Source organism: Nocardioides luteus (genome assembly GCF_000960475.2).
Classification (GTDB): Bacteria; Actinomycetota; Actinomycetes; order Propionibacteriales; family Nocardioidaceae; genus Nocardioides; species Nocardioides luteus_A.
Map to the genome: position 1 here is coordinate 1 of NZ_JZDQ02000001.1, position 56,747 is coordinate 56,747.

A 56,747-nucleotide genomic window follows, 5' to 3' on the forward strand; every position below is an offset into this window, starting at 1 on the left:
GAGACGTCAGTTAGGTCGGGCGAGACGTCAGTTAGGTCGGCCGAGACGTCAGTTAGGTCGGCCGAGACGTCAGTTAGGTCGGCCGAGATGTCACCGCTGACGTCTCGCCCGACGGGGCTGACGTCTCGCCCGACGGGGCTGACGTCTCGCCCGACGGGCTGACGTCTCGCCTGACGGGGCTGACGTCTCGCCCGACGGGGCTGACGCCTCGCCCGACGGGGCTGACGCCTCGCCCGACGTGAGCGACGCCTCGGCAGAATGTGAGTGACGTTTCGGCGCGCAACGATGACGGCTCGGCAGTTTCCGATAGCGTGGCCGCGCCATGTTGGATCACATCAAAGGCTTCGTCCAGGGAGTCGTCCTTGCGCCCATCGTCCGGCTGTTCGTGGCGCTGAAGATCAGCCCCGATGTCGTGACGCTCGTCGGCACCGTCGGAGTAGCGGTCGGGGCGCTGGCGTTCTACCCGCGCGGCGAGCTGCTGGCCGGCACGATCTTCATCACCTGCTTCGTCTTCAGCGACCTGATCGACGGAGCGATGGCGCGTGCCGTCGGCCGTACGAGCAAGTTCGGTGCCTTCTGGGACTCCACCCTCGACCGGATCGGTGACGGCGCGGTCTTCGGTGGCCTGGCGCTCTACTTCGCCGGCCCCGGTGACTCCGACCTCTACCTCGCGCTGACCCTGTGGTGCGTGGTGATGGGCGCGGTCACCTCCTACGCCCGCGCCCGCGCGGAGTCGCTGGGCTTCACCGCCAATGTCGGCATCGCCGAGCGCGCCGACCGGCTCGTCCTCGTCCTGGTGCTGACCGGTTTCGCCGGCATCTTCGACCTCGACCTGCTCATCTACATCGCGCTCTGGATCCTCGCAGCGGCCTCGACCGTCACCGTCGGGCAGCGCGTCTGGACCGTCCGCCGCCAGGCCCTCGCCGAGGAGGCGGCGTCGTGACCAGGCCGACCGAGGCAGACGTACGTCTGGCCGCGGAGCTCGTCCGCGGCGCCGGCTCGCTCGCCGCGAAGATGCGCCACGCGGGCATCGGCGACTCGATCGAGACCAAGACCTCGGTCTCCGACCTCGTCACCGCCGCCGACAAGGCCGCCGAGAAGGCGATCGTCGACCGCCTCGCCACCGAGCACCCCGGCGACGGCATCCTCGGGGAGGAGGGCTCCACCCGCGAGTCGGCCACCGGACGCGTGTGGACCATCGACCCGGTCGACGGCACCTACAACTTCGTCCGCGGCCTCGACTGGTGGTGCTCGGCGCTGGCGCTGACCGACGGCGACGACCTGGTTCTGGGGGCGATCTACTCGCCGGCCGAGGACGCCGTCTACGTCGGTGGGCCCGAGCTGCCCACCACCCGCAACGGCGTCCGCCTCGACCAGGTGCTGGACACGCCGCTCGCGCTGGCCTGTCTGACGACCTACCTCCACCCGGCCAAGCTGAAGCATCCCGTGGGGGAGGCCTACGTCCGCGTGGCCAGCCAGGCCGCCTCCATCCGGATCCTCGGCTCCGGCTCGATGGACCTCACCGCGATCGCCCAGGGCAAGCTCCACCTCTTCTGCCAGCACTCCGTCCCCGACTGGGACCGCCTCCCCGGTGCCGCCCTCGTCCTCGGCGTCGGCGGCACGACCGCCCAGGTCGAGGCCGGCGGGGTCCTCTGGTCCCTGGCCGGCGCCCCGGCCGCGGTGGCCGAAGCGGTGGAAGCACTGGCCTCCTAGCAGTCCACTTTGGGAACAGTGGCCTGAGCAGGCCTTTCCGAGGGTGGCGTACGTCAGATCCCGACCTACGATCGCCTCATGGCAACAAGCACGAATGAGACGGGAACCTCGCGCGTCAAGCGCGGGATGGCGGAGATGCTCAAGGGCGGCGTGATCATGGACGTGGTCACCCCCGAGCAGGCGAAGATCGCCGAGGACGCCGGCGCAGTGGCGGTGATGGCGCTCGAGCGCGTCCCCGCCGACATCCGCGCCCAGGGCGGCGTGAGCCGCATGTCCGACCCCGACATGATCGACGGCATCATCGAGGCCGTCTCCATCCCGGTCATGGCCAAGGCCCGCATCGGCCACTTCGCCGAGGCGCAGGTGCTGCAGTCGCTCGGCGTCGACTACATCGACGAGTCCGAGGTGCTCACCCCGGCCGACTACGAGAACCACATCGACAAGTGGGCCTACACGGTGCCGTTCGTGTGCGGGGCGACCAACCTCGGCGAGGCCCTGCGCCGCATCACCGAGGGTGCGGCGATGATCCGCTCCAAGGGCGAGGCCGGCACTGGCGACGTCTCCAACGCGGTCACCCACATGCGTACGATCCGCCGCGAGATCCGCCGCCTCGGCGCGCTCGCCGACGACGAGCTCTACGTCGCGGCCAAGGAGCTCCAGGCCCCCTACGAGCTCGTCAAGGAGGTCGCCGCCAACGGCAAGCTCCCGGTCGTCCTCTTCACCGCGGGCGGCATCGCCACCCCGGCCGACGCCGCGATGATGATGCAGCTCGGCGCCGAGGGCGTCTTCGTCGGCTCCGGCATCTTCAAGTCCGGCAACCCGGCGCAGCGCGCCGAGGCGATCGTCAAGGCGACCACCTTCCACGACGACCCCGACGTCATCGCCAAGGTCTCCCGCGGTCTCGGCGAGGCGATGGTCGGCATCAACGTCGACGAGCCGGCCCGGTCGATCCAGTTCGCGGAGCGCGGCTGGTGACGACGGTCGGCGTACTCGCCCTCCAGGGCGACGTCCGTGAGCACCTCGCCGCGCTCGACCGTCTGGGGGTGAAGGGCACCTCCGTGCGGCGCAGGGAGGAGCTCGACGCGTGCGACGCCCTCGTCATCCCCGGAGGGGAGTCGACGGCGATGTGGCGCCTGGCCCGTACGTTCGAGCTGCTCGACCCGCTCCGTGACCGCGTCCGCACCGGGATGCCGGCGCTCGGCACGTGCGCCGGCATGGTCCTCCTGGCCGACCGCCTCCTCGACGGGGCGGAGGGCCAGAAGACCATCGGTGGGCTGGACATCACGGTCAGGCGCAACGCCTTCGGGCGGCAGACCGAGTCGTTCGAGACCGACCTGGAGGTCACCGGCCTCGAGGACACGGTCCATGGTGTCTTCATCCGGGCGCCCTGGGTCGAGGAGATCGGTGACGGCGTCGAGGTGCTGGCGAGCGTCGAGGGTCACCCCGTCGCCGTACGCCAGAACCAGCTGATGGCGACGAGCTTCCATCCCGAGGTCAACGCCGACGACCGGCTGCACCGGCTGTTCCTGGACACCTGCTGCTGACGGAGCGGCACACCGGGTAGTTACAATAGGCACCTGCTGCCCTGTGACGACTCCGGTGGCGGCTCGACAAGCACAGCGACGACGCGGGGCAAAGGACGGTTTTCAGATGAGCGGCCACTCCAAGTGGGCAACGACCAAGCACAAGAAGGCGGCGATCGACGCCAAGCGCGGCAAGCTCTTCGCCAAGCTCATCAAGACGATCGAGATCGCCGCCAAGACCGGCGGTCCTGATCCGGCCGGCAACCCGACCCTCTACGACGCGATCCAGAAGGCCAAGAAGCAGTCGGTCCCCAACGACAACATCGACCGCGCGGTCAAGCGCGGTGGTGGGCTCGACGGCGGCGGGGTCTCCTACGACACGATCATGTACGAGGTCTACGGCCCCCAGGGCGTCGCGCTCCTCATCGAGTGTCTGACCGACAACCGCAACCGGGCGGCCATGGAGGTCCGCACCGCGGTCACCCGCAACGGCGGCACCATGGCCGACCCCGGTTCGGTGAGCCGCCTCTTCGACCGCAAGGGCATCGTCGTGGTGGCGAAGTCCCAGGAGGGCAAGGAGGTCTCCGAGGACGACCTCCTCGAGGCCACCCTCGACGCCGGTGCCGAGGACGTCAACGACCTCGGTGAGTCCTTCGAGATCGTCTCCGACCCCTCCGACGTGGTCGCGGTCCGCACCGCGCTCCAGGACGCCGGCATCGACTACGACTCCGCCGAGGTCCAGTTCGTCGCGAGCATGGACATCCCGGTCGCCGACGCCTCGGCCGCCGAGAAGGTCTTCAAGCTCATCGACGCGGTCGACGACCTCGACGACGTCCAGAACGTCTTCTCCAACGCCGACGTCCCCGACGACGTCATGGAGACCGTCGACGCCTGACCCGCGTCGCCCTCCGCGCTGTCCACGTCCCCTTGCGAACCGGTTCATGCCCGGGGCGGATGGTGGGTACCCAGAAGGTCGCGCACCGCCAGCGGGGCGGGTTCGCGCTGGAAGGAGGACACGATGGGGTACGGCGTAGGAGCGACTCTGCTCGTGGTCGGGCTTATCCTGGCGCTGGCTGTGCACGTCTCGGTCAGTGGAGTCGATCTGACTCTGATCGGCTGGATCCTGACCGCTGTCGGAGCCGTGGTGCTGATCCTGACCGCTGTGACGCTGAACGCCGGCCGTCGCTCGCGCACCGTCGCGAGGCGGAGGCACGCGGACGGCACGGAGACCGTCGAGGAGCGGCGAACCGACTCCCTGTGAGCGCGGAGGACCTCACCAGCGACTCGGACGTCCCAAGCACGTTGCATCCTTCTGAATGAGGGTGTCGCGGCGCCGGAGGCAGCACCGGACAGGTAGTCTACGAACAGACGTTCGACACCCGGCCGGCTCGGTCGTTGTGGAAGAGGTGCTCCAGTGCGCGTGCTTGGGATCGACCCCGGCCTGACCCGGTGCGGGATGGGCGTGGTCGACGGCTCGCTGGGCAGGCCGCTGTCGATGGTGGATGTCGGCGTGATCCGCACCTCCGCCGATCTTCCCGTCTGGGAGCGGCTGGTGAGCATCGAGAAGGGCATCGACGCCTGGATCGAGGAGCACCGGCCCGACGCGGTCGCGATCGAGCGGATCTTCGCGCGCTCGAACGTCTCCACGATCATGGGTACGGCCCAGGCCAGCGGCCTCGCCATGGTCTGCGCGGCACGCCGCGGCCTCCCGGTCGCCCTGCACACGCCGTCCGAGGTCAAGGCCGCCGTCTCCGGCAGCGGCCGGGCCGACAAGGCCCAGGTCACCGCGATGGTGACCCGGATCCTGCGGCTCCCGACCCCGCCGAAGCCCGCCGACGCCGCCGACGCGCTGGCGCTGGCCATCACCCACCAGTGGCGCGGAGGCGCCCAGAACCGCATCGAAGCCGCGGTGGCCGCGGCCGGGAAGGCACGTAGATAGATGATCGCGTCCGTACGCGGCAAGGTCGCCGCCGTCAGTCTCTCCACCGCCGTCGTCGAGGTCGGCGGCATCGGCATCGAGCTGCTCTGCACGCCCAACACCCTGGCCACGCTCCGCACCGGCGAGGAGGCCCACCTGCCGACCAGCCTGGTCGTCCGTGAGGACTCGCTGACCCTCTTCGGCTTCACCGACACCGACGAGCGCACCCTCTTCGAGCTGCTCCAGACCGCCTCCGGCGTCGGCCCGAAGCTCGCCCAGGCGATGCTCGCGGTCCTCTCGCCCGACGGCATCCGGCTGGCCATCTCCACCGAGGACGCCAAGACCCTCACCAAGGTCCCCGGCATCGGCCAGAAGGGCGCCCAGCGCGTGATCCTGGAGCTCAAGGACAGGATCGGCGCGCCGACCGGCACCGCCTCCGCGCCCGCGGCCGCCCAGCCGGGCGCCGCCCCGTGGCGCGACCAGGTCACCGAGGCCCTCATCGGCCTGGGCTACAACGCCCGCGACGCCGACAAGGCCGTCACCGCCATCGAGCCGGAGGCCGGCGACCAGGCCAACATCTCGCTGCTCCTCCGGGCCGCCCTGCGCACGCTTTCCAAGGCATAGGAACCATGCACGAGGATGACCTGACCGCTGCCGAGGACGCCTACTTCTCCTCGCTGACGATCGCCGAGGCCGACGGGGACGACCGGGCCGTCGAGGCGGCGCTGCGCCCCAAGAGCCTCGACGAGCTGATCGGCCAGCAACGCGTCCGCGAACAGCTCAGCCTGGTCCTGGAGGCGGCGCGGCAACGCGAGCGAGCCCCCGACCACGTACTCCTGTCCGGGCCGCCGGGACTCGGCAAGACCACGCTCGCGATGATCATCGCCGCCGAGATGTCGGCGCCGCTGAGGATCACCTCCGGCCCCGCGATCACCCACGCCGGTGACCTGGCCGCGATCCTGAGCGGCCTCAACGAGGGCGAGGTGCTCTTCGTCGACGAGATCCACCGGATGAGCCGCCCGGCCGAGGAGATGCTCTACCTCGCGATGGAGGACTTCCGCGTCGACGTCGTCATCGGCAAGGGCCCCGGCGCGACCGCGATCCCGATCGACCTGCCGCCGTTCACGCTGGTCGGCGCGACCACCCGGGCCGGCCTCCTCCCGGGACCGCTCAGGGACAGGTTCGGCTTCACCGGCCACCTCGAGCTCTACGACCCGGCAGACCTCGAGCTGATCGTGCGCCGCTCCGCGGGCCTGCTCGAGGTCACCCTCCGCGACGACGGCGCACAGGAGATCGCCGGGCGCTCCCGCGGCACCCCGCGCATCGCCAACAGGCTGCTGCGCCGCGTACGCGACTATGCCCAGGTCAAGGCCGACGGCACGGTCACCCAGGAGGTCGCCCAGAAGGCGCTGGACCTCTACGAGGTCGACCCGCTCGGCCTGGACCGCCTCGACCTGGCTGTCCTCGACGCCCTGTGCCGGCGCTTCGGCGGCGGTCCCGTGGGCATCTCCACCCTCGCCGTCGCGGTGGGGGAGGAGCGTGAGACCGTCGAGGAGGTGGCCGAGCCGTTCCTGGTGCGCACCGGCTTCCTGGCCCGTACGCCGCGGGGCCGTGTCGCCACCCCGGCAGCATGGGAACATCTGGGGCTGCCGGTGCCGGCCAGCGCGGAGGCCGCGGCCTGGTCCAAGGACACGCTCTGGGATGAGGCCTGATTCACAGTCCCAACCAGGTGCCTGGTTAGACTTGCACGTCGCCGTGCGCCTGCCGGCGACCACTCAGACTGTCGGAGCCGAACCCCCGTGGAATTCCTTCCTTTTATCGTCATCATCGTCCTGTTCTACTTCTTGTTGATCAGGCCGCAGCAGAAGCGTGCGAAGCAGGCTCGTGAGCTCCAGCTCAACCTCCAGCCGGGTGACCGGGTGATGCTGACCGCCGGGGTCTTCGGCACCGTGACCGAGGTCGAAGAGACCACGACGAACATCAAGGTCGAGATCGCCGACGGCGTCGTCGTCCAAGTCGTGCGCCAGGCGGTGGCCCAGAAGGTCACCGAGGCGCCCGCGGACGAGGACGACGAGGCCGGCGACGACACCGAGCTCGAGGCCGCGGCCGACGAGACCTCTGCCGATGCCGAGAACGTCATCGTGGACCTCGACAAGAAGGACTGACCAACACATGGCACGCAAGACCGCGCGCCCCGGGCGGACGCTCGCACTGCTCTTCCTGGCGATCGCGATCATGTTCGGCGGCATTGCCTTCGCCGGCACCTGGAAGCCCGAGCTGGGCCTCGACCTCCGTGGCGGCACCGAGATCTCGATGACCGCCGAGAACTCCGAGGGTGGTTCGGTCCCGAAGGAGAGCCTCGACGAGGCCAAGGCGATCATCGACCAGCGCGTCAACGGCTCCGGCATCACCGGCGGCCGGGTGACCACCGAGGGCAACGACGTCATCAAGGTCTCCATCCCCGGCACCGGCAAGGTGCAGCAGAAGACCGCCGAGCGCGTCCGCCAGACCGCGAAGCTCCGCTTCCGCCTGGTCGCCTGCAGCCCGCAGAAGCAGTGCGGCTCGGCCGACGCCTCCGGCTCGATGGTGCAGGACCCCTCGACCGGCACCGTCCCCGGCACCTCGCCTCGCGCGCCGTTCGCCGGCGAGACCGCGAGCTCCTCGGAGACCGCGAGCGCTTCAGACAAGGCCTCCGACAAGGCCTCCGAGAGCGCCGACCCGAGCGCGAGCCCCTCGGCGAGCGCCAAGCCCGAGAAGCAGAACGACAACGCGGTCGTCAAGGTCGACGACGCGATCAAGTTCATGCGCAACGTGCCGCAGGAGTGGGCAACCGCCTACAGCTCCTTCACCTGTCCCGCCCCGGGCGCCGAGCCGGCCGAGGACATCCCCGGCAAGCCGCTGCTGACCTGTGACGAGGACGGCGTCCCCTACCTGCTGACCCCGGCGGTCATCGAGGGCACCGAGGTCGACGAGGCCTCCTACGGCATCCCGCAGCAGCAGGCCAACTACGTGGTGACCCTGGACTTCAAGTCCAAGGGCAACAAGGCCTTCGCCGACACCACCGGCGCGATCGCCGGCAGCGGCGAGCAGTTCGCGATCGTCCTGGACGGCAAGGTCATCTCCGCCCCGACGGCCGAGTCGCGGATCAGCGGCGGCGCCCAGATCAGCGGCGACTTCACCCAGGCGACCGCCGCGGCGCTGGCCAACAACCTGAAGTACGGCTCGCTGCCGCTCGACTTCCCCGAGGACGGCATCCAGACCCGGGTCATCGGCCCGAGCCTCGCCGGCAACCAGCTCTCCGCCGGACTCTGGGCCGGCCTGATCGGTCTGATCCTCGTGGTGATCTTCTCGGTGCTCTACTACCGGGCGATGAGCATCGTGGTGGTCGGCTCGCTGATCGTGGCGGGTGCCGGGACGTACGGGATGATCCTGCTGCTCAGCGAGACCGCCGGCGTCACCCTGGACCTTCCGGGCGTGGCCGGTCTGATCGTCGGTATCGGCATCACCGCCGACTCCTTCATCATCCTCTACGAGAGGATGCGTGACGACATGCGTGAGGGCCGCTCTATGCGGGTGGCCGTCGACACCGCCTGGGTCCGGGCCCGCAACACGTGCCTGGCCTCCGACGGCGTCTCCTTCCTGGCCGCGTTCGTGCTCTACGTCTTCGCGACCAACGAGGTCAAGGGCTTCGCGTTCATGCTCGGCCTGACCACGCTCATCGACGTGCTGGTGTTCTTCTGGTTCACCCACCCGATGACCAAGCTGATGGCCGGCTGGGGCTTCTTCAACAAGGGCCACGTGCTCTCCGGCATGGACAAGCGCGCAATCGGCACCGTCGACGCCCCCAAGGGCACCACTCTGGTCGGAGGCAAGGCCTGATGAGCAAGTTCTCCTTCTCCCGCCTCGGCAAGGAGCTCTACACCGGCGAGAAGTCCTTCGACTTCGTCGGACGCCGGATGGTCTGGTACGCCGCGTCCGCGGTCGTGCTCGTCGCCGTCGTCCTAGGTGTCTGGCTCCAGGGCATCAACCTCGGCATCGACTTCACCGGCGGCACGCGTTACACCGTCACCGTCGCGCACGCCGACCAGAAGCTCGCCGACGATCTACGTGCGGCTGTCGGTGACACCGCGGTCGAGGCCGCCGACGGCGCCACCGTGCGCACCTCCGGCAGCAAGTCGATCGTCATCGAGACCAAGGCGATCGCCGACAACTCCAAGGCCGACGACTCGATCATGGAGGCCATCACCAAGACCGCCGACGTGGCCGACGACGACGTCAGCCGCACCGGTATCGGCCCGAGCTGGGGTCAGCGGGTCGCCTCCAAGGCGGGTCTCGCGCTGGGCATCTTCCTGGTCGGCGTGGTCCTGTTCATCTGGATCTACTTCCGGGAATGGAAGATGTCGGTCGCGGCCGTCGTCGCCCTGGCCCACGACGTGGTGATCACGGTCGGCGTCTACGCGATCGTCGGCTTCGAGGTGACCCCGGCGACCGTCACCGGCTTCCTGACGATCCTCGGCTACTCGCTCTACGACACCGTGGTGGTCTTCGACAAGGTCAAGGAGAACACCCGCAACCTGTCGCAGAAGAGGCAGACCTACGCCGCCGCGGCCAACCTGGCGATCAACCAGACCCTGGTCCGCTCGATCAACACCTCGATCATCGGCCTGCTGCCCGTCGTCGCGATCCTCTACGTCAGCACCGTCCAGCTCGGCACCTCCTCGCTGAAGGACATCTCGCTGGTCCTCTTCATCGGTATGGCCGTCGGCACCTACTCCTCGATCTTCATCGCCACCCCGCTGCTGGTGCACCTGAAGTCGAAGGAGAAGGACGTCCTCGACGCCGAGAAGCGCGCCGCCGCGCGGATGAAGGAAGCCGACAAGTACGCCGCGGTGCCGGTCTTCGACGAGGGCATGGCCGTCGCCGACGGTGAACCGGACGAGCTGCGCGAGTCGCCTGCGGACCTCCACGAGGCCGGCGTGAGCCGGGGAACCAGCCCCAACACCTCCGCGACCGGCCGGGGCCGCAACGTACCCGACCAGCACCGCGCGGTCAGCGACAGCCGTGCCGCCGGGCGCCCGCAGCCCAAGCGCGAGTCGAGGTCGAAGCGCAAGTGACGGTCTCCGAGACGGCCGCAGGCGGCCGGTCGCTGGAGGAAACCCTCGAGCGGCTGGTCGCCGACGTGCCCGACTTCCCCGAGCCGGGCGTCGGGTTCAAGGACATCACCCCGTTGCTGGCCGACCACGCCGGGTTCGCCCAGGTGGTCGAGGCGCTCGCCGCTCCGGCGCGCGACGCCGACGGTGCCGTGACCGTCACCAAGGTGCTCGGCATGGAGTCGCGCGGGTTCATCCTCGGTGCCCCCGCCGCCCTGCACCTCGGCGTCGGCTTCGTGCCCGTGCGCAAGGCCGGCAAGCTGCCGCGCGAGACCCACGCGGTCTCCTACTCGCTGGAGTACGGCGAGGCCACCCTGGAGATCCACACCGACGCGGTCGCGCCGGGGGAGCGGGTGCTGGTCATCGACGACGTGCTCGCCACCGGCGGCACCGCGGCGGCCACGATCGAGCTCGTCGAGCGCTGCGGCGGCGTCGTCGCGGGCGTCTCGGTCCTGCTCGAGCTCGGCTTCCTCGACCCGCGCAGCAAGCTGCCGGACACTCCGGTGCACTCGCTGTTGGTCAGTTGACAGGTCCATCATGCAGGTGCCGTCCTAGCCAATGTTCCGGGTGCGGCCGGTAGACTCGGTACATGGCAGAGGATCGCATCGTCGCGCAGCCTCGTGCGCACAACATCGAGGCCCGGGAGAGCAGTGGCCCGGCCCCGTCGGGCCGTAGCGTACGTGCGCGTCTGGCCCGGATCGGCGGACGCGGCGCCCCGGGCAATCCTGTGCTGGAGCCGCTCTTCCGGGCGGTCCGCTCCAACCACCCGAAGGCCGACCTGGCGCTGCTCGAGCGGGCCTACGTCACCGCTGAGCGCCTCCACGGCACGCAGATGCGCAAGAGCGGCGACCCCTACATCACCCACCCGCTCGCGGTGACCACGATCCTCGCCGAGCTCGGCATGACCGAGCCGACCCTGGTGGCGGCTCTGCTGCACGACACCGTCGAGGACACGCCCTACACGCTCAAGGAGCTCACCCGCGACTTCGGCGAGGAGGTGGCCCACCTCGTCGACGGCGTCACCAAGCTCGACAAGGTCACCTACGGCGACTCCGCGCAGGCCGAGACGATCCGCAAGATGGTCGTGGCGATGTCGCGCGACATCCGGGTGCTGGTGATCAAGCTGGCCGACCGCCTGCACAACATGCGTACGCTGCGCTACGTCCCGCAGAAGAGCCAGGAGCGCAGTGCGCGCGAGACGCTCGACATCTATGCGCCGCTGGCCCACCGGCTCGGCATGAACACGATCAAGTTCGAGCTCGAGGACCTCGCCTTCGCGACCCTCTACCCGAAGATGTACGACGAGCTCGTCCGCCTCGTCGCCGACCGCAATCCCTCGCGGGAGAAGTTCCTGGCCCAGGTCATCGACCAGGTCGAGCGAGACCTGCACGAGGCCCGGATCAAGGCGACCGTCACCGGCCGGCCGAAGCACTACTACTCGATCTACCAGAAGATGATCGTCGGCGGTAAGGACTTCTCCGACATCAACGACCTGGTCGGCATCCGGATCCTGGTCGAGGACGAGCGCGACTGCTACTCCGTCCTCGGCATCCTGCACTCGCGATGGAACCCCGTCCTGGGGCGGTTCAAGGACTACATCGCGATGCCGAAGTTCAACATGTACCAGTCGCTGCACACCACCGTCATCGGGCCGCAGGGCAAGCCGGTCGAGCTGCAGATCCGCACCTTCGCGATGCACCGCCGCGCCGAGTTCGGTGTGGCCGCGCACTGGAAATACAAGGAGGACGGCCGCAACGGTGTCGACACCGACCGGCCGATGGACAACGACATGAGCTGGGTCAAACAGCTCATGGACTGGCAGTCGGAGGTCAACGACCCCGGCGAGTTCCTGGAGTCGCTGCGCTTCGAGATGAAGCGCACCGAGGTCTACGTCTTCACGCCCAAGGGCGACGTGATCGCGCTGCCCGCGGACTCGACCCCGGTCGACTTCGCCTACGCCGTCCACACCGAGGTCGGCAACAAGACCATCGGCGCCCGGGTCAACGGACGTCTGGTGCCGCTGGAGTCGACGCTGGAGAGCGGCGACGTCGTCGAGGTCTTCACCTCCAAGTCGCCCAACGCCGGCCCGTCGAAGGACTGGGCCTCCTTCGTCAAGTCCAACCGGGCCAAGGCGAAGATCCGGCAGTGGCACACCCGGGAGCGCCGCGACGAGGCCATCGAGAAGGGCCAGGACGCGATCGCGCGGCTCATGCGCAAGGAGGGCCTGCCCCTCAAGCGGCTGATGTCGCGCGAGTCGCTCATGCTCGCCGCCGACCACTTCGACCTCGCCGACGTCGACGCGCTCTACGCCGCGGTCGGCGAGAGCCACCTCTCCGCCCAGGCAGTCGTACGCCGCGTCATCGAGGACCACGGTGGCGACGACGGTGCCGCCGAGGATCTCGCCGAGGCCATCAACGTCGGCCGCAGGCGCCACGGCAAGGTCTCCGCCACCAACTCCGACGCCGGGGTGATCGTCAAGGGGTCACCGGACGTCTGGGTCAAGCTCGCCAAGTGCTGCACCCCGGTGCCCGGCGACGACATCCTCGGCTTCGTGACCAAGGGCGGGGGCGTCTCCGTCCACCGCACCGACTGCACCAACGCCGCCGAGCTCCGCTCCCACCCCGAGCGGCTGCTCGAGGTCGAGTGGGGCTCCACCTCCAACTCGGTCTTCCTGGTCAACATCCAGGTCGAGGCCCTCGACCGGGCCCGGCTGCTGTCCGACATCACGATGGCGCTCTCCGACGCCCACGTGAACATCCTCAGCGCCCAGCTCACCACCACCCGCGACCGCGTCGCGAAGTCCCGGTTCTCCTTCGAGATGGCCGACTCCAAGCACCTCGACACCGTCTTGAAGCAGGTACGCACCGTTCCCGGCGTCTTCGACGCCTACCGCGTCACCCAATAGGAAAGTGAGCATCTCGTGGACCCGTTCACCTGGTTTCTGATCGCCCTGGGAGTCGTGATCGTCGGCGTCGTCGTGTGGAGGGCGGTGAGAAAGCCGTCGCGAGGCGTCGACGAAGCGATCGCGAACCGGAACAGGGCCCAGGCCCTGGGGAACGCGGAATACTACGGCGGCGGTGGCCACGGCGCCCCGCACCAACCCGGTCAGAACATCCAGCCGCCTTCTGGCGGATTCTGAACCCACGACACGTGGCCATCCACTGAAGGAGCCTGGGCCTCCTCGAGCATGGCGACTCGATCGTTGTCTCTGTAACAGATGCGCGCCTTCTCGGGCGCCTCGGAGAGGAAGCACGGCATGTTCACCTGGATCCTCATCATCGGCGGCGTACTCCTCCTGCTGGGGCTGGCCTGGGCCACGTTCGGCAAGGGTTCCCGGGGTATCGACGACGAGAACATACGCAACATCAAGCGCGACAACGTGGCCAGGGGCGACTACTTCGGCGGTGGAGGCGGATTCTGACCCGAAAACGAGAGGTGGGTTCCCGGTGATCCGGGAACCCACCTCTCGACAGATCAGCTGAAGTCGGCGCTGGCGCGCTTGGCCATCTCCAGGAACTGACGACGGGACTCGAGGTTCTCCTCGAGGGACTTGACCTTGCGGTCGTCGCCTGCGGAGCGAGCCTTGTCGAGGTCCTTCTCGACCTGGGCGATGGCCTCCTCGAGCTTGGCGATCATGTCGTCGGCCCGGGCGGACTTCTCCGGGTCGGACTTGCGCCACTGGTCGTCCTCGGCGGACTTGATGGCCTGCTCGACCTTGCGCATCGCGCCCTCGAGCTCCTTGATCCGGTCGCGCGGGACCTTGCCGGCCTCGTCCCAGCGGTCGGCGATGTCGCGGAAGGAGCGCTTCACCGCGTCGAGGTCCTCGCCCTTCTCCAGCAGCGGGAGCAGCTCCTGCGCCTCGGCGAGGAGCCCCTCCTTCACCACGGCGTTCTGGGCGAACTCGGCGTCGAGGGCCGCGTTGGCGGCGTCACGGGCACCGAAGAAGACGTCCTGGGCGGCCCGGAACTGCTTCCAGAGCTTGTCGTCGACGTCCTTGGGAGCCGGGCCGGCGGCCTTCCAGTCGCGCATCAGGTCGCGGTAGCGCCCGGCGGTGGGGCCCCAGTCGGTCGAGGTGGAGAGCTGCTCGGCCTCGGCGATGATCCGCTCCTTGATCACCTTGGCGTCCTCGCGCCGGGCGTTGAGCTCGGCGAAGTGCGCCTTGCGCCGCCGGGTGTAAGCGGTGCGGGCCGTCGAGAAGCGCCGCCACAGCGCGTCGTCGGAGCCACGGTCGATGCGGGGGAGCGCCTTCCACTGGTCGAGGAGCTCGCGCAGCCGGTTGGCCCCGTTGCGCCAGTCGTTGCTCTGGGCCAGCTTCTCGGCCTCGGCGACGAGGGCCTCCTTGGCCACCTTCGCCTCGGCCGCCTTCGCGGCCCGCTCGGCCTTGCGGGCCTCGCGCTGGGTGGCGATGACCGGGCCCAGGGCCTCCAGCCGCGCCACCAGCGAGGCCAGGTCGCCGACCGCGTTGGCATCGGTCACCTTCTCGACGACGGTCTTCACCGCCGCCGTCGCCTCGTCGGGCGACGTCTTCCCCGCATGCACGCGCCGCTCGAGCTGCTCGACCTCGAAGGCGAGCTGGTCGAACCGGTTGGTGAAGAAGGCAAGCGCCTCCTCCGGCGTGCCTTCCGGGTATTGCCCCACGGAACGCTCGCCCTCTGCGGTCTTCACGTAGACCGTTCCGTCTTCCTCGACCCGACCCCACTGCTCGCTGGTCACAATGTCCCTACTCTTCGCATGAGGCGCTAACCTCTTATGAAATCTCCCCCGCCGGACACCGTGCTCGTCACAGTCCCGGTCGGCTCAACTTGCAGGTCCCCGTGGTGTCCCGACACACCTCGGGATGCCCATCGTAGTCAGACGCCACGATGCGGCGCTGCACTGTACCGCTGGATAGGGTGTTTCTCGTGTTGATCGCAGGCTTTCCCGCCGGTCCGTGGGGCACCAACTGCTACGTCGCCGCCACCGGTCCGGGCACCGAGTGTGTCGTGATCGACCCCGGGAAGGACGCCGCGAAGGGGATCGAGGAGATCGTCCGCGAGCAGCGCCTCAAGCCGGTCGCCGTGCTCCTCACCCACGGCCACGTCGACCACATGTGGTCCGTGACCCCCGTCAGCAGGACGTACGACTCCACGGCCTGGATCCACCCCAACGACCGTCACCTCCTGGCCGATCCGCTCCAGGGCATCTCGCCGGAGTCGGCGCAGATGCTGCTCGGCATGCCGGAGGGGACCTACGACTTCGTGGAGCCGGACGACGTCCGCGAGCTGAGCGACGGTCAGGCCATCGACCTGGCCGGGATGAGGTTCCTGATCGACCATACGCCCGGGCATACCGAGGGGTCGGTCACCTTCCGGACTCCCTACCCCGACCACGCCGAGGTCAGTGACGTGATGTTCTCCGGCGACCTGCTCTTCGCGGGCAGCATCGGGCGTACGGACCTCCCCGGCGGTGACCACGCCACGATGCTGCAGTCCCTGACCACCAAGGTGCTGCCCCTCGCCGACGACATCGTGGTGCTCCCCGGCCATGGCGAACAGACCTCCATCGGGCGCGAGCGCGCCACCAACCCGTTTCTTCAGGACCTGATCACCACATGAACAAGCCAACTCCTCTCTCCGGATTCCCGGAGTTCCTCCCGAGCCAGCGCGTCGTCGAGCGCGAGGTCATCGAGACTCTGAGCCGCACCTTCGAGCTGCACGGCTTCGGCAACATCGAGACGCGCGCCGTCGAGCCGATGGACCAGCTGCTGCGCAAGGGCGACACCAGCAAAGAGGTCTACGTCCTCAAGCGGCTCCAGGAGCAGGACGAGTCCCGAGACAAGGGGATGGGGCTCCACTTCGACCTCACCGTCCCCTTCGCCCGCTACGTGCTCGAGAACGCCGGCAAGCTGGAGTTCCCCTTCCGCCGCTACCAGATCCAGAAGGTCTGGCGCGGGGAGCGCCCGCAGGAGGGCCGGTTCCGGGAGTTCGCGCAGGCCGACATCGACATCGTCGGTCGCGACACGCTGCCGTTCCACCACGACGTCGAGGTCGCCCGGGTCATGCTCGAGGCCCTCGGCAAGCTGACCTTCCTGCCCGGTTTCACGCTCCAGGTCAACAATCGCAAGCTGATCCAGGGCTTCTACGCCGGCCTCGGCGCCCCCGACGTCGAGGAGACCATGCGGCTCATCGACAAGCTCGACAAGATGCCGGCCACCGACGTCGGCAAGCTGTTGGTCTCCGAGGCCGGGCTGAGCGACGAGCAGGCCGCCAAGTGCCTCGAGCTCGCCACGATCACCGCCACCGACGACTCCTTCGTGGAGAAGGTCCGCGGCCTCGGTGTCGAGAGCGAGCTGCTCGAGGAGGGCCTGTCCGAGCTGGCCACGCTGATCAACGCCACCGCGCCGCTCAACACCGGGTCCGTACGCGTCGTGGCCGACCTGAGCATCGCCCGCGGGCTGGACTACTACACCGGCACCGTCTTCGAGACCCGCCTGGACGGCTACGAGTCCCTGGGGAGCATCTGCTCCGGTGGCCGCTACGACGCGCTCGCCAGCGACGGGAAGACCACCTACCCGGGCGTCGGGATCTCGCTCGGCGTCAGCCGCGTCCTGGTGCCTCTCGTACAGAAGGGCGTGCTCGACGGGGACCGCAAGGTCCCGAGCACCGTGCTGGTCGCGGTCGCCGACGAGGAGAGCCGCGCGAGCGCCGATGAGGCGGCCCAGGCGCTGCGCGGCCACAATGTTGCCTGCGAGGTCTCGCCCAACGCCGCCAAGTTCGGCAAGCAGATCCGCTTCGCGGAGCGCCGCGGCATCCCGTACGTCCTCTTCGCCACCGAAGGCGGCTACGAGATCAAGGACATCCGCACCGGCGACCAGGTCCCGGCCGACCCGGCCACCTGGACGCCCCAGAACGAGAGCGACCTGAAGCCCCAGGTCGTCGCGAACAACGAGGAGAAGAAGTGATCCGCACCCACGACGCCGGCACCCTGCGTGCCGAGCACGTCGGCCAGACCGTGACCCTCGCCGGCTGGGTAGGCCGCCGACGCGATCACGGCGGGGTCGCGTTCCTCGATCTGCGTGAGGCCAGCGGCGTGGTCCAGGTCGTCGTCCGTGACGAGGAGATCGCCCACGCGCTCCGCAACGAATACTGCATCAAGGTCACCGGCGAGGTCGTCGCGCGCACCAGCGAGAACGTCAACGACAAGCTCCCGACCGGCGAGATCGAGGTCGTCGCCAAGGACCTCGAGGTCCTCAGCGCCGCCGCACCTCTCCCGTTCCCGATCGACGATCACGTCGAGGTCGGCGAGGACGTACGCTTCAAGCACCGCTACCTCGACCTGCGCCGCACCGCTCCCGGCAACGCCATCCGTCTGCGGTCGAAGGCCAACCAGGCCGCCCGCGAGGTGCTCGCCGGCCACGACTTCGTCGAGATCGAGACCCCGACGCTGACCCGCTCGACCCCCGAGGGTGCCCGTGACTTCCTGGTCCCGGCCCGTCTGCAGCCGGGCTCGTGGTACGCGCTGCCGCAGTCGCCGCAGCTGTTCAAGCAGCTGCTCATGGTCGGCGGCATGGAGCGCTACTACCAGCTCGCCCGCGCCTACCGCGACGAGGACTTCCGCGCCGACCGGCAGCCGGAGTTCACCCAGCTCGACATCGAGATGAGCTTCGTCGAGCAGGACGACGTGATCGCGCTCGGCGAGGAGATCGTCGCGGCGCTGTGGAAGCTGATCGGCTACGACGTGCCGCTCCCGCTGCCGCGGATGACCTACGCCGACGCGATGGCCAAGTACGGCTCGGACAAGCCCGACCTGCGCTTCGGCATCGAGATCACCGAGTGCACCGACTACTTCTCCGAGACGACCTTCCGCGTCTTCCAGGCGCCCTACGTCGGCGCCGTGGTGATGCCGGGTGGCGCGAGCCAGCCGCGCCGTCAGCTCGACGGCTGGCAGGAGTGGGCCAAGCAGCGTGGCGCCAAGGGCCTGGCGTACGTCCTGGTCCAGGAGGACGGCTCGCTGACCGGTCCGGTCGCCAAGAACCTCTCCGAGACCGAGGCCGCCGGCCTGGCCGCGCACGTCGGTGCCAACCCCGGCGACTGCATCTTCTTCGCCGCCGGCGCGCCCAAGTCGAGCCGATCGCTGCTCGGCGCCGCCCGCCTGGAGATCGGCAACCGCCTCGACCTGCGCAAGGACGGCGACTGGAGCTTCCTGTGGGTCGTCGACGCGCCGCTGCTCGAGCCGGCCTCCGAGGCGGTCGAGTCCGGTGACGTCGCGGTCGGCGCGGGGGAGTGGACCGCGGTCCACCACGCTTTCACCAGCCCGCAGGACGTCGAGGCCTTCGACAAGGACCCCGGCAACGCGCTCGCCTGGGCCTACGACATCGTCTGCAACGGCAACGAGATCGGCGGCGGCTCGATCCGTATCCACCGCGAGGACGTCCAGAAGCGGGTCTTCGACCTGATGGGCATCGGCGAGGAGGCGGCCGAGGAGAAGTTCGGCTTCCTGCTCGAGGCGTTCAAGTTCGGCGCCCCGCCCCACGGCGGCATCGCCTTCGGCTGGGACCGTGTCGTCGCCCTGCTCGCCGGCACCGACTCGATCCGCGACGTCATCGCGTTCCCGAAGACCGGCGCCGGCTACGACCCGCTCACCGCCGCCCCGGCACCGATCACCCCCGAGCAGCGCAAGGAGGCGGGAGTCGACGCGCCTCGCGCAACTCCTTCGACCGAGGCCAAGACCGAACCCACGGCCTGACCGACAGCGCAGAGAAACGAAGAGTCCCCGCGGCCGTTCTTCCGGCCCCGGGGACTCTTCGCGCTATCAATCACCTCACGGTGCTTGCTGACCTCGAAGCTCATCCGGTGCACGCTCAGGGCAGCTCTGACTGCGCTGGAAGCCGATCTCGGCCAGGGGAGCCTGCGCCGAAGACTCTTGCGCCGGGGGCTTCGATCACGGAAAGCCCTGCGGAGGAGTGTCGAGGCGCGGATGAAATCGGATCGTTACCCCACTAGGGCGCACGCTTCGGAAACCATCACATAGAGTTCGAGCGACGGAGTCGCCGCTCCGTTTCTAAGGTTGTCCTAGATTGAGGTGAGCATGACCACGCCCGGCACTCAGGTCGAGATCAGCGAGATTGCTGTCGAGACCGCGGCAACTGTGACTGGCCCGGTGGTCAGCAAGTCGCCGACCCAGTTGGCGATGGCACGGTTCCGTGCGGACAAGCTATCGATGTTTTCGTTCTACGTGGTCGTGTTCTACGTGATCGCCGCTATCGCTGCACCCATCCTGGTTGCTACTGGCGTGCTCGATCCCTTCACTCCGCACCAGGACCTCATCGACGAGCAGAGCCTCCCGTTGCATCCCTTCGGTGGCATCTCGCTGGAGCACCCGTTCGGGGTCGAGCCGCGCATCGGCCGCGACTCGCTGAGCCGGATCTGGTACGGGATCAGCTTCTCGCTGAGCATCTCCGTGCTGGCCACGCTGATCGCCGTCGTCATCGGGGTGGTCCTGGGCATCGTCGCCGGCACTTCCGGCGGCTGGATCGACGCGATCATCGGTCGCTTCATCGACCTGACCCTGGCCTTCCCCCAGACGCTCATGCTGCTGGCGCTGTCGAGTGTGGCGGTGGCCTTCATCACCACCGTGCTGAACGTGCCCGAGGGTCCGTCGGCCCAGTTCGTCTACGTGGTCTCGATCCTGGGCCTCTTCGGGTGGACGAGCACGGCGCGCATTGTGCGTGGTCAGGTGCTGTCGATCCGCGAGCGGGAGTTCGTCTATGCCGCCCGGCTGCTCGGCGCTCGGCCCGGGCGGATCTACTTCAAGGAGATCCTGCCGAACCTGTGGGCGCCGATCCTGGTGCAGTTCACGCTGATCATGCCCGCGTTCATCTCGGCCGAGGCGGCGCTCTCCTACCTGGGCGTCAGCGTGCGGCCGCCGACGCCGACGCTGGGCAACGTGCTGACCGACTCGCTCAGCTTCATGTCGGACAACTTCACCTACTTCATCATCCCGGCGGTCCTGATCGCGCTGATCGTCGTCTGCTTCAACCTTCTCGGAGATGGCCTGAGGGACGCATTGGACCCGAAGTCAGGTCGATGAGCGCAGCGGTCCGCTCACACAATCCTGCCGACGTCGTCGGCGCAGAACGTGCGGCAGTGTGTCGCGCATCCCAAGGAGGACACGATAATGGGAAGTAAGTTGAGGAGTGTTGTCGCCGTCGCGGCGTCCGCAGCACTCGGACTCAGCCTCGCGGCTTGTGGGTCGGGGTCCGATTCGGACTCCGGCACCAGCGCCGAGGGCACCAAGGGTGGCACGCTGAACTATCTGCTCGGCTCGCCGTGGGAGAGCATGGACCCGCAGCGGATCTACCTGGGTGTTCAGCTGTCGAGCTTCCGCCGCACGGTCTACCGCGGCCTGGTGGCGTTCCCGATGGCAGAGGACGAGAAGGAAGGCAACACCCCCGTTGCTGACCTTGCCACGGACACCGGCACCCCGAACGAGGACTCCACCGAGTGGAAGTTCACGCTCAAGGACGGCATCAAGTGGGAGGACGGCTCCGACATCACGTGTGAGGACTTCCGCTACGGCGCCTCCCGTGTGTTCGCGAACGACGTCATCACCGGTGGCCCGAACTACATCCTGAGCTACCTCGACGTTCCGCAGAAGGACGGCGTGCCGACCTACCCCGGTCCGTACAAGGCGACCGACGCTCAGCAGGCCGAGTTCGACAAGGCCATCGAGTGCGACGGCAAGAACATCACCTACCACTTCAACAAGCCTTGGGCGGACTTCCCGCTCGCCGCGGCCAGCCTGATGTCGACGGACCCCTACAAGGAGTCCGAGGACGAGGGCGCCAAGAGCCTGTGGAAGGTGTTCGCCAACGGCCCCTACAAGGTCGAGGGTGGCGTCTGGGACAAGAACAAGGGCGCGAAGCTCGTTCGTAACGAGAACTACGACGAGAAGACCGACGACCCGGACAACCTGCGCAAGGCGCTGCCGGACGAGATCGCCTTCTCGATCGACGGCTCCGACGAGGCTGCCGAGACGATCAACCGTCGTCTTGTCGCCGACGCCGGCGACGACCAGACCGCGATCACCGCGTCGCGTCTGCCGTCCTCGATGATCTCGCAGGTCTCCGGCCCGGTCGAGGAGCGTTACAAGAACGTCGAGTCGCCGTACGTCAACTACCTGGTGCCCAACGCCAAGACGGTCACCAACGTCAAGGTCCGTCAGGCGATCGCCGCCGCGGTCGACAAGACCGGCTACATCAAGGCCCTCGGTGGCGAGAAGTACTCCGCTCCCGCGACGACCCTGATCAACCCGTCGGTCACCGGCTCCACGCCGAACCCCGCCTTCGCGGACATCGACGAGGCCGGCGACGTCGAGGCGGCCAAGGCTCTCCTCGCCGAGTCCGGTGAGAAGACGCCTTACCCGCTGAAGGTCACCTACCAGCAGAGCCCGACCAGCGACGCTGCGTTCGCGGTGCTGAAGGCCAAGTGGGACCAGGCTGGCTTCAAGGTCACGCTCGACCCGCTGACCGACACCTACTACGACGTCATCGGCAAGCCCGACAAGGACTCCGACGTCATGTGGGGTGGCTGGGGTGCTGACTGGCCGTCGGCCAACACGGTGCTGCCGCCGCTGTTCGACGGTCGTCCGAACATCTCGGCGACCAACTGCAACAACGACTACGGCTGCTACAACAGCAAGGCGTTCAACGCCAAGGTCGACGAGGCCGCCAACGCGACCGACCTCGACGCGCAGACCAAGGCGCTCCAGGAGGCCGACGCGGTCCTGGGCGAGGAGGTCGCGTACATCCCGCTGGACATCTCCAAGTTCAACTGGCTCCACGGGTCCAAGGTGACCGGGTTCACCACCACGCCGGCATCGAGCTCGTACCCCGAGCTGGGGCTCATCGGCGTCAAGCAGTGATCCTCGACTGAGGTTCACAGAGCAACACCATTGCTAGTAGCGGGTGGCCGCGAGAGTGGCCACCCGCTACCAGTAGACACGTCAAACGACGTGCATCGCCCAGGCCGACTCAGGCCGAGGCGTTCTGAATCAGACTTGTGAATGGGAGTTCGTCCGATGTGGGCATACGTCGTGCGCCGGTGTCTGATAGGGGTCATCCTTATTCTGGCGATGACGCTGGTCACCTTCGCACTGTTCTTCGCTACGCCGATCGACGCCGCGCGCTACGCGTGCGGCAAGAACTGCAGCGAGGAACAACGCAATATCACTCGTGCAGCGCTGGGGTATGACAAGCCCGTTGTTGAGCAGTGGGCCGGTTTCATCCAGGGACTGTTCGTGGGCCGTGACTTCCCGCTGGACGAGTCCCAGCGCGAGGCCGCGCCGGACCAGGTCACGCACTGTGGCGCTCCGTGCCTGGGCTACTCGAGCTTCAACGCGAAGACGATCAACGAGCTGGTCGCCGACGCCCTGCCCGTCACGGTGTCCCTCGCCATCGTCGCGTTGGTGCTGTGGCTGATCGGCGGTGTGCTCTTCGGCATCATGGCCGCGATCAACCAGGGCTCCTTCCTGGATCGCGGTATCGTCGGCGCCACGCTGGTGATCTACGCGTTCCCCAGCTTCGCGATCGCGGTCTTCCTGCTCAACTACGTCGCCATCAAATGGGGAGTGTTCCCCTATCCGAAATACACGGAGATCGCAGACGGTGGCGTGTTCGAGTGGTTCGGAAATCTCCTTCTTCCTGCGGTCACGCTGGCTCTGCTCTTCCTCGCCGGCTATGTCCGGATGACCCGTGCCTTCGTGCTCGAGTCGCTGACCGAGGACTACATCCGCACCGCGAACGCGAAGGGCCTCAGCCAGGGGAAGGTCGTCTTCAAGCACGCCCTGCGGGCAGCCCTGACGCCCCTGGTGACCATGGCAGGACTCGACTTCGCAACCTTGCTGGGTGGGGCGATCATCACCGAGCGAGTGTTCAACTATCCAGGCCTCGGGCTTCTGACGATCCAGGCGAACGCTGCCTCCGACCTGCCGGTGATGGTCGGCGTCGTGCTGCTCGCCGGTTCGTTCGTCATTCTCGCGAACATCATCGTCGACGTTCTCTATGCCGTTATCGACCCGCGCGTGCGCGTCGCCTGAGGAGGGATCTGAACCATGTCTGACGTTTCCAACACACTCGGGGGGACGCCGACCAAGGATGGCGCGTTCCTCTCGGTGCGGGACCTGAAGGTCCACTTCACCACCTCCGACGGCATCGTCAAGGCGACCGACGGCCTCTCCTTCGACCTCGAGCGGGGCAAGACGCTCGGCATCGTCGGTGAGTCCGGCTCCGGCAAGTCGGTCTCCAGCTCGGCCATCATGGGGCTGCACCGCGGCACCAACGCCAAGCTGAGTGGCGAGATCCTGCTCGACGGTGTGGATCTGCTCCACGTGAGCGACGAGGAGATGCGCAAGCGTCGCGGCCGCGACGTCGCGATGATCTTCCAGGACCCGCTCTCCGCGATGCACCCCTACTACACGGTGGGCAACCAGATCATGGAGGCCTACCAGGTCCACAACGACGTGACCAAGCGGGAGGCGCGCAAGCGCGCCATCGAGATGCTCGACCGTGTCGGCATCCCGCAGCCGGACCGTCGCGTGGACGACTACCCGCACCAGTTCTCCGGTGGTATGCGCCAGCGCGCGATGATCGCGATGGGGCTGATCAACAACCCCAGCCTGCTCATCGCCGACGAGCCGACCACCGCTCTGGACGTGACCGTCCAGGCGCAGATCCTCGACCTGCTCCAGGACCTGCAGCGCGACTTCGACGCGGCGATCATCATCATCACCCACGACCTCGGTGTCGTGGCCGAGATGGCCGATGACGTCCTGGTGATGTACGCCGGCCGCGCGGTCGAGTACGGCCCCGGCAAGGAGATTCTCACCCACCCGGAGATGCCCTACACCTGGGGTCTGCTCTCCAGCGTGCCGGACCTGACCGCGTCGACCGAGGCCAAGCTGATCCCGATCCGCGGCAACCCGCCCTCGCTGCTGAACCCGCCGCCGGGATGCCCCTTCGAGCCACGTTGCGACCACGTGGCGAAGGTGGGTGGGGACCTGTGCAAGACGGTGCTGCCTGAGCTGACCCCGGCCAGGAGCGGTGGCAACCACACCAAGCGGTGCCACCTCGAGAACCCTGACGAGGTCTACGAGGCAGAGATCCTGCCCGAGATCGCCCCTGACCTGGTGGAGGACTGATGAGCGACACCACGACTGCCGCCGCGACCTCGGTCGCGCCGGCGAGCACGGAGACGGTGCTCTCGGTCGAGAACCTGAAGATGCACTTCCCGGTCAAGGGCAGTGGTGTGATCCGCCGTACGGTCGGACACGTCAAGGCCGTCGACGGGGTCTCCTTCGAGGTCGCCAAGGGCACCGCCCTCGGCCTCGTCGGTGAGTCCGGCTGTGGCAAGTCCACCACCGGGCGGATGGTGACCCGGCTCTACAAGCCCACCGAAGGCAAGATCAACTTCGAGGGCACCGACATCGCCAACTACACGGGTCGGCAGCTGCACCCGATGCGGCGCGAGATCCAGATGATCTTCCAGGACCCGTCGACGTCGCTCAACCCGCGTCACACGGTCGGGTCGATCATCGGCGCGCCGCTGCGGATCCACAAGATGGTGCCGAAGGACAAGGTGCTCAGCCGGGTCCAGGAGCTGCTCGAGATCGTCGGCCTCAACCCGGAGCACTACAACCGCTACCCGCACGAGTTCTCCGGCGGCCAGCGGCAGCGCATCGGCATCGCCCGGGCCCTGACCCTCCAGCCGAAGCTGCTCGTCGCCGACGAGCCGGTCTCCGCGCTGGACGTGTCGATCCAGGCCCAGGTGATCAACCTTCTGCAGGACCTGCAGAAGGAGTTCGACATCTCCTTCCTGTTCATCGCTCACGACCTCGCCATCGTTCGCCACTTCTGCCCCGAGGTCGCGGTCATGTACCTCGGCAAGATCGTGGAGATCGGCGACCGCGAGTCGATCTACGAGCGGGCCCACCACCCCTACACGCAGGCGCTGCTCTCGGCGGTGCCCGACGTGAAGCAGGCCGCCATCGGCGGCCGCCGCGAGCGGATCCGGCTGGAGGGCGACGTACCTTCGCCGATCAACCCGCCCTCGGGCTGCCACTTCCGCACCCGCTGCGCCATCGCCAAGGACATCTGCTCCGTGGTCGAGCCGCCGCTGCTGCAGATCGGCAAGAAGCACAAGGTGGCCTGCCACTTCCCGGGTGAGATCCACCAGCACCCGGAGAAGCCGGTGACCGCGCCTCTGCTGGGCGTCGACGAGTTCGGCGCGCCGGACCCGGGCGCCAGCCCGGCAGAGGTCCCGGGCGATGGGCCCGGCTACGCCGACACCTGGTACGACCTGGCGAACAACTCGCGGGGTCGCGCCTGAGGATCTCCTGTATCTCAGCAGGATTACGAAAGACGGTCCGCAGCCATTGGCTGCGGGCCGTCTTTGTTACGGATGTGTCACACATCACTGTCGGTATCGAACCGTTATCTGTACGGCCGCCCGAACCGCCGGAACTTGGCATAACTTGAGGCAGCGCGCTGGTTCGGGACTGCGCCGACTGGTCTGGTCTTGGGCGAACCGAGCCCACGGCGTTCGAACGGAGATCCGAGCGTATGACTGTGTCCGAAGTGTTGATCCAGGGCGGCCCTGAGCCTGAGATCGATCCGGAACCGAGCACCGGCGAGATCGCCGGCCGCTCACCGATGCGGATCGCCATGGACCGGCTCCGCTCCGACAAGGTCGCGATGGTCTGCGCCGGGGTCGTGCTCCTCTACGTCGTGATCGCGATCTTCGCGCCGCTGCTGTGCAGGCTCTTCGGCGTCGAGCTGCGCGCGGGCACACCCGACGACACCGACGGGTTCAACTTTCCGGTGATCGGGCCGCCCAACTACGGGTTCACCTGGGCGGCGCCGCTGGGCCTGGAGCCGAACTCCGGCAACGACCTGCTCGCGGAGTGGTTCTACGGAGCGCGTACGTCGATGCTGGTCGCGTCGGTCTCGACGGTGGCCTCGACGGTCCTGGGCGTCGTCCTGGGCCTGATCGGAGGCTACAGCCGGGGCTGGGCCGACCGTGTGCTCACGTTCCTCACCGACCTCTTCCTGACCCTCCCGTTCCTGCTGATCGCGATCGCGATCGCGCCGATCCTCGTCGACCGCTGGCGCGAGCAGCCCGCTCTGCTCGACAACGCCTCGCTGATCGCGATGATCGCCATCCTCTCCGTCTTCGGGTGGATGGGGCTGGCGCGGCTGATCCGCGGCGAGGTGATCTCGCTGCGCGAGCGGGAGTTCATCGAGGCCGCGCACGTCCTCGGCATGCCGACCCACCGGATCCTGTTCAAGGAGCTGCTGCCCAACCTGGTCGCGCCCATCGTGGTCTCGTTCTCGCTGACCCTGCCCGCGACCATCGCGGCCGAGGCGACGCTGGCCTACCTCGGTGTCGGCGTCACCGGCCGACCGTCCTGGGGGCAGACGATCCTGCGTGCCCAGGGCTGGTTCGAGCAGTACCCGCTCTACCTCTACGCGCCGATCGTCGGGATCGTGGTCCTGGTCTTCGCGCTCAACCTGCTCGGAGACGCCATCCGTGACGCCTTCGACCCCAAGTCTTTCCGGTGAGCACTTTGTCGGAGAGGGCATCAACAGCCATGGAAGGTGGACACCTACGATGCGAATGAAGAGAACGGCGATCGCGGCCAGCGCGATCGCTGCCCTGATGCTCACCGCCGCGTGCGGCGGCGGCAGCGGCAGCGGAGCCGGCGACGACAAGAACGAGTTCCAGGAGGGTGGCGCCGCGGGCGCCGGCAAGGACCCCTCGGCCACCGGGCCGAAGGCGGTCCCGGACGACGCGGCCGATGGCGGCATCGTCTCCGTCACGACGGCGGTCGCGCCCTCCACGCTCGACCCGACGCGCACCTACTACGTCGACTCGGGCGAGATCATGTCCGGTCTGGTCACGCGTTCGCTGACCCAGTACGTCTACGACGAGAAGGCCAAGGACTCGGTCCTGGTCCCTGACCTCGCCACCGACCTCGGACAGGTCTCCGACGACGGTCTGACCTGGACCTTCACGCTGAAGGACGGCATCAAGTACGAGGACGGCACGCCGGTCACCGCAGAGGACGTGGCGTACGGCATCAAGCGCTCCTTCGCGATCGAGACGCTGCCCGACGGCCCGACCTACCAGCTGACCTTCTTCCAGGACGGCGACAAGTACAAGGGCCCGTTCGCGGACACCGAGGCCGAGCTCAAGAAGCTCGACGGCTACGAGCCCGGCTGGTACGGCGGCGACGACTACAAGGGCGTCGAGACCGACGGCAACAAGGTGATCATCCACCTCGCCCAGCCGTTCGCCGAGCTCGACTACTACGCCTCGTTCCCGGTCTTCTCGCCGATCCCGAAGGCCAAGGACAAGGACCCGCTGGCCTACGAGAACCACCCGATGGCCACCGGCCCCTACAAGTTCAAGTCCTACAAGCCGGGCACGTCGCTCGAGCTGGAGAAGAACGACCAGTGGGACGCCGACACCGACCCGGGCCGGATCCAGAAGGTCGACGGGTTCAGCTTCAAGTTCTCCCAGGACACCGCCAAGCTGGAGAACACCATCGCGGCCGACACCGGTGACGCACAGACCACGCTGACCTACGACAACGTGACGCCGCAGACCTTCAAGAAGGTCCAGACCGAGAACGAGGACAACCTCATCCTCGGTCCCTCGCCGTGCACCTACATGATCTACATGGACCAGAACAAGATCAAGGACAAGAAGATCCGCGAGGCGATCGGCTGGGCCTACCCGTACAAGGCGGTCTGGAAGGCTCGTGGATGGATCGACGGCGTGACCGTCGAGGGTGGCGCCGCCATCCTGCCCCCGGGCACCGCCGGCCGTCAGGACTACGAGTACCCGAAGGGCCAGGACGGTCAGACGACCGACCCGGAGAAGGCCAAGGCGCTGCTGAAGGAAGCGGGCGCGGAGGGCTTCGAGCTGACCTGGTACTACTCCAAGGACGACGAGCAGCGCGTGGCCGCCAAGGACCAGGAGGTCAAGGCGTACGAGGCCGCCGGCTTCAAGGTGAAGCCGCTCCCGGCGACGTCGGACACCATCCGTGACCTCACCAGCGACCCCAAGGCGCCGATCAACCTGCGCTCCGGTGGATGGTGCTCGGACTGGCCCTCGGGCGGTTCCTGGTTCCCGGCCCAGTGGGACGGCTCGCTGGCCAACAAGGCGGGCATGCCCAACCCGGCCAACTTCGACCAGGCCGACGCGGACGCCAAGCAGGCCGAAATCCTGAAGATGGATCCGGCCGACGTCCCCGCTGCCTGGGGCGAGTTCGACAAGTGGATGCAGGAGACCTACTACCCGGCGGTCGTCTGGGGCTACTCGGGTAGCGCCTTCATCAAGGGCTCCAAGCTCGGCGGGGTCTTCGACGACCCGGTCAAGGGCATGCCGACCCTGAACACGACCTACGTCACCAAGTGATGTGAGTGGACCGGCGCGGCCCGCGCCGCGCCGGTCCACCTCGGCAACGCGGGTGCCACCTGTTCGTGGGTGGCACCCGTCCGGGGCGAGACGCCCCTGAGAACGACCTCGAGAAAGTGAGACCTCCCGACCATGCTCGGTTTCGTCGTACGCCGGCTGATCTCGGCGCTGCTGGTGCTGTTCGCGGTCTCGGTCGCCGTGGTGGCGATCTTCACCTACGGTCCGAGCGACCCGGCCCGGGCGATGTGCCCGGAGCCGAAGTGCTCCGTGCAGCGCCAGGACGCGATCCGCGAGGCGCTCAACCTGGATCAGCCGATCCATGAGCAGTACATCGACTACATGACCGGCATCGTGTCCGGCCGGGAGATCGCAGCCGGCACCGAGGCGTACGAGTGTGACGCCCCCTGCTTCGGGGTGAGCTTCATCTACCGCACGATGGTCTGGGACGACATCAAGGACCGGATCGGGCCGACGGTGTCGGTGGCGATCGGGGCCGGCGTGACGATCCTCCTGATCGGGGTGCCGATCGGGATGTTCGCGGCCAGACGCAGGGGAACGATGGCCGACAAGGCCGTCATCGGCTCGACCCTGGTGATCGAGTCGATTCCCTACTATCTGTTCGTCCTGCTCGCGTTCCTCTACCTGGCGGTGTCCTTCGGCATCTTTCCGCAGAAGGGCTATCACTCCTTCACGGACTCGCCGGTCCAATGGGCCTGGGCGCTGGTGCTCCCGTGGCTGGCGCTCGGCATGGTCAACGCCTCGAAGTACGCACGGTTCACCCGCGGGTCGATGATCGAGGCCTTCAACGAGGACTACATCCGCACCGCGAAGTCCAAGGGCCTCAAGGAGAGCAAGGTCGTCTACAAGCACGCGCTCCGGGCGGCCGTCGTGCCGATCGTGACCATCTTCGGGATCGACTTCGGAGCCCTGCTCGGCGGCACCATCTTCACCGAGAAGATCTTCGACATCCCAGGCCTGGGGCTCCGATCGCTGGAAGCGGTCACCCAGAGCGACCTGCCGGTGATCCAGGCGACGACCCTGATCTCCGCGGCCGTGGTCATCGCCGCGAACGTCGTGGTCGACCTCTTCTACAGCGTCCTGGACCCGCGCGTACGCGTCACCTGACCCCGGTCCCTGTCGGTGCCGACCACTAGGGTTGGCGTGTGGACGGGTTGTTTGAGATGGGTGCTGCCGGCGCCTCGCGCGGCGGGTCGCTGAGCCACAGCGACCATGCGGCCGCGCCGCTGGCGGTGCGGATGCGGCCGCGTACGCTCGAGGAGCTGGTCGGGCAGAGCTCGCTGCGTGCGGCAGGGTCACCGCTGCACCAGGTCGTCGAGGGCGGGCAGTCGCTCTCGTTGCTGCTGTGGGGGCCGCCGGGCACCGGGAAGACGACGATCGCCTCCATCGTGAGCCGCTCCACCGACCGGCGCTTCGTCGAGGTCTCCGCGGTCTCGGCCGGGGTCAAGGAGGTCCGGGCGGCGATCGACGCGGCCCGCGCCGAGCTGGTCGCGACCGGCAAGGAGACGGTGCTCTTCGTGGACGAGGTGCACCGGTTCAGCAAGGCGCAGCAGGACGCGCTGCTGCCGGGCGTGGAGAACCGCTGGGTGACGTTGGTCGCTGCCACCACGGAGAACCCCTTCTTCTCGGTGATCTCGCCGCTGCTGTCGCGCTCGCTGCTGCTCCGCCTGGAGTCCCTGACCGACGACGACATCCGTGGCGTACTTCGGCGGGCGCTGGAGGACGAGCGCGGGCTGGGTGGGTCGGTGACGATCACCGAGGAGGCGCTCGACCATCTCGTACGCCTCGCCGGCGGTGACGCGCGCAGGTCGCTGACCTATCTGGAGGCGGCCGCGGGTGCCGCGTCCGAGGGGGAGATCACCCTGGAGGCCGCCGAGCGTGCGGTCGACCAGGCGGCGGTGCGTTACGACCGTCAGGGCGACCAGCACTACGACGTGGTCAGTGCGTTCATCAAGTCGGTGCGCGGGTCTGATGCGGATGCGGCGCTGCACTATCTGGCACGGATGATCGAGGCGGGGGAGGACCCCCGGTTCATCGCGCGCCGGCTGATGATCCTCGCCTCCGAGGACATCGGCCTGGCCGACTCGACGGCGCTGCAGACCGCGGTCGCCGCGGCGCAGACCGTGCAGCTGATCGGGATGCCGGAGGCCCAGCTGACCCTGGCCCACGCCACGATCGCGCTCGCGGTCGCGCCGAAGTCCAACGCGGTCACCAACGCCATCTTCGCCGCCCGCGCCGACGTGGCCGCCGGGAAGATCGGCAACGTCCCGCCGCACCTGCGCGACGCCCACTACGAGGGCGCCAAGAAGATCGGCCACGGCGAGGCCTACAAGTACGCCCACGACGAGCCGTTCGGCATCGCGACCCAGCAGTACGCACCGGAGGCGGTGGCCGACGCGGAGTACTACCGGCCGACCACCCATGGCGCCGAGGCGGGAGTGAAGGAACGTTGGGAGCGTGTCCGGAAAATCGTGCGCGGACAGGATGGATAGGGTAGGCGCACCATGACGAACTCGAGCACGCCCGGGTGGGCGCTGGTGGCGACACTGACCGCGGTGGGGGTTCTCGTCCTCATCCTGCTGGTGGTGGTGCTGCTCGCGCTCGGGGCACGGCGCGGTGCGCGGCGGCGGCTCGAGGAGGCCGAGGCCAGTGAGGCCGAGCTGCGTGAGCGGCTCGAGGCGCTCGAGAAGCGTCTGACCCAGCCCGAGGTCAGGCGGCGGCGCCGGGACGAGAAGGAATACGTCATCACCTCCCTGGGGGAGGACGGCGAGCCTGTCGAGGTGGAGCAGGTGGTGCAGCGTACGTTGACCGCACCGGCCTTCGCGGACGCGGTGTTCCGGGAGACCGTCGTGCAGGGCGCGGCGCTGGTCCACGGGGTCCGCCGGGCGCTCTCGCCCGAGGTGCGGTTCAAGATCCGCTACGAGATGCACCGTGAGGTCAAGCGGGCACGCAAGGACCGGAAGAGCGAGATGCGCGAGGCGCTGCGCGAATACCGCGAGCGCCAGCGCGCGGCAGTTGACGAGGACGTACGTATGGAGGACTCCCGATGAGGGGCGCGATCTGGTTCGTGGTCGGTGCGGGCGCGGGCGTGTACGCGATGGTCAAGGGGCGGCGGGCCGCGGAGGCCTTCACCGCCGACGGCCTGCGCGACCGCGCTCAGGCGCTCGGGGTCGGCGCGCGGATCTTCCGCGAGGAGCTGGCCACCGGCAAGGCGGAGAAGGAGCTCGAGCTGCGGGAGTGGATCGAGGCCAGGACCGCCGGACCTAAACAGATTGGCGCCGCAGGCGGCCAGCAGCACAGACTTGGATTGAACGGGCCAACCGAGGACCCGAGGCAGAACACGGAAGGTAGTACCCCCTGATGGAGTGGTTGAGCACGGCGGAGATCCGCCGCCGTTTCACGGCGCATTTCGCCGAGAACACCGAGATCGGCGAGCACACGGTGGTGCCGTCGGCATCGCTCCTGCTCGACGACCCCAACCTGCTCTTCGTCAACGCAGGCATGGTGCCCTTCAAGCCCTACTTCCTCGGTCAGGCCACGCCTCCCTACCAGCGGGCGACGTCGGTGCAGAAGTGCATCCGCACGCCCGACATCGAGGAGGTCGGCAAGACCACCCGGCACGGCACCTTCTTCGAGATGTGCGGCAACTTCTCCTTCGGTGACTACTTCAAGGAGGGCGCCATCACGCTCGCCTGGGAGCTGGTCACCAAGTCGGTCGCCGACGGTGGCTTCGGCTTCGACGAGTCGGTCCTCTACCCGTCCGTGCTCAACGGCGACGAGGAGGCGGTCGCGCTCTGGAAGAAGATCTCCGGCCTGCCCGACGACCGCATCGTCCGGCTGCCCCCGAGCGAGAACTACTGGTCGATGGGCGTGCCCGGCCCGGGTGGCCCGTGCTCGGAGATCCTGATCGACCGCGGTCCCGAGTTCGGCGCCGACCGTGACTGGGACGCAGGCGACCGCTACCTGGAGTTCTGGAACCTCGTCTTCATGCAGGACAACGTCGTCGCGGCGCGGTCCAAGTACGACGTCGACATCGACGGCCCGCTCGCCCAGACCGGCATCGACACCGGCCTCGGTCTCGAGCGCGTCGCCTACCTCATGCAGGGCAAGTCCAACATGTATGAGACCGACGTGGTCTTCCCGGTGATCGAGAAGGCGATGGAGCTGACCGGCAAGAAGTACGGCGCCTCCTACGAGGACGACGTCCGCTTCCGGGTCGTCGCCGACCACGTGCGCTCCTCGCTGATGCTGATCAGCGACGGCGTCACCCCCGGCAACGAGGGCCGTGGCTACGTCCTGCGCCGGCTGATGCGCCGCGCGATCCGCAACATGCGCCTGCTCGGCTACGAGGACCCGGCGATGCCCGAGCTGCTGCCGGTCTCCCGCGACAAGATGGGGGAGACCTACACCGAGCTGCTCTCCGGCTGGGACCGGATCAAGCGCGTTGCCGACTCCGAGGAGGAGGCCTTCCGCAAGACCCTCGCGGCCGGCACCCAGATCTTCGACCTGGCCGCGACCGAGGTGAAGTCGAGCGGATCCACCACGTTCACCGGTGCCAAGGCGTTCCAGCTCCACGACACGTACGGGTTCCCGATCGACCTGACCCTCGAGATGGCCGCCGAGGCGGGTCTCGAGGTCGACGAGGCGGGCTTCCGCGGCCTGATGACCGAGCAGCGCGAGCGGGCCAAGGCCGACGCGCGCGCCAAGAAGGGTCAGCACGCCGACCTGTCGGTCTACCGCGGCATCCTGGATGCCAACGGGCCGACGGACTGGCAGGCCTACACGACCCTGGAGACCGAGTCGAAGCCGCTGGCGCTCCTCAAGGAGGGCAAGGCGGTCGACGTGCTCGGCCCCGAGGAGATCGGTGAGATCGTCCTCGACCGCACCCCGTTCTACGCCGAGTCCGGTGGTCAGTCCGCCGACGCGGGCATCATCGAGTTCGACGGCGGCCGGCTCGAGGTCGTCGACGTGCAGCGGCCGGTCAAGGGCCTCGTGGTCCACCAGGTCCGGGTCGTCGACGGCGAGTTCCACGGCAACGGGCTCGTGCACGCCCAGGTCGACAAGGAGTGGCGCATCGGCGCCCGCCAGGCGCACTCCGGCACCCACGTGGTGCATGCGGCGCTGCGTGAGGTGCTCGGCCCGACCGCGCTGCAGTCGGGTTCGTTCAACCGTCCCGGCTACCTGCGTCTCGACTACGGCTGGACCAAGGGCCTGACCCCGGAGCAGATGCATGAGATCGAGGAGGTCTCCAACAACGCGCTGCGTGCCGACCTGCCGGTGTCCTGGGACTACATGACCCTCTCCGAGGCCAAGGAGTGGGGTGCGATCGCGCTCTTCGGCGAGACCTACGACGACTCCAAGGTGCGCGTCGTCGAGATCGGCGGCCCCTGGTCGCGTGAGCTGTGCGGTGGCACGCACGTGGACCACTCCGCCCAGATCGGCACGATCGTGGTCACCTCGGAGGCCTCGGTCGGCTCCGGCAACCGGCGCATCGAGGCCTACACGGGCGTCGAGGGCTTCAACTACCTCGCGCGCGAGCGCGACGTGGTCTCCGAGCTCAACCTGCTGCTCAAGTCGAAGTCCGACGACGTCGTCGGCCGGGTCTCCGACCTGATGGAGCGGCTCAAGGCCGCCGAGAAGGAGATCGCCCGGGCGCGTACGGCACAGCTGCTCGCCTCCGGCGGCTCGATCGCGGCCTCCGCGGTCGATGTCAACGGCGTCCAGGTCGTCGCCCAGCGGGTGCCGGGCGTGGGCGGCGGCGACGCGCGCACGCTCGCCCAGGACGTACGTTCCCGGCTCGGTGACGCGCCGGCTGCCGTCGTGCTCTTCGGAGACGCCGACGACAAGGTCGCGGTCGTGGCCGCGGTCAACCCGGCCGGCATCGCCCAGGGCGTCAAGGCCGGCGACCTGATCAAGGAGCTCGCTCCGGTCGTCGGCGGCCGCGGCGGTGGCAAGCCCGACTTCGCCCAGGGCGGTGGCACCGAGGTCGGCAGGATCGACGAGGCCGTCGCCAAGGTCAAGTCGCTGGTGGCCGGAGCCTGATGCGTCACGGCGTACGCCTCGGTCTCGATCCTGGCGACGCCCGGATCGGCGTCGCCAGGAGTGACCCCACGGGGTTCCTGGCGACGCCGCTCGAGACGGTGAAGAAGGGCCGCGGGGACCTCGCGCGGCTGCAGGCGATCGTCGCCGAGATCGCCGAGGAGTCGACGATGCTCGAGGTGGTCGTCGGGCTGCCCCGGTCCCTCAAGGGAGGCGAGAACCCGGCGACTGCTAAGGTCCGGGACTTCGCCGCGTCCTTGGCGCGGCGAGTGGCCCCGGTCCCGGTTCGTCTCGTCGACGAACGGCTCACCACTGTTTCCGCGGAGGCTATGCTCCGAGACCGAGGTCGCAAGGGTCAGGACCGTCGAGCAGTCGTCGACATGGCCGCAGCGGTCGTGATCCTGCAACACGCATTGGACAGTGAGCGCGCTTCGGGGGCCGCGCCTGGAGAGATCGTTGAGGTCGGTCATTGAGTGAGCGCTACTACCCCCCGGACCCGCGCGACCCGCGTCGCCCTGGTCAGGGGTCATATGGTCGCGATCCGCGCGGTGGCTACCCGCCCCGGCAGCAGCCCCCACAGGACCCGCGACAGGCTCCCCGAGACCCACGCACGATGCCGCCGCGGCCCGGCCAGATGCCTCCTCAGCAGCAGGGCCAGCCGGGTCGCCGCCCGGGGCCGCGCCCCATCCCCGGCGCCGGCACGCCCCCGCCGGGCTACGGCCGTCAGGAGCCGCCGCAACGGCCCGGTGGCTACGGCGGGCCGACCTACCAGCAGCACCCCAGCTTCTTCGACGACGGCCCCAGGGAGCACGACCCGTACTTCGACGACGAGCCGCCGCCCCGGCGCAAGCGGCGCTTCGGCGGCTGTCTGGCCGTGCTGGTGGCCATGGCCGTCGTGCTCGGTGGGTTCTACGTCGTGGGTGACCGCGCCATCGACTACGTCAAGGACCTGGTCGCGCCGCCGGCCGACTATCCCGGTCCCGGGACCGACCCGGTCTCGTTCGAGGTGCACGAGGGCGACTCCGTCTCGGCCGTCGGTCGCAACCTGAAGGAGATCGGCGTGGTGGAGTCGGTCGATGCCTTCATCGACGCGGCCAACACCGAGGGCCTGACCGTCCAGGTCGGCTTCTATCCGCTGAAGAAGCAGATGAAGGCCGCCGACGTCGTCGAGATCCTGGCCAACCCGGACAACATCGACACGATCAACGTCACGATCACCGAAGGGTCGCGCGCCAAGGCGATCTACAAGGTGCTCGCCGAGAAGACCAAGAAGAAGCCGGCCGACTTCAAGAAGGCCGCCGAGGACACCGAGGCGATCGGGCTGCCCGACTACGCCAAGGGCAACGTCGAGGGCTACCTCTTCCCGGCGACGTACGCCTTCCCGCCCGACGCCACGCCGACCGAGATGCTGGCGATGATGGTCGACCGATGGGAGCAGGCGCTCGGCGACAACGACATCGAGGCGCGTGCCAAGCAACTGAAGTGCGGCGGAGGAAAGGCCTGCACACCCGAGCAGATCATGACCGTGGCCTCGCTGGTCGAGGCCGAGGGCCGCGGTGACGACATGGCCAAGATCGCCCGGGTCATCTACAACCGGGTGGAGAATCCCGGCACGGCCGGCCAGGCGGGCTTCCTGCAGATCGACGCCACGGTCAACTATGCGCTCGGGAAGTCCGGCAGCACCGAGCTCGGTGGTGTGAACGTGCAGTCGGTCGACTCGCCCTACAACACCTACACCAACAAGGGGCTGCCGCCGGGGCCGATCGGTGCGCCGGGTGACAAGGCGATCCAGGCCGCGCTCAACCCGGCCGAAGGTGCCTGGTACTACTACGTGACCGTCAACCTGAAGACCGGTGAGACGAAGTTCGCCAAGAACTACGACCAGTTCCTGAAGTTCAAGGCCGAATACAAGAACTACTGCGAGACCGAGTCGAAGAGCTGTTGAGGAGAAGTCCTGAGTGAAGTGCGCTGTCCTGGGTGACCCGATCGGTCACTCGCTCTCCCCGGTCCTCCACCAGGCGGCGTACGCCGAGCTGGAGATGTCCGACTGGTCCTACACCTCCACTCGGGTGCAGGCCGGCGGCTTGGCGAAGTACGTGGCCGACCTCGGTGGTGACTGGCCGCCGAGCCGGTGGCGTGGGCTGTCAGTGACGATGCCGCTCAAGCGGGAGGCCTTCGAGCTGGCGCGGTCGGTCTCGCCGCGGGCACGGCTGGTGGGGGCGGTCAACACGCTGGTGCGCTCCTCGCACGGCTGGGTGGGTGACAACACCGACCTGCCCGGTGCGGTCGCTGCGATCCGGGAGCGGGCCGGCGACGGCTACTCGTGCTCCCACGGTGCCGTCTTGGGCGCCGGTGCCACGGCCGCCTCGACCGGCCTCGCGCTCGCCGAGCTGGGCGCTTCCCGGATCACGCTGCTGGCTCGCAACCCGGGTGCGGCGGGGGAGACGATCGAGATGATCTCCCGTCACCGGAGCAAGCCCGTGGTCTCGGTGCTGCCGCTGGACTCGGCGGTCGACGGTGTCGACGCGGTCGTCTCCACGGTCCCGGCGAAGGCACTGACCCCCGAGCTCATCGACCGCTGGGCACCGACGCCGGTCGTCTTCGACGTGGTCTACGACCGGTGGCCCTCGCCGCTGCTGTCGGTCGCGCCCGGTGTGGCCGTCAGCGGCCTGGACCTGCTCGTGCACCAGGCGGTGCTGCAGTTCGAGCTCTTCACCAGCCGTCCCGCGCCGCTCGCCGCCATGCGGGCGGCGGGGGAGAAGGCGCTGGGGATCGCCGAGCTGTCACCGGCATGAGTCCTGGGGCGGTCGTGCTGGTGAGTGCGGCCGTCGCCGGTCTGCTCGCTCTCGGGATGCCGGCACTTCTTCGCCGGCTCCCCGAACCTGTCGACGACCCGCCGGAGCTCTCCTATGCGACCGTGGCCGGATGGGCACCGTTCCTGCCGGTCGCGGTGGCGCTCTCCGCCGCAGTCGCCGGGCTGCTCGGCTGGCAGGTCGATCCGTCGCGGCTGATGGTGGCGCTGACGCCGCTCACCCCGGTCTGCGTGCTGCTCGCCTACGTCGACTGGCGCGTCCAGCGGCTGCCGAAGATGCCGATCCTGGTGGCCACGGCGGTCGGGCTCGGGCTGCTCGTCGCCGAGTGGCTGTGGACGCGTGAGACCGCAACGGCCCTCGGCGCCCTCGCCGGACTGGTGATCGCCCGCTCGGCGTTCTGGCTGCTGTGGCGGCTCCTGCCGCACGCGATGGGCTTCGGCGACGTACGCCTGGCGGCGCTCGTCGGCCTCGTCCTCGGTCGTCTCGGCTGGGAGCAGCTCGCCGTCGGGCTGTGGGCCGGGCTGGCGATCTTCGGCGTCTGGGGCATCGGACGCGCGATCGCACAACGCTCACGCACGGCGATGCGGGAGCCGCTGGCGTACGGGCCCTTCATGCTGCTGGGCATGCTCGTCGGGGTGTTCGCCGTCTCGCTTTGAGGCCGGGTGCACGGGGTTGCGTGGCTGGGATGAAAGACTGGCGTCATGTTGCGTTGGCTCACTGCGGGCGAGTCCCATGGTCCGTCCCTGACGGCCGTGATGGAGGGTCTGCCCGCCCACGTCCGGATCACCTCTGACGACATCGCTGATGCCCTGGCGCGGCGCCGGCTCGGCTATGGCCGCGGCGCCCGGATGAAGTTCGAGAAGGACCAGGTGCGGATCACCGGCGGCGTACGCCACGGGGAGTCGCAGGGCGGTCCGGTGGCGATCGAGGTCGGCAACACCGAGTGGCCCAAGTGGGAGACCGTGATGGCCGCCGACCCGGTCGATCCCGACGTGTTGGCCGGGCAGGCCCGCAACGCCCCGCTGACCCGGCCGCGGCCAGGTCACGCCGACCTGGTGGGGATGCAGAAGTACGACTTCGACGACGCCCGCCCGATCCTGGAGCGTGCCTCGGCCCGCGAGACCGCGGCCCGGGTCGCGCTCGGCGCGGTCGCCTCGGCCTTCCTCGAGCAGGCGCTCGGGGTGCGGCTGGTGTCGCACGTCCTGGAGATCGGCGGCGTCCGTACGCCGAGCCACGAGGTCCCCTCGCCCGAGGACGTCGCCCGGCTCGACGAGGACCCGGTGCGGGTGCTCGACCCCGACGGCTCCAAGCAGATGGTCGCCCGGATCGACGAGGCCCACAAGGAGGGTGACACCCTCGGTGGCGTCGTCGAGGTGGTCGTCCACGGGCTGCCGCCGGGCCTCGGCTCCCACGTGCACTGGGACCGGCGCCTCGACGCGCGCCTGGCCGGTGCGCTGATGGGCATCCAGGCGATCAAGGGCGTCGAGGTCGGCGACGGCTTCGAGCTCGCCGCGACGCCCGGGTCCAAGGCCCATGACGAGATCGTTCCGTCCGCCGACGGGATCCGCCGTGCCTCCGGGCGCTCGGGCGGCACCGAGGGCGGCATGTCGACCGGCGAGATCCTGCGCGTGCGCGCGGCGATGAAGCCGATCGCGACCGTGCCCCGCGCGCTGCGCACCGTCGACGTCGCCACCGGCGAGTCGGCTGTGGCGCACCACCAGCGCTCCGACGTCTGCGCGGTGCCCGCCGCAGGTGTCGTCGCCGAGGCGATGGTCGCGCTCGTCCTGGCCGAGGCGGCGCTGGAGAAGTTCGGTGGCGACTCGGTCGCGGAGACTGCCCGCAACGCGAAGGCCTACCTCGAGAACCTGAGGTACGTCTGATGCCCGCTGTCGTGCTCGTCGGCCCGATGGGCGCCGGGAAGTCGACGGTCGGCGCTCTGCTCGCCTCCCGGCTCGGGGTCGCGCTGCGCGACACCGACGAGGACATCGCGGCGGCCGCAGGCAAGAGCGTGCAGGACATCTTCGTCGACGAGGGCGAGGCGCACTTCCGTGCGGTCGAGGCCGAGGCCGTCGCGGCGGCGCTCGCCGAGCACGACGGCGTGGTCTCCCTCGGCGGCGGCTCCGTCCTGGCCGAGCAGACCCAGATCCTGCTCAAGGAGCACACCGTCATCTACCTGCGGGTCGGCGTCGCCGACGCGGTCAAGCGGGTCGGCCTCGGCTCCGGCCGCCCGCTGCTGCTCGGCAACGTGCGCGGCCGCATCAAGGCGCTCCTGGAGGAGCGCGCCCCGATCTATGAGTCGGTCGCGACGATCGTCGTCGACACCGACGGCCGCTCGGCCGACGACGTCGCCGCCGAGCTCGCCACCGCCCTGACCGCGCTGAACACCACGGAGTAGAAGTGACCGGAACCGTCATCAGGGTCGAGAGCGCCGCGGCGTACGACGTCGTCATCGGCTCCGGCCTCGCCGGCCGGCTCCAGGGACTGCTGGGGGAGAGCGTCGAGCGGGTGGCGTTCCTCTACGCCGCCGAGCTGGCCGAGTACGCCGAGCCGGTGCTCGAGGAGCTCTTGAAGCACTACGACGTGCTCGGGCTCGGCCTGCCGAGCGGCGAGGACCAGAAGACGGTCGCGGTCGCGAACGACTGCTGGGAGGCGCTGGGGGAGCGGGGCTTCACCCGCTCCGACGCGGTCGTCACCTTCGGCGGCGGGGCGACCACCGACCTCGGCGGCTGGGTCGCGGCCGGGTGGCTGCGTGGCGTACGCGTCGTGCACGTGCCGACCACCGTGCTCGCCATGGTCGACGCCGCGGTCGGCGGCAAGACCGGCGTCAACACCGGTGCCGGGAAGAACCTCGTGGGCGCGTTCCACGAGCCCGCCGGGGTGCTGTGCGACCTCGCGCTGCTCGCCACCCTGCCGGAGGCCGACCTGATCGCCGGGCTCGGTGAGGTCGTCAAGTGCGGCTTCATCGCCGACCCGGAGATCCTGCGCCTGGTCGAGGAGAGCGACAAGATCACCGCTTCCTCGCCGGTTCTCGCCGAGCTGATCGAGCGCGCGATCCGGGTCAAGGCGGAGGTCGTCGCCGCTGACCTGAAGGAGACCGGCGGCGCTGACAGCCACCCCGGTCGCGAGACCCTCAACTACGGCCACACCCTCGCGCACGCGCTCGAGAAGCACTCCGGCTTCTCGATCCGCCACGGTGACGCGGTCGCCGTGGGCTGTGTCTATGCCGCCGAGCTCGCCCGTCTCGCCGGGGTCCTCTCCGACGAGGTCGCCGCCCGGCACGCGCCGACCTTCGCGAAGGTCGGACTCCCGACCACCGTCAAGGAGCTCGGCGTCGAGGCCGGCTTCGACGACCTCATCGGCGCGATGCGGGTCGACAAGAAGGCCCGCGGCTCCGTCCTCCGCTTCCTCGTCCTCCACGACCTCGCGGTGCCGCGCATCCTCACCGGGCCGACCGAGGAGCAGCTGCGGGAGGCGTACGCGGTCGTAGGCGGGTAGCGAGAGCTCGATCGCCGTTCGACGCCCGGCGCAACGCTGGCGCTCGCTATGCCAGAGGGTCTGACCTTGTGAACGATTCACAAGGTCAGACCCTCTGTCATAGCGAACCGAAGGAGCTGAGATGGGGCGCTCGCACGACGTAGTGGGAGGGTTGGAGCCGGACACCGACCCCAGCGCTCCCGCTGCGACTCACTTGCCCGACCAGCGGGCGATGTCCTCGTCGGTGACATCGACGGGGCCGGCGACCCGCTGGGTGGCGCGGATGTGGTTGCCGAAGGGGTCGCGGAAGGCGCAGTCGATGCCGTAGGGCTGCCGGACGGGCTCCTGGGTGAACTCGACGCCCTTGGCGGACAGCTCCTCGTAGAGCTTCTCGCAGTCGTCGGTGTTGAAGATGACGACCGCGCCCGTCGCGCCCTTGGTGACGAGGTCGCGCAGCTGGGCGGCGGTCTCGGCGCTGTGGGCGGGGGAGCCGTCGGGCACCTCGAGCAGAAGCTGATGGTCGGGGTCGCCGGGGAGGTGGACGGTGAGCCAGCGCATGAAGCCCATGTCGACGTCGCTGCCGACCTCGAGGCCGAGCTTGCCGACGTAGAAGTCGAGCGCCTCGTCCTGGTCGAGGACGTAGATACCGGTGATGTTGATGTTGGTCAGCATGCGACCAGTCTGCGTCCCACCGAGGCCGTACGCTTCTCCGAAACTGCTCAGCTCGCCGGCCGCATCCAGGCGCGGGCGACGCATCCGGGCACGGCCAGGCGCTCGGCACGAGCACGGTAGTCGCTGGGGGAGGTGCCGACGATGTCGCGGAAGGTACGGCTGAAGGTGCCGAGGCTGGCGAAGCCGACGGTGATCGCGACCTCGGTGACCGGCGTCGAGGTGTCGCGCAGCAACGCCATCGAGCGCTCGATCCGGCGCCGCTGCAGATAACGGTGGGGAGTCTCCCCGAAGACCGCCTTGAACCGGCGGCTGAAGTGCGCGGGAGAGACATGGGCGACCCGGGCGATCGCGGCGACGTCGAGAGCATCGGCGTAGTGCCGGTCCATCACGTCGCGAGCGCGCAGCAGGCGACGGTTCTCGTCCTCGTGCGGCGTCATGCGCCCGAGCCTATGCCGAGTCGGCTCGTCATGACGAGCCGACTCGGCAGGGCTTCTCGGCAGGCGTTCTAGCAGGTCACAGACCCATGTCCTTGGCGATGATGAGCTTCATGACCTCGGAGGTGCCGCCGTAGATCCGGTTGACCCGGTTGTCGGCGTAGAGGCGGGCGATGGGGTACTCGTTCATGTAGCCGTAGCCGCCGTGGAGCTGGAGGCAGCGGTCGATGACCCGGTGGGCGACCTCGGTGCAGAACAGCTTGGCCGAGGCGGCCTCGGCGGCGGTCAGCGTGCCGGCGTCCTCCGCCTCGATGGCGCGGTCGACCACGGCCTCGGCGGCGTCGACCTCGGCCTTGCACGCGGCCAGCTCGAACTTGGTGTTCTGGAAGGACGCGACGGCGGTGCCGAAGACCTTGCGGTCATGGACGTACGCCTTGGCGAACTCGACGGCGGCCGCGGCCTGGGCGTAGGCGCCGACGGCGATGCCGAGACGCTCGACCGGGAGGTTCTGGCCGAGGTAGGAGAAGCCCTTGCCGACCTCGCCGAGCACGTCCTCGACCGGGACCTGCACGTCGGTGAAGGAGAGCTCGGCGGTGTCGGAGACCTTGAGGCCGAGCTTGTCGAGCTTGCGGCCGACCTCGTAGCCCGGCAGCTTCGTGTCGACGGCGAGGAGCGTGATCCCGCCGCGGCGGTCCTCCGGGGTGGCCGGCGCGGTGCGGGCACAGACGATCACGCGGTCGGCGTTGACGCCGCCGGTGATGAAGGTCTTGGCGCCGTTGAGGATGTAGTGCTTGCCGTCCTCGGTGAGCTTGGCGTTGGTGGTCATCCCGGCCAGGTCCGAGCCGGTGCCGGGCTCGGTCATCGCGATCGCCCACATCTCCTCACCGGAGACGAAGCCGGGCATCCAGCGCTCCATCTGCTCCTTCGTGCCGAGCTTGAGGAGGTAGGGCAGGCACAGCCCCACGTGGGTGCTCGAGCCGCCGAAGGAGACGCCGGCGCGGGCCAGCTCCTCGGTGATGACGGCGGAGTACTTGAACGACTCGATGCCGGCGCCGCCGTACTCCTCGGGCACCTGGATGCCCCACACGCCGAGCTCGCCGAGCTTGAGGTAGAAGTCGTGGGGGACGATGCCGGCCGCGTACCACTCGTCGTAGACGGGGGTGACCTCCTTCTCGATGAACGAGCGGATGGTCTCGCGGAAGGACTGGTGGTCCTCGGTGTAGATGGTGCGGCGCATGAGTGTGCTGTCTCCTCGGTGCATTCTTCTCGGGGTCGAAACGGAAGTTCAGGGGCGGGCGCCGACGGCGCGCAGCGCGAGGTCGGCGTAGAAGTCGGCGAGGGCCTCGGGAGTCCAGGAGCCGTCGTCGCGGTACCACCGGGCCAGGTCGATGCCGAGCGAGAGCAGGGCGGTGGCGGCCTTGGCGGGGTCGGGGGTGTCGAAGTCGCCGCTGCGTACGCCCTCCTCGACGACCTCGCGCATGACGGTGTCGATGGCGCGGCGCAGTCCGGCGATCTCCTTGAAGTGCTCCTCGGTCAGCGCCGCGAGCTCGTAGTTGATCACCCGGGCCATGGTGTGGGAGCGGGCGTGGAAGAGGACATAGGTGCGTACGGCGGCGGCGACCCGCTCGGCGGGCGTGGCGTCGGCACGGGTCGCCTCGGTGACCGCCTCGAGGATCACCTCGTGGCCACGGACCGCGATCGCGTGCAGGAGCTCCTCCTTGGAGCGGTGGTGCACGTAGACCGCCGCCGGGCTCAGGCCGGCCGCGGTGGCGATGTCGCGGGTGCTGGTGCCGTGGAACCCCTTGGCGGAGAACGCCTGGACCGCCGCGTCGAGCAGACGGGCACGGCTGCGGTCGCCTCGTGCCTGCGTGCTGGTGCGTGCATCGCTCATGCGGATCAGTCTGACACAAAGGTAAGTGAGCGCTTAGATTCGCCTCACGAAAACCGTGCAAAGATGCGGGCGTGAGCAATGCGTTGAAGCAAGTCCTGGTCCTCAACGGCCCCAACCTCGGACGCCTCGGGAAGCGGCAGCCCGAGATCTACGGGCACACCACCCACGACGAGCTCGCGGCGCTGTGCGTCGACTGGGGTCACGGGCTCGGCTTCGCCGTGGACGTACGTCAGACCAACCACGAGGGCGACATGGTCGACTGGCTCAACGCCGCGGCCGACAAGGGCATCCCGGTCGCGCTCAACGCCGCGGCCTGGACCCACTACTCCTACGCGATCTACGACGCCTGCGCACAGCTGACCGCGCCGCTGGTCGAGGTGCACATCTCCGAGCCGCTCGAGCGGCCCGAGGTCTTCCGGCACACCAGCGTCGTCACCCCCCACGCCACCGCGGTCGTGGCGGGCAAGGGCATCGACGGCTACCGCGAGGCGCTCGAGGTCATCGCCGCGAAGCTGGGCGACGCCTGACCTGACCGATATTGGCGATCGTCGTCCGGTGTTGGCGACCCGCGCCGCTCCCGCGGACACCGTGGGTTGATGGGTCGACTGCTCGTAGGTCTCGCACGGATTCTCGGCGTGCTGCTCGCCGGCGCGGTGCTCGGTGCCCTGATCGGCGGCGTCGGCGGGCGGCTCGTGATGTTCCTGCTCGTCCGGCTCAGCCCGGAGGCCGACGGCGTGACCAGCGACGACGGGTTCGAGATGGGGCGGTTCACCCTGAGCGGCTCGCTCAACCTCGTCGTGGTCTGCACCGTGCTCGGAGCCGTCGGGGCGGTGCTCTACCTGCTCGTCCGGTGGCTGCTGTTCGGGCCCTGGTGGTTCCGGGTCCTCAGTGTCACGCTCGCCGCCGGCGTGGGTGTCGGCAACATCATCGTCCACACCGACGGCCTCGACTTCAGCCTGCTCCAACCCGCCCTGGTCTCGGTGCTGGCGTTCGTGGCGGTGCCCGCTGCCTACGGTGCCGCGCTGACGGTGGTGGCGGAGCGGCGGATCCTGGCCTGCTGGCCGGTCCCGCCCGAGACCGGGACGGTGGGGATCGCCACGCTGTGGGTGCTGCGCGCGGTGGCGCTGGTGGTCGGCGTACTCTCGCTCGTGGATCTCGTCGGAAAGACCGCGGTCGTTGCTTGATTCGGCCCTGTGCAAACTCGCGGATAGGATTCTCCGAGGTCCTTCGGGGCCCTGCGAACCCTGACGAACATTGACAAATGAAGCCTGCATCGGTGCAGGTCAAAGAGACGAAGGCTGACGGACGGTTATGGCGACGACGAACGACCTCAAGAACGGCATGGTGCTGAAGATCGAGGGCCAGCTCTGGCAGGTGGTCGAGTTCCAGCACGTGAAGCCCGGCAAGGGTCCGGCCTTCGTCCGCACCAAGCTGAAGAACGTCGAGTCGGGCAAGAACGTCGACAAGACCTTCAACGCCGGCACCAAGGTCGAGACCGCCACCGTCGACCGCCGTACGTTCCAGTACCTCTACAACGACGGCTCCAACTTCGTCTTCATGGACGTCGCCGACTTCGACCAGGTCGAGGTCGGCCCGGAGATCGTCGGTGACGGCGCCGGCTTCCTCCTGGAGAACCAGGAGGTCATCCTGGCCACCAACGAGGGCCGCGTGCTCTTCGTCGAGCTCCCGCCGTCGGTCGAGCTCGTGATCTCCTACACCGAGCCCGGTGTCATGGGTGACTCGGCCACCGGCCGCACCAAGCCCGCCACCCTGGAGACCGGCGCCGAGATCCAGGTGCCGCTCTTCATCGAGCAGGGCGAGAAGATCAAGGTCGACACCCGCGAGGGCGGTTCCTACCTCTCCCGCGTCAAGGGCTGACCTGTGGCTCACGTCGCCACCGCCCGCACCAAGGCCCGCAAGCGTGCCCTCGACCTGCTCTTCGCAGCCGAGGCCCGCGGGCTCTCCGCCGGTGACCTGCTCGACCAGCAGATCCGCGAGGGCGAGGTGCCCAACAACCCGTTCACCGTCAAGCTCGTCCGGGGCGTGGTCGCCGAGTCCGAGCGGATCGACGCCCTGATCTCGGCCTTCGCCAAGGACTGGACCCTGACCCGGATGCCCGCGGTGGACCGCAACGTGCTCCGGATCGGCGTCTGGGAGCTCCTCGACGGCGATGTCGCCCCCGAGGTCGCGATCAGCGAGGCGACCGCGCTGGTGACCGAGCTGTCCACCGACGACTCGCCGTCCTTCGTCAACGGCGTGCTCGCCGCGGTCGCGAAGGATCTCGCGAAGCGCTGAGAAGCGCATGACGTACGCCTGTCCGGAGCCGTCCGGGCAGGCGTAGCGTCATTTCAGGGTGCGGCACGAAGCGTGTGTTTTCCGGTTATCGACGATTGCTTCGGTCGGGACCGTATGTTTGGACCCAAGGCTGAGATGGACGCCGCAAACCAGCACCCGTATTCGGAGAGCGCATGACGCAGGAGAACAACCCCTACGACGAGCCGGACTCGCGCACCCGGCCGGCCGGAGCACCCTCGCACTGGGTGACGCCGCCTCCGCCGAACTCGGCGGGCCGGCCGCCGACGCCCCCCGTCCAGCCCAGTCCCGACCCGAGTCAGGAGGCGACTCGCATCACCAACCCACAGGTCACCACGACACCCGCCCCGCCCCCGCCGGCGGTGCCGGTGACGCCGCCTCCGCCCGGCGGCCACGGGCTGGAGGTTCCCAGCGCGACCGACTTCCTCGACCGGCGCGCGGAGTCGGCCGGGTTCGGTCCCGCGACCTGGGGCTGGCGGGGCGCGATCCGCAAGATGTCCGGCGGGCTGATCAGCCCGCGGATGGGCGCGGCGGAGGTCGCCTACGAGCAGGACCGGGCGATGATCCAGCGCGACTTCGACGGCCCGCGCACGATCGTCTTCATCAACCCCAAGGGCGGTGCCGCCAAGACCACCGGCGTGCTCGCCGCGGGCTACACCTTCGGCACCGTACGCGGTGGCGGGATCGTGGCCTGGGACAACAACGAGACCCGCGGCACCCTCGGCATCCGCGGCATGCGGAGCACCCACCGCAACACCACCCGCGAGCTGCTCGACAACCTCGCCGCGTTCAACAACGTCTACCAGTCCCGCATCGGCGACCTCGGTGCCTTCGTACGCTCCCAGGGCGACGCCCACTTCGACGTGCTCGCCTCCGACGAGCGCCCGGATGTGACCGGCCAGATCCACGCCGACGACTTCGCGCAGGTGCACCAGCTGCTGGAGCGCTTCTACAAGGTGATCCTGGTCGACACCGGCAACAACATGCGGGCCGAGAACTGGCTGGCCGCCGCCGACACCGCCGACCTGCTGGTGGTGACCTCGACGGTGCGCGAGGACACCGGCTACAGCGGCCTGTGGATGCTCGACGCGCTCCAGGAGTCGGGCTACGCCGACCTCAAGCTGAAGACGATCACCGTGCTCTCCGACCCGTCCCCGAAGGTCGACACCAACCTGGCGCGCGACCTCACCGAGGTCTACCAGCAGCGCACCCGTGGGGTCTACCGGGTCCCGTTCGACCCGGTGCTGGTCGCGGGGTCCACGGTGCAGTACTCCCAGCTCTCGGAGGACACCAGGATGTCCTGGCTCAAGGCCTGCGCCGGGATGGCGCACGCGTTGTAGTCCTCGGCCGCTAACGTCGGAGTCATGCGCGCAGTCGTCTACTCCGAGAACGGTCCCTCCTCCGCCATGCGTCTGACCGAGCGCCCGGTGCCGAAGCCCCGCGCCGGCGAGGTCCTGGTCAGGCTGGTGCGGGCGGGGGTCAATCCCACCGACTGGAAGGTACGCGCCGGCCTGAGCGCGACCCTCACGACTCCCGAGGCGACCCCCGGCCAGGACGGCGCGGGCGTGATCGAGGCGATCGGGGAGGGGGTCAGCACCCACGTCGTCGGTCAGCAGGTCTGGCTCTTCATGGCCCAGCACGGACAGCCGTGGGGCACCGCGGCGGAGTACGTCACCGTCCCCGCCCACAAGGCCGTCGAGCTGCCCGCGGGTGCCTCCTACGACCTCGGCGCCTCGCTCGGCGTCCCGGCGATGACCGCCCACCGGGCGCTCACCTCCGGTGCGGTCGAGCGGGTGGCCGCCGGGTCGTTCGACGGGCTCACCATCCTGGTCCACGGCGGCGCCGGCGCGGTCGGCAACGCCGCCATCCAGCTCGCCGTGTGGGCAGGGGCGAGGGTCATCACCACCGTCAGCTCCGCGGAGAAGGCGGCGCTGGCGAAGGCTGCCGGGGCACACCACATCGTCAACTACCGCGAGGGCGACCCGGCCGCGGAGATCCGCGAGATCGCGCCGGATGGCGTCGACCAGATCGTCGAGGTCGCTCCGGCGGTCAACAACGACCTGGACCGCGCGGTCGTCGCCAACCGCGGCACGATCGCGATCTACGCCAACAACGGCGGCGACGAGCTCACCATGCCGCTGCGGGCGACCTTCTCGCTCAACCTGCGCTATCAGTTCATCCAGCTCTACGGCGTCGAGGAGCGGCAGATCCGAGCCGCGGCCGACGACGTCACCGCCGCCGTGGCGGCGGGGGCGCTGCGGGTGGGAGCGGAGGCCGGCGTACCTCTTCACCACTATCGGCTCGAGGAGACCGCCGCCGCTCACGACGCGGTCGAGGCGGGAGCGGTCGGGAAAGTGCTGATCGACCTGGAGTGAGGATAGGGTTTGGACTGATCCTTTAACGAGCCGTCCCGTGAGGCGGAGAAGGAGCTATCGACCTTGTCTGTCCAAGAGCCTGAGCCGTCGACCGATGGTCGTGTCGTGCTCGATGCCCGCGACATCTCCCGGGCGCTGACCCGGATCTCCCACGAGATCCTGGAGCGCAACCGCGACGCGGAAGATCTGGTCCTGCTCGGCCTGCACACCCGTGGGGTGCCGCTGGCCAAGCGGATCGCCGCGCGGATCGAGGCCGCCGAGGGCCATCCGGTCGCCCACGGCGCGCTCGACGTGACGATGTACCGCGACGACCTGCGCACCCATCCCACCCGCGCCCCGCACCACACCGAGATCCCGCCGGGCGGCATCGACGGCAAGACCGTGGTGCTGGTCGACGACGTGCTCTTCTCGGGCCGCACCGTCCGCGCCGCGCTCGACGCGCTGGCCGACTACGGCCGCCCCGCCGTCGTACGTCTGGCCGTGCTCGTCGACCGCGGACACCGGCAGCTGCCGATCCGGGCCGACCACGTCGGCAAGAACCTCCCGACGGCGCGTTCCGAGCGGGTCGGGCTGCGCCTGGAGGAGACCGACGGCATCGACGAGGTACGCATCGTGGAGCTGGAAGGAGTGCCGGCATGACCCGCCATCTGCTGTCCATCGACGACGTGAGCGCCGAGGAGATCCAGCAGCTCTTCACCACCGCCGCCGAGATGCACGACGTCCAGAAGCGCGAGGTCAAGAAGCTCCCGGCGCTGCGTGGACGCACCGTGATCAACCTCTTCTTCGAGGACTCGACCCGCACCCGGTCCTCCTTCGAGATCGCCGGCAAGTGGCTCTCGGCCGACGTGATCAACCTGTCGGCGAAGGGCTCCTCGGCCTCGAAGGGCGAGTCGCTGCGCGACACCGTGCTGACCGTGACCGCGATGGGCGTCGACGGCCTGGTGATGCGCCACTCGGCCTCCGGCGCGGCCCACCAGGTCGCGGGCTGGCTCGACATCCCCGTGATCAACGCCGGCGACGGCATGCACGAGCACCCGACGCAGGCGCTGCTGGACGGCTACACGCTGCAGCGCCAGCTCGGTGGACCCGGCTCCCTGGAGGGCAAGAGGATCGCGATCGTCGGCGACCTCACCCATTCGCGGGTGTTCCGCTCCAACGTGAAGTCGCTGGGCAAGCTCGGCGCCTCGGTGATCGCCGTGGCCCCGCCCACGCTGATGCCCTCCGGCATCGCCGAGTGGGCCAAGGCCGACGGCTTCGCCACCTCCTACACACTGGACGACGTGCTGCCGGAGGTCGACGCGGTGATGATGCTGCGCGTCCAGCGGGAGCGGATGAGCGGTGGCTACTTCCCGACCTCACGGGAATACACGGTCGGCTACGGGCTGACCCGCCAGCGGCTCGCGCTGCTGCGCGAGGGCGTGCCGATCCTGCACCCCGGCCCGATGAACCGTGGCCTGGAGATCTCTCCCGAGGCCGCCGACGCCGCCTCCTCCCGGATCCTCGACCAGGTCTCGGCCGGGGTCGCGATCCGGATGTCCGTCCTCTACCACCTGCTTGCCGGCGAGGAGTCCGCATGAACGAGCGTAAGCGAGTGAGCAATGAGATCATCATGCCGCCGCCTCCGTATTCTTTCCGCTCTGCCACGGAGGTGGCGGCATGAGCCTGTTGATCAAGGGTGCCTCCGTCCTCGGGGCCGAGCCGACCGATGTCTACGTCGACGGGGGAGTGATCCGGTCCATCGGCGAGTCCGTCGCCTCGGCGGATGAGGTCGTCGACGCTTCGGGGCTCGTGCTGCTCCCGGGTCTGGTCGACCTGCACACCCACCTGCGCCAGCCGGGCCGCGAGGACGCGGAGACGGTCGCCTCCGGTGCCGCCGCGGCCGCTGCCGGCGGCTACACCGCCGTGCTCGCGATGGCCAACACCTCCCCGGTCACCGACACCGCCGAGGCCGCGGTCTCGGTGTGGGAGCTCGGCCGTGAGGCCGGTCTGGCCGACGTCTTCCCGGTCGGCGCGGTCACGAAGGGCCTGGGCGGCGAGGAGCTGGCCGAGCTCGCGCTGATGAACCGGTCGCGCGCCCGGGTCACGGTCTTCTCCGACGACGGCAAGTGTGTCTCCGATCCGCGGGTGATGCGGCGGGCGCTGGAGTACGTCAAGGCGTTCGGCGGCGTGATCTCCCAGCACTCCCAGGACCCCTCGCTCGCGCCCTACGGCTCGGCCTGCTGCCACGAGGGTGAGCTCTCCGGGCGGCTCGGTCTGCCCGGCTGGCCGGGCGTCGCCGAGGAGGTCATCGTGGCCCGCGACGTGATGCTCGCTCGCCACACCGGCTCGCGCGTCCACGTCGCCCACGCCTCCACCGCCGGCACCGTCGAGGTGCTCCGCTGGGCGAAGGCGCAGGCCGAGAAGGACGGCAGCTGGGCGGTCACCGCCGAGGTCACCCCCCACCACCTGCTGCTCACCACCGACCTGCTCGCCGGCTACGACCCGACCTTCAAGGTGAATCCGCCGCTGCGTCCCGCCGAGGACGTGGAGGCGCTGCGCGCGGCGCTGGCCGACGGCACCATCGACGCGGTCGCCACCGACCACGCCCCGCACGCGCGCCAGGATAAGGAGCACGCCTTCGTCGACGCGGCGTTCGGGATGCTCGGGCTCGAGGAGGCGCTCTCGGTCGTCTCGACCGTCATGGTCTCCTCGGGGCTGCTGGACTGGGCCGGCGTCGCCCGGGTCATGTCGACGACCCCGGCCCGGATCGCCGGTCTGGAGGGCCACGGCCGCCCGATCGCGGTCGGCGAGCCCGCCAACCTGGCCCTGGTCGACCCGGCCGCGACCTACGTCGTGGACCGTGACCGCTCGCTCTCGCTCTCCCGCAACAACCCCTGGCACGACCGCAAGCTCACCGGTCGTGTCGTCTCAACCTACCTGCGGGGGAAGCAGACCTACGCCGGTTAGGCTCCTCCGCCATGACCGACGTCTTCTCCGACAAGCTCGCGCAGTGGCGCGCCTACACCGAGACCCCGTGGGGCAGGATCCGCTACACGGTGGTCGAGGAGATCCTGCGGCGCCAGTGCGCCGAGCTGGGGGAGGGACTGCGGATCCTCGACGTCGGTGGCGGTGACGGGATGGACGCGCTGCCGTTGGCCCTGGCCGGGCACGAGGTCACCATCGTGGACCCGTCCGAGTCCTGGCTGGCGGAGGCGAAGCGGCGGGCGGCCGAGGCCGGGGCCTCGCTCACCACGCTCGTCGGCGGCGTCGACGACCTGCCCGAGGGCGAGTGGGACCTGGTGCTGTGCCACTTTGTGCTGCACTACCGGCCTGCTGGGGCTGGGGACCTACGCCGCCTCGCGGACGTCGTCCGGCCCGGCGGGCGGCTCTCGGTGATGGTTCCCAACCCGGCGAGCATGGTGCTGCGCCAGCTGGTCACGGGCGGTCCCGGGGCCGCGCTCACCGAGCTGCGCGCGGACACCAAGCGGGCCGTGACCTTCGACCATGACGTACGCAAGGTGTCGATGGACGAGCTCGAGACCGAGCTCGCCGCCGCGGGCCTGCGGCTCACCGGCCGCTTCGGCACCCGGATCGCCAACGACGTTCTCACCGACGACGCCGCCAAGCACGACCCCGCCTACTTCGACCGCCTCCTCGAGCTCGAGCGCGTGCTGTGCGACCAGGAGCCGTTCGTACGCATCGCCGGGATGTACCAGCTCCTCGCCGAACGCCCGGGCTAGGCTCGGATGCGTGGACAACCTCGAGCGCATCTACAAGATGCCCTTCGGCTCCGTCTACCCGCACTACGTGACGAAGGTGGAGAAGAAGGGACGCACCACCGCCGAGCTGCACCAGGTGATCACCTGGCTGACCGGCTTCGACGACGAGGCGATCGCCCGCCACATCGACGTGGGGACGAGCTTCGAGGAGTTCTTCGCGGCCGCCGACCTCAACCCGGCCTCGGACCTGATCACCGGTGTCGTCTGTGGTGTGCGCGTCCAGGAGATCGAGGACCCGGTCATGCGTCAGGTGCGCTACCTCGACAAGCTCGTCGACGAGCTGGCCAAGGGCAAGGCCATGGAGAAGATCCTGCGCGCGTAGTCGTGTTCGGTTAATCGTTTGATGGCGCAGCCGTCCGCCGCGTACGCTGTTCTCATCATGAAGATCTCGCGCTGACCTCCGACCCGCGCCCGAGGCATCTGCCCGGCGGGTCGTCCTCGAACCCGAAGGCCAGCGCTCTCATGTCTCTGAATCCGATCGTCGTACGCGACCTCTCCGTCTCCTTCCGCAGCGGCTCCGTTCTCGCCGGCATCGACCTCACCGTCTCCCCGGGCGAGCGGATCGCGCTCGTGGGGGAGAACGGTGCCGGCAAGTCCACCCTGCTCCGCGCTGTCGCAGGCAGGCTTCCGGGCAGTGCCCAACGCACAGGCACGCTCGAGACGCCGGACGACCTCGTCTGGCTCCCCCAGGAGCCACCGTTCCGCGATGCCGCCAGCATCGAGGACGTGCTCGCCACCACCCTGCGGCCGCTGCGTGAGGCCGTCGCGACGGTCGAGACGCTCGCCGACCGGCTCGACGACCCCCAGGTCGCCGAGACGTACGCGAGCGCCCTCGACTTCGCGGTCGCCCACGACGCCTGGGACGCCGATCGGCGGGCCATGCTGGCCGCCGAGCGCCTCGGCCTGAGCGGGCTCGACCGGGAGCGGCCGATCAGCACCCTCTCGGGCGGTCAGCGGACCAGGCTGGCGCTCGCGACCGCGATCACCCGCCGTCCGGACGCGCTGCTGCTCGACGAGCCGACCAACCACCTCGACGACGAGGCGGTCTCGGTGCTCGGGGAGTTCCTTCGGGAGCTCCCCGGGGTCGTGCTGATGGCCTCCCACGACCGCGTCTTCCTCGACGAGGTCGCCACCGGGCTCTTCGACCTCGACCCGACCGCCTTCGGCACCGACGGTGCCGGCGGCCGGCTCTTCGGCGGCGGGTGGAGCGCCTACGAGGAGGCGCGACAGGCCGCGCGCGAACGGTGGGAGCAGACGTACGCGGAGCAGCAGGACGAGCTCAAGCGCCTGCGCACCGCGACGAAGATCGGCAACGACGCGATCGCCCACAACCGCGGCCCGACCGACAACGACAAGTTCATCTACAAGTTCAAGGGCAGCAACGTCGAGCGCACCGTCGCCCGCCGGAAGAAGGACGCCACCCGACGGCTGGAGGAGGCCGAGGAGGCGCAGGTGCGCAAGCCGCCTCCGCCTCTGCGGCTCAATGCCTCGCTCTCGGCCGCGGGTGCGAGCGGACGGATGGTCGTCGTCCGCGACCTGGTGGTCGAGGAGCGGGTCAGCCTGCCGGTCCTCGACGTCACGGCGGGGGAGCACCTGCTGATCACCGGGCCCAACGGCAGCGGGAAGTCCACGCTGCTCGGGGTGATCTCCGGACGCGTCAAACCGACCTCGGGAGAGGTCCAGGTCAGTGCCCGGCACGTGGAGGAGCTCACCCAGGACCCACAGTTCGGAGACCTGCGCCGCAAGGTCGCCGACGTCTACCGGGAGTCGGTGGGGGAGATGCTGGCGGACCAGGTGCCGCTGCGCGACCTGGGTCTGGTCCATCCGCGCGATCTCAACCGGCCCGTCGGGGCGCTGAGCGTCGGCCAGCGTCGCCGGCTGGACCTGGCGGTCGCGATCGCCACCGGCCCGGACCTGCTGCTGCTCGACGAGCCCACCAACCACATCTCGCTCACCCTGGCGGGCGAGCTGGAGGAGGCGATCGGGGTCACCCCGGGCACCATCGTGGTCGCCTCCCACGACCGCTGGCTGCGCCGGCGCTGGTCGGGCCCGGAGTACCGGCTCGTGCCCTGAAACGGAGCGTGGGCGGGCCACTTTCGGGCGAGACCCTGTGGATGAGCCGAGTTATCCACAGGGTCTCGGATCGTCGTTGTCCCCGACGGCAGGCCATGGTGCCGTAGACCCATGACCGACAAGACCCCGTACGCTCCAGTCCTCCGCACCCAGGCCGACGTCGAGGCCGCCTGGCGACATCTGATCAACCCTCTCGGCTGGCCCGAGCCCCGGCTGTGGTTCATGCTGGTCGATCCCGACGGCGTCCCGTTCCCGCAGCTGTGCCAGATCGAGGGCCTTCCGGAGGAGATCGCCGACGACGGTGCTCTCAACCTCGCCACGATGCTGCACGACCTCGTCGAGGCGCACGGGTTCGACCGCGTCGAGCTCCTGCTGTGCCGGCCGGGCGGTGGCCCACCGAACCGCTCGGACAGGAAGAACGCGGCCGAGCTCTACGGAGCGTGCGTCGTCGCCGGAGTGCCGCTCGACGTCGTCCATCTCGCGACCGACCACGACTTCTGGCCGATCCCGCTGGACGCGCTCGGTGAGATCAGAACTCCAGCGTGACCTTCGTGTCGCCCAGCTCGCGCTCGACGATGCGGTCGAACTCCGCGGCGGCGGCCTCACGCTCGACCAGGTCACGCAGCGCGTGGTCGATCGCAGCCTGGTTGGTCGTCGTCCCGGCGATCTTCCTCGCCTCGGCCAACAGCTCCGTGTCGATGCTGATCGACGTCTCGGTCATTGCGTACCCCCGCACGTAATCGTGATGAAACATCGAAACGCTAGCGGCGCACATCATGCAACGCAATGACCTGCGACAACCGTCACATCGTGTCGCACTCAACTGTTCCGGGCGCCGGATGCCCCCGCTGGATGGTGGGTGATGGACGTCGGCCGCCCCGAACCTGGTCGCCACGGTCACAGAATCGGGCGACCGTGTGGAACACCGGTGAGTCGCGCACGAGGCACATGCCAGGATGGAGGCGAGAAGGACCGATGTGGGTCCGTGAACGCAAGGGTTAGAGATGACGGACGCAGCGTGGTACCCGGACCCGACCGGACAGGCGGAGCTTCGCTACTACGACGGGAGCCAGTGGACCGAGCACGTGTCGACGGGCGGGCAGCAGTCGACGGCGCCCCTGGCGCCCCCTCAGGCCACTGTGGAGCAGGAGGCGCCGACGCAGGTCGGTTCGGTGCAGGCCGCTCAAGCGGCGTACGGCGACAGCGCGCAGGCGCAGCCGGCTCAGGCTGCGTCGGCGCAGTACGGGCAGCAGGCCGCCCAGGCGCAGCCTACGGGCGACCCGTTCGCGGGGATCTCGGGTGACCTGATCGACGGTCGCTTCGCCGAGATCGAGGGCAACGGCGCGGTGCTGCAGAACAAGAAGCTCCTGCGCGTACGCGTCGGGGAGCCGTTCCAGGCGCGCCAGGGCTCGATGGTGGCCTATCAGGGCAACGTCCAGTTCAAGTACCAGGGCGGCGGCGTGGGGAAGTTCCTCAAGCGTGCCGTCACCGGTGAGGGCCTCAGCCTGATGGGCGTCGAGGGTCAGGGCGACGTCTTCCTGGCCGACGCCGCCAAGGAGGTCCACATCCTCCAGCTGAACAACTCCGGTATCTCGATCAACGGTGACCACGTGCTGGCCTTCTCCGGTGGCCTGCAGTGGAACATCGAGCGGGTCCAGGGCGCCGGCATGCTCACCGGCGGCCTGTTCAACACGACGCTGCGCGGCACCGGCTGGGTCGCGGTCACCACCGAGGGTGACCCGGTGGTCCTCAACGCTGCCGAGGCGCCGACCTTCGCCGACACCAACGCGGTCGTCGGCTGGTCGCTCGGCCTGCAGACCAGCCTGCAGAAGTCGTTCACCGCGGGCGCGCTCATCGGCCGCGGCAGCGGCGAGGCGTTCCAGGTCGCCTTCCACGGCCAGGGCTTCGTCATCGTGCAGCCGTCCGAGGGTGCGGTCGTCCCGCCCCACTCGCACAGCTGAGCGCAACCGAGCAGGGTCGATTGCCGCGTACGTCACATGCTGGCGTACGCGGCGGTCGCCAACTGCCGTCAACCGGCATCTGCTTGATACTGTCACCAGCAAGTTGACCGACATCCTTTAAGCACCGTCCCGTGAGGCGGAGAAGGAGGTACGGCGTGCCGCTGCAT

The 56,747-nt window shown here is 69.0% G+C and carries 59 protein-coding genes (1 of these 59 running past the window's edge); 53 read left to right on the plus strand and 6 right to left on the minus strand.

Annotated elements, in window-relative coordinates; genetic code table 11:
• Window positions 1–322 precede the first annotated feature (322 nt).
• The 16 genes from pgsA (at window position 323) to UG56_RS28145 (ending at window position 13,725) form a co-directional block, all read left to right on the plus strand.
• Window positions 323–943: a phosphatidylinositol phosphate synthase gene (gene pgsA, locus UG56_RS00005; protein ID WP_045551732.1), complete on the plus strand. Its 621-nt coding sequence runs from the start codon at window positions 323–325 to the stop codon at window positions 941–943.
• Window positions 940–1,713, plus strand: a complete 774-nt coding sequence (locus tag UG56_RS00010) for an inositol monophosphatase family protein (RefSeq protein ID WP_045551733.1) — start codon at window positions 940–942, stop codon at window positions 1,711–1,713. Before pgsA ends, UG56_RS00010 begins: the two co-directional genes overlap by 4 nt.
• A 78-nt stretch (window positions 1,714–1,791) precedes the next feature.
• Complete coding sequence (gene pdxS, locus UG56_RS00015) at window positions 1,792–2,688, plus strand: pyridoxal 5'-phosphate synthase lyase subunit PdxS (RefSeq protein WP_045551734.1); 897 nt, start codon at window positions 1,792–1,794, stop codon at window positions 2,686–2,688.
• Window positions 2,685–3,257, plus strand: a complete 573-nt coding sequence (gene pdxT / locus UG56_RS00020) for a pyridoxal 5'-phosphate synthase glutaminase subunit PdxT (RefSeq protein ID WP_045551735.1) — start codon at window positions 2,685–2,687, stop codon at window positions 3,255–3,257. Before pdxS ends, pdxT begins: the two co-directional genes overlap by 4 nt.
• 106 nt (window positions 3,258–3,363) lie before the next feature.
• Window positions 3,364–4,131, plus strand: a complete 768-nt coding sequence (locus UG56_RS00025) for a YebC/PmpR family DNA-binding transcriptional regulator (RefSeq protein WP_045551736.1) — start codon at window positions 3,364–3,366, stop codon at window positions 4,129–4,131.
• Window positions 4,132–4,254: 123 nt separating this feature from the next.
• Window positions 4,255–4,497: a DUF6458 family protein gene (locus UG56_RS00030; RefSeq protein ID WP_045551737.1), complete on the plus strand. Its 243-nt coding sequence runs from the start codon at window positions 4,255–4,257 to the stop codon at window positions 4,495–4,497.
• A gap of 153 nt (window positions 4,498–4,650) precedes the next feature.
• A complete protein-coding gene (ruvC, locus tag UG56_RS00035; protein ID WP_045551738.1) occupies window positions 4,651–5,175 on the plus strand; it encodes a crossover junction endodeoxyribonuclease RuvC in 525 nt (174 codons plus the stop codon).
• Entirely contained in the window at window positions 5,176–5,778 is a 603-nt protein-coding gene (gene ruvA, locus UG56_RS00040; RefSeq protein ID WP_071326800.1) for a Holliday junction branch migration protein RuvA, read from the plus strand.
• Between the two features lie 5 nt (window positions 5,779–5,783).
• Window positions 5,784–6,866: a Holliday junction branch migration DNA helicase RuvB gene (gene ruvB / locus UG56_RS00045; protein ID WP_045548804.1), complete on the plus strand. Its 1,083-nt coding sequence runs from the start codon at window positions 5,784–5,786 to the stop codon at window positions 6,864–6,866.
• Between the two features lie 87 nt (window positions 6,867–6,953).
• Window positions 6,954–7,319 carry a preprotein translocase subunit YajC gene (gene yajC, locus UG56_RS00050; protein ID WP_045548805.1) on the plus strand — a complete coding sequence of 122 codons (366 nt, stop codon included), beginning with the start codon at window positions 6,954–6,956 and terminating at the stop codon, window positions 7,317–7,319.
• A gap of 7 nt (window positions 7,320–7,326) precedes the next feature.
• Complete coding sequence (gene secD / locus UG56_RS00055; RefSeq protein ID WP_045548806.1) at window positions 7,327–9,033, plus strand: protein translocase subunit SecD; 1,707 nt, start codon at window positions 7,327–7,329, stop codon at window positions 9,031–9,033.
• Entirely contained in the window at window positions 9,033–10,268 is a 1,236-nt protein-coding gene (gene secF / locus UG56_RS00060; protein ID WP_045548807.1) for a protein translocase subunit SecF, read from the plus strand. Before secD ends, secF begins: the two co-directional genes overlap by 1 nt.
• A complete protein-coding gene (locus tag UG56_RS00065; RefSeq protein WP_084100226.1) occupies window positions 10,265–10,831 on the plus strand; it encodes an adenine phosphoribosyltransferase in 567 nt (188 codons plus the stop codon). Before secF ends, UG56_RS00065 begins: the two co-directional genes overlap by 4 nt.
• A 62-nt stretch (window positions 10,832–10,893) precedes the next feature.
• Complete coding sequence (locus tag UG56_RS00070; protein ID WP_084100229.1) at window positions 10,894–13,209, plus strand: RelA/SpoT family protein; 2,316 nt, start codon at window positions 10,894–10,896, stop codon at window positions 13,207–13,209.
• A 15-nt stretch (window positions 13,210–13,224) separates the two neighbouring features.
• On the plus strand, window positions 13,225–13,443 hold the full coding sequence (locus UG56_RS00075) for a hypothetical protein (RefSeq protein WP_045548809.1): 219 nt from the start codon (window positions 13,225–13,227) through the stop codon (window positions 13,441–13,443).
• Window positions 13,444–13,560: 117 nt separating this feature from the next.
• A complete protein-coding gene (locus UG56_RS28145) occupies window positions 13,561–13,725 on the plus strand; it encodes a hypothetical protein (RefSeq protein ID WP_177191387.1) in 165 nt (54 codons plus the stop codon).
• 53 nt (window positions 13,726–13,778) lie between these two features.
• Here UG56_RS28145 and UG56_RS00085 read toward each other — a convergent pair whose 3' ends face one another.
• Entirely contained in the window at window positions 13,779–15,017 is a 1,239-nt protein-coding gene (locus UG56_RS00085; protein WP_045548811.1) for a DUF349 domain-containing protein, read from the minus strand.
• 188 nt (window positions 15,018–15,205) lie between these two features.
• Between UG56_RS00085 and UG56_RS00090 the strand changes: the two genes are divergently transcribed.
• The 22 genes from UG56_RS00090 to aroB all read left to right on the plus strand — a co-directional run bounded on the left by UG56_RS00090 (window position 15,206) and on the right by aroB (window position 41,124).
• Entirely contained in the window at window positions 15,206–15,898 is a 693-nt protein-coding gene (locus tag UG56_RS00090) for an MBL fold metallo-hydrolase (RefSeq protein WP_045548812.1), read from the plus strand.
• A complete protein-coding gene (hisS, locus tag UG56_RS00095) occupies window positions 15,895–17,244 on the plus strand; it encodes a histidine--tRNA ligase (protein WP_045548813.1) in 1,350 nt (449 codons plus the stop codon). The genes UG56_RS00090 and hisS overlap by 4 nt, the downstream gene beginning before the upstream one ends.
• Entirely contained in the window at window positions 17,241–19,028 is a 1,788-nt protein-coding gene (gene aspS / locus UG56_RS00100; RefSeq protein ID WP_045548814.1) for an aspartate--tRNA ligase, read from the plus strand. Before hisS ends, aspS begins: the two co-directional genes overlap by 4 nt.
• A 342-nt stretch (window positions 19,029–19,370) precedes the next feature.
• On the plus strand, window positions 19,371–20,372 hold the full coding sequence (locus tag UG56_RS00105) for an ABC transporter permease (protein WP_052693537.1): 1,002 nt from the start codon (window positions 19,371–19,373) through the stop codon (window positions 20,370–20,372).
• An 87-nt stretch (window positions 20,373–20,459) separates the two neighbouring features.
• Window positions 20,460–22,205: an ABC transporter substrate-binding protein gene (locus UG56_RS00110; protein WP_045548815.1), complete on the plus strand. Its 1,746-nt coding sequence runs from the start codon at window positions 20,460–20,462 to the stop codon at window positions 22,203–22,205.
• Window positions 22,206–22,361: 156 nt separating this feature from the next.
• Window positions 22,362–23,378, plus strand: coding sequence for an ABC transporter permease (locus UG56_RS00115; protein WP_045548816.1), 1,017 nt, complete (start codon window positions 22,362–22,364; stop codon window positions 23,376–23,378).
• A 15-nt stretch (window positions 23,379–23,393) separates the two neighbouring features.
• Window positions 23,394–24,479 (plus strand): ABC transporter ATP-binding protein, encoded by a 1,086-nt coding sequence (locus UG56_RS00120; protein ID WP_045548817.1) that lies wholly within the window; start codon window positions 23,394–23,396, stop codon window positions 24,477–24,479.
• The gene (locus UG56_RS00125) at window positions 24,479–25,666 is read left to right on the plus strand and encodes an ABC transporter ATP-binding protein (protein WP_045548818.1); all 1,188 of its coding nucleotides are present in this window, start codon (window positions 24,479–24,481) and stop codon (window positions 25,664–25,666) included. The genes UG56_RS00120 and UG56_RS00125 overlap by 1 nt, the downstream gene beginning before the upstream one ends.
• Window positions 25,667–25,899: 233 nt before the next feature.
• Window positions 25,900–26,898: an ABC transporter permease gene (locus UG56_RS00130; protein WP_045548819.1), complete on the plus strand. Its 999-nt coding sequence runs from the start codon at window positions 25,900–25,902 to the stop codon at window positions 26,896–26,898.
• A 49-nt stretch (window positions 26,899–26,947) separates the two neighbouring features.
• Window positions 26,948–28,759 carry an ABC transporter substrate-binding protein gene (locus tag UG56_RS00135; RefSeq protein ID WP_071326801.1) on the plus strand — a complete coding sequence of 604 codons (1,812 nt, stop codon included), beginning with the start codon at window positions 26,948–26,950 and terminating at the stop codon, window positions 28,757–28,759.
• A gap of 132 nt (window positions 28,760–28,891) precedes the next feature.
• Entirely contained in the window at window positions 28,892–29,884 is a 993-nt protein-coding gene (locus UG56_RS00140; RefSeq protein ID WP_045548821.1) for an ABC transporter permease, read from the plus strand.
• A 56-nt stretch (window positions 29,885–29,940) separates the two neighbouring features.
• The gene (locus UG56_RS00145; RefSeq protein ID WP_045548822.1) at window positions 29,941–31,269 is read left to right on the plus strand and encodes a replication-associated recombination protein A; all 1,329 of its coding nucleotides are present in this window, start codon (window positions 29,941–29,943) and stop codon (window positions 31,267–31,269) included.
• 12 nt (window positions 31,270–31,281) lie between these two features.
• Window positions 31,282–31,827, plus strand: coding sequence for a hypothetical protein (locus tag UG56_RS00150; RefSeq protein ID WP_045548823.1), 546 nt, complete (start codon window positions 31,282–31,284; stop codon window positions 31,825–31,827).
• The gene (locus UG56_RS00155; RefSeq protein ID WP_052693539.1) at window positions 31,824–32,138 is read left to right on the plus strand and encodes a DUF6167 family protein; all 315 of its coding nucleotides are present in this window, start codon (window positions 31,824–31,826) and stop codon (window positions 32,136–32,138) included. The genes UG56_RS00150 and UG56_RS00155 overlap by 4 nt, the downstream gene beginning before the upstream one ends.
• A gap of 8 nt (window positions 32,139–32,146) precedes the next feature.
• A complete protein-coding gene (alaS, locus tag UG56_RS00160) occupies window positions 32,147–34,819 on the plus strand; it encodes an alanine--tRNA ligase (protein WP_045548828.1) in 2,673 nt (890 codons plus the stop codon).
• Window positions 34,819–35,289, plus strand: coding sequence for a Holliday junction resolvase RuvX (gene ruvX / locus UG56_RS00165; protein ID WP_045548824.1), 471 nt, complete (start codon window positions 34,819–34,821; stop codon window positions 35,287–35,289). Before alaS ends, ruvX begins: the two co-directional genes overlap by 1 nt.
• Before the next feature lie 140 nt (window positions 35,290–35,429).
• Window positions 35,430–36,761, plus strand: a complete 1,332-nt coding sequence (gene mltG / locus UG56_RS00170) for an endolytic transglycosylase MltG (protein ID WP_305728733.1) — start codon at window positions 35,430–35,432, stop codon at window positions 36,759–36,761.
• Window positions 36,762–36,774: 13 nt separating this feature from the next.
• Window positions 36,775–37,611 (plus strand): shikimate dehydrogenase, encoded by an 837-nt coding sequence (locus tag UG56_RS00175; protein ID WP_045551050.1) that lies wholly within the window; start codon window positions 36,775–36,777, stop codon window positions 37,609–37,611.
• Window positions 37,608–38,285, plus strand: coding sequence for a prepilin peptidase (locus tag UG56_RS00180; protein WP_143054843.1), 678 nt, complete (start codon window positions 37,608–37,610; stop codon window positions 38,283–38,285). Before UG56_RS00175 ends, UG56_RS00180 begins: the two co-directional genes overlap by 4 nt.
• Before the next feature lie 45 nt (window positions 38,286–38,330).
• Window positions 38,331–39,509, plus strand: a complete 1,179-nt coding sequence (aroC, locus tag UG56_RS00185; RefSeq protein ID WP_045551049.1) for a chorismate synthase — start codon at window positions 38,331–38,333, stop codon at window positions 39,507–39,509.
• Window positions 39,509–40,024 (plus strand): shikimate kinase, encoded by a 516-nt coding sequence (locus tag UG56_RS00190; RefSeq protein ID WP_045551048.1) that lies wholly within the window; start codon window positions 39,509–39,511, stop codon window positions 40,022–40,024. The genes aroC and UG56_RS00190 overlap by 1 nt, the downstream gene beginning before the upstream one ends.
• A 2-nt stretch (window positions 40,025–40,026) precedes the next feature.
• Entirely contained in the window at window positions 40,027–41,124 is a 1,098-nt protein-coding gene (aroB, locus tag UG56_RS00195) for a 3-dehydroquinate synthase (RefSeq protein ID WP_045551047.1), read from the plus strand.
• 189 nt (window positions 41,125–41,313) lie between these two features.
• Here the strand turns inward: aroB and UG56_RS00200 are convergent, their stop codons facing one another.
• The 4 genes from UG56_RS00200 to UG56_RS00215 form a co-directional block, all read right to left on the minus strand.
• Complete coding sequence (locus UG56_RS00200) at window positions 41,314–41,775, minus strand: VOC family protein (protein WP_045551046.1); 462 nt, start codon at window positions 41,773–41,775, stop codon at window positions 41,314–41,316.
• Between the two features lie 47 nt (window positions 41,776–41,822).
• Window positions 41,823–42,212 carry a helix-turn-helix domain-containing protein gene (locus UG56_RS00205; RefSeq protein ID WP_045551045.1) on the minus strand — a complete coding sequence of 130 codons (390 nt, stop codon included), beginning with the start codon at window positions 42,210–42,212 and terminating at the stop codon, window positions 41,823–41,825.
• A gap of 76 nt (window positions 42,213–42,288) precedes the next feature.
• A complete protein-coding gene (locus UG56_RS00210) occupies window positions 42,289–43,446 on the minus strand; it encodes an acyl-CoA dehydrogenase family protein (RefSeq protein WP_045551044.1) in 1,158 nt (385 codons plus the stop codon).
• Window positions 43,447–43,494: 48 nt separating this feature from the next.
• Window positions 43,495–44,100, minus strand: coding sequence for a TetR/AcrR family transcriptional regulator (locus UG56_RS00215; protein ID WP_045551043.1), 606 nt, complete (start codon window positions 44,098–44,100; stop codon window positions 43,495–43,497).
• Window positions 44,101–44,171: 71 nt separating this feature from the next.
• On the opposite strand from UG56_RS00215, the gene UG56_RS00220 reads away from it, so the two are divergent.
• The 13 genes from UG56_RS00220 (at window position 44,172) to UG56_RS00280 (ending at window position 55,165) form a co-directional block, all read left to right on the plus strand.
• The gene (locus tag UG56_RS00220) at window positions 44,172–44,627 is read left to right on the plus strand and encodes a type II 3-dehydroquinate dehydratase (protein WP_045551042.1); all 456 of its coding nucleotides are present in this window, start codon (window positions 44,172–44,174) and stop codon (window positions 44,625–44,627) included.
• A gap of 69 nt (window positions 44,628–44,696) precedes the next feature.
• Window positions 44,697–45,284, plus strand: a complete 588-nt coding sequence (locus UG56_RS00225) for a hypothetical protein (protein ID WP_143054844.1) — start codon at window positions 44,697–44,699, stop codon at window positions 45,282–45,284.
• Window positions 45,285–45,411: 127 nt separating this feature from the next.
• Window positions 45,412–45,978, plus strand: a complete 567-nt coding sequence (efp, locus tag UG56_RS00230) for an elongation factor P (protein ID WP_008356794.1) — start codon at window positions 45,412–45,414, stop codon at window positions 45,976–45,978.
• A gap of 3 nt (window positions 45,979–45,981) precedes the next feature.
• Window positions 45,982–46,395 carry a transcription antitermination factor NusB gene (nusB, locus tag UG56_RS00235; protein ID WP_045551040.1) on the plus strand — a complete coding sequence of 138 codons (414 nt, stop codon included), beginning with the start codon at window positions 45,982–45,984 and terminating at the stop codon, window positions 46,393–46,395.
• Between the two features lie 173 nt (window positions 46,396–46,568).
• On the plus strand, window positions 46,569–47,753 hold the full coding sequence (locus tag UG56_RS00240) for a MinD/ParA family ATP-binding protein (protein ID WP_177191388.1): 1,185 nt from the start codon (window positions 46,569–46,571) through the stop codon (window positions 47,751–47,753).
• 24 nt (window positions 47,754–47,777) lie between these two features.
• Window positions 47,778–48,788 carry an NADPH:quinone reductase gene (locus tag UG56_RS00245; protein ID WP_045549723.1) on the plus strand — a complete coding sequence of 337 codons (1,011 nt, stop codon included), beginning with the start codon at window positions 47,778–47,780 and terminating at the stop codon, window positions 48,786–48,788.
• Window positions 48,789–48,851: 63 nt separating this feature from the next.
• Window positions 48,852–49,427, plus strand: coding sequence for a bifunctional pyr operon transcriptional regulator/uracil phosphoribosyltransferase PyrR (pyrR, locus tag UG56_RS00250; RefSeq protein WP_045549724.1), 576 nt, complete (start codon window positions 48,852–48,854; stop codon window positions 49,425–49,427).
• Window positions 49,424–50,365: an aspartate carbamoyltransferase catalytic subunit gene (locus UG56_RS00255; RefSeq protein ID WP_045549725.1), complete on the plus strand. Its 942-nt coding sequence runs from the start codon at window positions 49,424–49,426 to the stop codon at window positions 50,363–50,365. The genes pyrR and UG56_RS00255 overlap by 4 nt, the downstream gene beginning before the upstream one ends.
• Before the next feature lie 79 nt (window positions 50,366–50,444).
• Complete coding sequence (locus UG56_RS00260; RefSeq protein ID WP_045549726.1) at window positions 50,445–51,734, plus strand: dihydroorotase; 1,290 nt, start codon at window positions 50,445–50,447, stop codon at window positions 51,732–51,734.
• A gap of 11 nt (window positions 51,735–51,745) precedes the next feature.
• Window positions 51,746–52,507 carry a methyltransferase domain-containing protein gene (locus UG56_RS00265; protein WP_045549727.1) on the plus strand — a complete coding sequence of 254 codons (762 nt, stop codon included), beginning with the start codon at window positions 51,746–51,748 and terminating at the stop codon, window positions 52,505–52,507.
• Between the two features lie 10 nt (window positions 52,508–52,517).
• Window positions 52,518–52,868, plus strand: a complete 351-nt coding sequence (locus tag UG56_RS00270) for a DUF2200 domain-containing protein (RefSeq protein WP_256206358.1) — start codon at window positions 52,518–52,520, stop codon at window positions 52,866–52,868.
• A gap of 140 nt (window positions 52,869–53,008) precedes the next feature.
• Window positions 53,009–54,619 carry an ABC-F family ATP-binding cassette domain-containing protein gene (locus UG56_RS00275; RefSeq protein ID WP_045549728.1) on the plus strand — a complete coding sequence of 537 codons (1,611 nt, stop codon included), beginning with the start codon at window positions 53,009–53,011 and terminating at the stop codon, window positions 54,617–54,619.
• A gap of 111 nt (window positions 54,620–54,730) precedes the next feature.
• Complete coding sequence (locus UG56_RS00280; RefSeq protein WP_045549729.1) at window positions 54,731–55,165, plus strand: hypothetical protein; 435 nt, start codon at window positions 54,731–54,733, stop codon at window positions 55,163–55,165.
• Here UG56_RS00280 and UG56_RS28150 read toward each other — a convergent pair.
• Window positions 55,149–55,340 carry a type II toxin-antitoxin system VapB family antitoxin gene (locus UG56_RS28150; protein WP_045549730.1) on the minus strand — a complete coding sequence of 64 codons (192 nt, stop codon included), beginning with the start codon at window positions 55,338–55,340 and terminating at the stop codon, window positions 55,149–55,151. The two genes, UG56_RS00280 and UG56_RS28150, sit on opposite strands and share 17 nt — an antisense overlap.
• A gap of 283 nt (window positions 55,341–55,623) precedes the next feature.
• On the opposite strand from UG56_RS28150, the gene UG56_RS00290 reads away from it, so the two are divergent.
• The gene (locus UG56_RS00290) at window positions 55,624–56,580 is read left to right on the plus strand and encodes an AIM24 family protein (RefSeq protein WP_045549731.1); all 957 of its coding nucleotides are present in this window, start codon (window positions 55,624–55,626) and stop codon (window positions 56,578–56,580) included.
• Window positions 56,581–56,735: 155 nt separating this feature from the next.
• Window positions 56,736–56,747 carry the 5' portion of a glutamine-hydrolyzing carbamoyl-phosphate synthase small subunit gene (gene carA / locus UG56_RS00295; RefSeq protein ID WP_045549732.1) on the plus strand. It continues 1,125 nt past the right edge of the window, so 12 of the gene's 1,137 nt are visible here — the first part of the coding sequence; it begins with the start codon at window positions 56,736–56,738; its stop codon lies beyond the right edge, outside the window.

Coding starts and splice junctions, on each gene's coding strand:
- UG56_RS00030 (WP_045551737.1), top strand. CDS start 4,255: ATGGGGTACGGCGTAGGAGCGACTCTGCTCGTGGTCGGGCTTATCCTG.
- UG56_RS00120 (WP_045548817.1), top strand. CDS start 23,394: ATGTCTGACGTTTCCAACACACTCGGGGGGACGCCGACCAAGGATGGC.
- UG56_RS00110 (WP_045548815.1), top strand. CDS start 20,460: ATGGGAAGTAAGTTGAGGAGTGTTGTCGCCGTCGCGGCGTCCGCAGCA.
- pdxS (WP_045551734.1), top strand. CDS start 1,792: ATGGCAACAAGCACGAATGAGACGGGAACCTCGCGCGTCAAGCGCGGG.
- ruvB (WP_045548804.1), top strand. CDS start 5,784: ATGCACGAGGATGACCTGACCGCTGCCGAGGACGCCTACTTCTCCTCG.
- UG56_RS00145 (WP_045548822.1), top strand. CDS start 29,941: ATGGGTGCTGCCGGCGCCTCGCGCGGCGGGTCGCTGAGCCACAGCGAC.
- UG56_RS00105 (WP_052693537.1), top strand. CDS start 19,371: ATGACCACGCCCGGCACTCAGGTCGAGATCAGCGAGATTGCTGTCGAG.
- UG56_RS00155 (WP_052693539.1), top strand. CDS start 31,824: ATGAGGGGCGCGATCTGGTTCGTGGTCGGTGCGGGCGCGGGCGTGTAC.
- mltG (WP_305728733.1), top strand. CDS start 35,430: ATGCCGCCGCGGCCCGGCCAGATGCCTCCTCAGCAGCAGGGCCAGCCG.
- UG56_RS00070 (WP_084100229.1), top strand. CDS start 10,894: ATGGCAGAGGATCGCATCGTCGCGCAGCCTCGTGCGCACAACATCGAG.
- UG56_RS00275 (WP_045549728.1), top strand. CDS start 53,009: ATGTCTCTGAATCCGATCGTCGTACGCGACCTCTCCGTCTCCTTCCGC.
- UG56_RS00130 (WP_045548819.1), top strand. CDS start 25,900: ATGACTGTGTCCGAAGTGTTGATCCAGGGCGGCCCTGAGCCTGAGATC.
- UG56_RS00280 (WP_045549729.1), top strand. CDS start 54,731: ATGACCGACAAGACCCCGTACGCTCCAGTCCTCCGCACCCAGGCCGAC.
- UG56_RS00240 (WP_177191388.1), top strand. CDS start 46,569: ATGACGCAGGAGAACAACCCCTACGACGAGCCGGACTCGCGCACCCGG.
- UG56_RS00140 (WP_045548821.1), top strand. CDS start 28,892: ATGCTCGGTTTCGTCGTACGCCGGCTGATCTCGGCGCTGCTGGTGCTG.
- UG56_RS00210 (WP_045551044.1), bottom strand. CDS start 43,446: ATGCGCCGCACCATCTACACCGAGGACCACCAGTCCTTCCGCGAGACC.
- UG56_RS00135 (WP_071326801.1), top strand. CDS start 26,948: ATGCGAATGAAGAGAACGGCGATCGCGGCCAGCGCGATCGCTGCCCTG.
- ruvX (WP_045548824.1), top strand. CDS start 34,819: ATGCGTCACGGCGTACGCCTCGGTCTCGATCCTGGCGACGCCCGGATC.
- secF (WP_045548807.1), top strand. CDS start 9,033: ATGAGCAAGTTCTCCTTCTCCCGCCTCGGCAAGGAGCTCTACACCGGC.
- secD (WP_045548806.1), top strand. CDS start 7,327: ATGGCACGCAAGACCGCGCGCCCCGGGCGGACGCTCGCACTGCTCTTC.
- UG56_RS00255 (WP_045549725.1), top strand. CDS start 49,424: ATGACCCGCCATCTGCTGTCCATCGACGACGTGAGCGCCGAGGAGATC.
- UG56_RS00200 (WP_045551046.1), bottom strand. CDS start 41,775: ATGCTGACCAACATCAACATCACCGGTATCTACGTCCTCGACCAGGAC.
- aroC (WP_045551049.1), top strand. CDS start 38,331: ATGTTGCGTTGGCTCACTGCGGGCGAGTCCCATGGTCCGTCCCTGACG.
- UG56_RS00190 (WP_045551048.1), top strand. CDS start 39,509: ATGCCCGCTGTCGTGCTCGTCGGCCCGATGGGCGCCGGGAAGTCGACG.
- UG56_RS00245 (WP_045549723.1), top strand. CDS start 47,778: ATGCGCGCAGTCGTCTACTCCGAGAACGGTCCCTCCTCCGCCATGCGT.
- UG56_RS00290 (WP_045549731.1), top strand. CDS start 55,624: ATGACGGACGCAGCGTGGTACCCGGACCCGACCGGACAGGCGGAGCTT.
- UG56_RS28150 (WP_045549730.1), bottom strand. CDS start 55,340: ATGACCGAGACGTCGATCAGCATCGACACGGAGCTGTTGGCCGAGGCG.
- UG56_RS00205 (WP_045551045.1), bottom strand. CDS start 42,212: ATGACGCCGCACGAGGACGAGAACCGTCGCCTGCTGCGCGCTCGCGAC.
- UG56_RS00215 (WP_045551043.1), bottom strand. CDS start 44,100: ATGAGCGATGCACGCACCAGCACGCAGGCACGAGGCGACCGCAGCCGT.
- UG56_RS00265 (WP_045549727.1), top strand. CDS start 51,746: ATGACCGACGTCTTCTCCGACAAGCTCGCGCAGTGGCGCGCCTACACC.
- UG56_RS00260 (WP_045549726.1), top strand. CDS start 50,445: ATGAGCCTGTTGATCAAGGGTGCCTCCGTCCTCGGGGCCGAGCCGACC.
- hisS (WP_045548813.1), top strand. CDS start 15,895: ATGAACAAGCCAACTCCTCTCTCCGGATTCCCGGAGTTCCTCCCGAGC.
- UG56_RS00125 (WP_045548818.1), top strand. CDS start 24,479: ATGAGCGACACCACGACTGCCGCCGCGACCTCGGTCGCGCCGGCGAGC.
- pgsA (WP_045551732.1), top strand. CDS start 323: ATGTTGGATCACATCAAAGGCTTCGTCCAGGGAGTCGTCCTTGCGCCC.
- UG56_RS00225 (WP_143054844.1), top strand. CDS start 44,697: ATGGGTCGACTGCTCGTAGGTCTCGCACGGATTCTCGGCGTGCTGCTC.
- UG56_RS00180 (WP_143054843.1), top strand. CDS start 37,608: ATGAGTCCTGGGGCGGTCGTGCTGGTGAGTGCGGCCGTCGCCGGTCTG.
- UG56_RS00115 (WP_045548816.1), top strand. CDS start 22,362: ATGTGGGCATACGTCGTGCGCCGGTGTCTGATAGGGGTCATCCTTATT.
- UG56_RS00025 (WP_045551736.1), top strand. CDS start 3,364: ATGAGCGGCCACTCCAAGTGGGCAACGACCAAGCACAAGAAGGCGGCG.
- UG56_RS00150 (WP_045548823.1), top strand. CDS start 31,282: ATGACGAACTCGAGCACGCCCGGGTGGGCGCTGGTGGCGACACTGACC.
- efp (WP_008356794.1), top strand. CDS start 45,412: ATGGCGACGACGAACGACCTCAAGAACGGCATGGTGCTGAAGATCGAG.
- ruvA (WP_071326800.1), top strand. CDS start 5,176: ATGATCGCGTCCGTACGCGGCAAGGTCGCCGCCGTCAGTCTCTCCACC.
- UG56_RS28145 (WP_177191387.1), top strand. CDS start 13,561: ATGTTCACCTGGATCCTCATCATCGGCGGCGTACTCCTCCTGCTGGGG.